This window comes from Pantoea sp. AS-PWVM4, from assembly GCF_000468095.1.
Lineage (GTDB): Bacteria > Pseudomonadota > Gammaproteobacteria > Enterobacterales > Enterobacteriaceae > Pantoea > Pantoea phytobeneficialis.
On sequence record NZ_ASZC01000015.1, the window covers coordinates 114608 to 172278 of the forward strand.

Genomic DNA, 57671 nt, shown 5'->3' on the forward strand with positions numbered 1-57671 from the left:
GTGCCGCGATCCACAGAAAACCGTGCCACGCGCCACCATTTGCGCCCTGCTGCTCATCACCGCCTTTTTCTGCTTTACCAGTTGGTCGCTGGTGCAGGCCTATGGCTTCGATGAAATTGTGGCCATCGCCAGCAAAGATCCCGGCAATTTTGTCTTCAACATCACCCGTCAGTATGTCGGCCAGTGGGCGGTGGATACCATGTCGGTGTTGTTGATCACCAGCCTGTTCGCCGCCACCCTGGCGTTTCACAACAATATCTCCCGCTATCTGTTTAGCATCAGCCGTGATGGTCTGATCTGGAAAGAGCTGTGCAAAACCCATCCCACCAACGGTACGCCACATAACGCCAGCCATCTGCATAGCGTGATTCTGTTGCTGTTACTGGCGGGGATGGGCAGCGCCGGGCTGGACCCGATGGTGCACATCTTTGCCATCGGTTCGGCGGTCGCTACCCTGTGTATCCTGATTCTGCAATTGGGCGTGTCAGCGGCGGTGGTGCTGTTTTTCCGTCGCGTCGTAACGGATGACAGCCGGTTTCAGGTGTTCTGGGCACCGCTGCTGTCGATTATTTGTATGACCCTCACCATCATTCTGGTGGTGAACAATCTGCAATCCCTGAGCGGCAGCGATTCCAGCGTGGTGAAGATGATCCCGTGGTTTATCGCCGCCTGTGCGCTGGCGGGTTACGGCATGTCATTGAAGCGTGGAATGAAAGTGGCGGTGATAAAAAAATAATCTGCCTTAGCTGCTTTAACTCAGTTTCCCCCTGAATATCCCCATACGTAGCGGCGCGATTTATCGCGCTCTTTTCAGGCTGTGGCATGACCTGCAAAGACCCGCGCGATAAATCGCGCCGCTACTCAATGCACCATCGTTTCCCGCCCCACTCTTCCCAACATTGGGCAACATCATTCAGTTTCAGAATCATCCTAATAAAATCGTTAACACTGTTAATTTATTGACATGAAGCCGTGTTAAATTTTACTAATGTATTATGGTGCCATCGCGTATTTACGCGATGATAATCAGATCCAATCTCTACACAAATAAGTGACATATCAGCTTTAGCAGGCCGCAATATCACCTCGATTTATTCAGATAAATCTGGTGAAAAGTGACATTGCGGTGACAGAATTATCTCCATATTAACTGGCTTGACACCATTTTCACGTAACCGAGTGAGATGCGTATCTCATTTATCTTTCATGGAAAAAACAATCAGGAAATCAGGTAATGGCTATTGATATTTATTTGAAAGTTGACGGAACAACCGGTGAGTCCCAGGACAGCAATCACAAAGGATGGACCGATGTACTCTCCTTTACATGGGGGGCTGCACAACCGGGAAATATGTCAGTTGGCGGCGGCGGTGGTGCTGGCAAAGTGGCTTACCGTGATCTGAATATTAAGGCGTTGATTGATAAATCCACCCCGGCGATTTTGAAGTTCTGCTCCAGCGGTAAACATGTCGATAAAGTCGAGCTGTCAGTTTGTAAGGCCGGTGGCAACCAGGTTGAATATTCAAAGATCACCCTTGAAGACGTGCTGGTTACGCAAACTGATTTCAACGGCGTGGGTCAGAGCGACACCATCGTGGTGGATTACGCCTTCCAGGCGGCCAAAGTCTCCATGAGCTATTGGGAACAGGGCGAGAGTGGTACCAAAGGTGCCGAAAGCAAAGTGAGCTGGGACATTAAGCAAAACAAAGAAAGCTAAACACGCATGACACCCTGATATCACGACAAGGCGATGGTAAACACAATGGCGATAGATATTTTTTTAAAAGTGGATGGCATCAATGGTGAATCGCAAAATGCGAATCACAAGAACTGGATCGATGTGTATTCATTTAGCTGGGGTGCAAAGCAACCCGGTAATATGGCGGTGGGGGGTGGTGGTGGCGCAGGTAAAGTGAATTATCGTGACCTTACTGTGCAGGCGCTGGTTGATAAAGGTACCCCGGCGTTACTGAAATATTGCTCCAGCGGCAAACATATTGCCAAAGTTCAACTGTCAGTCTGCAAAGCCGGCGGTCAGGAAGTCGAATATACCCTTATTACGCTGGAAGATGTGTTGGTAACACAAACCGATTATATCGGTGTAGCACATGGATCAACCCTGGGTATGGAATACGCATTTCAGGCCAGTAAGGTGGCGATGGAATATTGGGAACAGACTTCGCAGGGGAATAAAGGCGCGTCAGTGCAGATGGGTTGGGATATCAAACAAAACAAAGAAGTCTAACCACGCTCGGGGGCGTTATGGCATTTCCGAAATCACATGAAATATTAGCACTGACATCACAACCCGAATTAAATAATCGTGTGTCAGCCAACTACCTGACCACTGAAATTCTGGACGAAGCCTTGATCCTGGTCCGTTCGTTATCCACGGATGAAGTCTTCAGACTGGCTAAATCGGAAACCAGTCAGATTGCTTATACCCTGAAAGATTACAAAGACGAGAATAACCGCCGCCTGGCTTCCGGCGATGTCGAGTCAGGGCAGTTACCACTGGGGAGGATTAACCATCTGGATAACCGGGTCGCCGGTGTCCGCGTCCAGCATGTGGATAATGCCGCCAAAAGTGCGTTGGGGGGAACCGCGATATTTCTTGGTGCCGGGCTATGGGCGGGATTAGGTTCCAGTGTGGGCAGCATCATTGGCAGGAATGCCGTACAGTTCGGCGTCACCGCCGCCTCCGCGTGGGGAACACGTTTTGTGACGCAGAAAGTCGTGGCGGTGAATCAGATGGCGTCACATATCAAAAATCTCGCCGATATGTTCAATACCACCCACAATGCATTTTCTGAATTCCGCAATGACGTCTATGTCAAACGCGTACAGTACAAACCTGATGAAGACAGCCCGCCCCTGACTTTTGAACAAAATGTCACCGGTAAAAATGCACTTCCGGGCGATCAGGCCGCGGCAATTCAGCAGATACTGACCCGATTTATCAGCTCAGCCTATCAGCGCGTTGATATTGTTGGCCGACCTGCCGAGTTTATGAAGGTCTACTTTGAAGGCGGGGCCCCGCTGGATATTTCACGTATTCAGTATGATTACCTGATCAATCTCAAGTTGCCGTAATCAGGATGACAACGCCTGCGCGCACGCCCAGGCGGAACTCCACGCCCACTGGAAGTTATAGCCACCCAGCCAGCCGGTCACATCCACCACTTCGCCGATAAAATACAACCCGGGCACATCGCGTGCTTCCATGGTTTTTGACGATAACAGGGTGGTATCCACGCCGCCCAGCGTCACTTCAGCCGTGCGGTAGCCTTCGGTGCCGTTTGGCTGTACCCGCCACTGATGCAGGGTTTGCACCAGTTCGCCCTGCTGCTTGCTGTTGAGCTGCTTCAGGGTGACGTCAGGGATCTGGTTCAGCGCCTGCAACACTTCCACCAGGCGCTTCGGCAAAATTTTCGCCAGGCTGTTTTTCAGGCTGAGATTCGGATGGGCGTCGCGCTGGATATTAATAAACCCATCCAGCGGCGTTGCCGGGGATAAATCCACCGTCACGAACTCGCCGGGCTGCCAGTAGCTGGAGATTTGCAACACCGCCGGGCCTGATAAACCGCGATGGGTGAACAGCAACGCCTCTTTAAATAAGGTGCCGTCCTGCGCAGTGATGATGGTGGGTAAAGCCACGCCGGATAAGGTGTTCAATTGTTCCAGCAGCGGTTTATGCAGAGTAAAAGGCACCAGCGCAGCGCGCGTCGGGAACACCTGCAAACCAAACTGCTCCGCCACTTTATAACCGAACGGTGAAGCACCCAGCCCCGGCATCGATAAGCCACCGCTGGCGATCACCAACTTCTCCGCCTGCACCGTCATGCCGTTCAGTTGCAGGGTGTAGCCTGCGTCGTCACGCTGCACGCTCAGCACTTCGCTGCGCAACCGGAGCGTCACCTGTCCGGCTTCACACTCGGCCAGCAGCATATCCACGATTTGCTGCGCCGAATCATCGCAGAACAGCTGGCCCAGCGTTTTCTCGTGATATGCGATGCCGTGACGATTGACCAGATCGATAAAGTCCCACTGGGTATAGCGCGCCAGCGCAGATTTACAAAAGTGCGGGTTATGGGAGAGGTAGGCCGCAGGCTCGGTGTACATATTGGTGAAGTTGCAGCGCCCGCCGCCCGACATCAGAATTTTGCGGCCCGCTTTTTTGCCGTTATCAAGCAGCAGCACACGCAGGCCACGCTGTCCGGCCTGTGCAGCACAGAACATGCCCGCAGCACCCGCGCCAACAATGATAACGTCAAACTTTTCCACTGCTTTTTCTCACTTCACCCGAAAGGCGCTGATTGTAGTGATCTGTCCTCTTTGACGCCAGTGTCAAAAAAATGCCGTAAATATGTCATATTGTAAATGACTCATATTTCGGCATTTTTCCCTTGTTTAGGCGTGTGACTGGCAACATTAAGACAAAAAAAGACTATATTTCCCTTTCCCATACAGCACGTTGTCGCGGATAATGCGCCGCGTTCATGTCCTCCAAAATGGCGTAACGTTTATGCTACATCTGTTTGCTGGTCTTGACCTGAGTACCGGCCTGTTATTGGTTCTTGCCCTGCTGTTTGTATTGTTTTACGAAGCAATCAACGGTTTCCACGACACAGCCAACGCGGTCGCGACAGTTATCTACACCCGTGCGATGCGGGCGCAGCTGGCGGTTGTGATGGCAGGTGTTTTCAACTTTTTCGGTGTTTTGCTGGGCGGTTTGAGTGTGGCCTATGCCATTGTTCATATGCTCCCCACCGATCTGCTATTAAATGTTGGTTCAGCTCACGGCCTGGCTATGGTGTTCTCCATGCTGCTGGCTGCGATTATCTGGAACCTCGGCACCTGGTATCTTGGCCTGCCGGCGTCCAGCTCCCATACCCTGATTGGTGCCATTATTGGTATCGGTCTGACCAATGCTCTGATGACCGGAACGTCGGTGGTTGATGCGCTCAACCTGCCAAAAGTTCTGAATATCTTCCTTTCCCTGATCCTGTCGCCGATTGTCGGTCTGGTGATTGCCGGTAGCCTGATTTTCCTGCTGCGCCGCTACTGGAGCAGTACCAAGAAACGCTCGCGTATTCATATGACGCCAGCCGATCGCGAGAAAATCGACGGCAAGAAAAAGCCGCCATTCTGGACGCGTATCGCCCTGATTGTTTCCGCCATTGGCGTAAGCTATTCACACGGTGCGAACGATGGTCAGAAAGGCATTGGCCTGATCATGCTGGTGCTGATTGGTGTCGCACCTGCGGGTTTCGTGGTCAACATGAATGCCTCCGGTTATGACATCACCCGTACCCGTGACGCCGTCAACCATCTGGAGCAGTACTACCAGCAGCACAGCGAAACCCTGACGCACATCGTGCAGATGGTGCCGCCTGCGGTGCCTGCGCCAGAAGAGTCCATCAATGGCCCGCATGAATTCCACTGCGATAGCGCCCGCGCGCTGCCAGCGATTCAGCGAGCTCAGGGCTTACTGAACAATCTGCAAAGCTACAGTGACCTGACACCAGACCAGCGCAGCCAGATGCGTCGTCTGCTGCTGTGTATCTCCGATACCGCCGATAAAGCGGCGAAGCTGCCGGAAACCAGCGCTGACGACCAGCGTTTCCTGAACAAGCTGAAAAGCGATCTGTTGGGAACCGTTGAGTATGCGCCGGTGTGGATCATCATGGCCGTAGCCCTGGCGCTTGGCGTCGGCACCATGATTGGCTGGCGTCGTGTGGCGACCACTATCGGTGAGAAGATTGGTAAGAAAGGCATGACCTACGCGCAGGGTATGTCAGCGCAGGTGACGGCAGCGGTGTCGATTGGCATTGCCAGCTACACCGGGATGCCGGTTTCCACCACGCACATTCTGTCGTCGTCAGTCGCCGGGACCATGTTGGTTGATGGTGGCGGTTTGCAAAGCCGTACCATCAAGAATATCGCGATGGCGTGGGTGTTTACCCTGCCGGTGTGTATTCTGTTGTCCGGTTCCTTGTACTGGATTGCGCTGAAGCTGGTGTAATCACCGCTTCAGACACCGAAGGGCGACAGCAATGTCGCCCTTTTTTATTGCCAGACCGCCATCGCGATCAGGCTGACAACCACCAGCCCACACAGCCCGCTGGTCAAAATAAATTGCCCGCGTACCCGTTCACAGCGACGAATAAACTCTTCGTCGTGATGGTCACGATAGCGCTTCTCCCAGATATAGCGCACCAGGCGCACCTGTTTGCTGGGCTGACCGTGCGACGTAAAGAAGCCGGCACCATCCACATATTGATATAACAGCGGATCGCAACCACGTAGCACCGCCAATAACGAGCGCAGAGAAGAGAAGTAGCGCGCCATATTCACCAGACAAACTACACAAAGAGCCCAAAAAAGCGCGATAGTGCTAATCATGATCCCCTCCCGGCTGGAGACGTGGAGACGCAACGCTGTAAACGCTCCACGAGAAAGCCTTCCACTGAATGAATCGAATTGCGTTGTTTTTTTGCGAGTCCGGCGGTAAGTCATCAGGAGATGTATGACCGTCATTTTCAGTGTAGGAGATTTGGTAAAAATTTTTCCAGCGATGATTTTCGTTCACCGCGAGCGAAAAAAGCGATAACCCTTGATCTTCCTCACAGCGGTGCAGCGCCTTGCAGCATTTGTTAACAACTCTGGCTATACTGGAGGTATAACAACAAACCGCCTGCAAAGCATAAATCTCGATGGGTGGCGCTTATCGCCGTTATGCGCAAAGGATTTCGCCAGCCGTGACGTGGCAGGAATTCGGGTTGCCCCCAGAATCTTGTGAAAGGAGTTATATCATGGCTTATAAACACATCCTGATTGCAGTAGACCTTTCCCCTGAAAGCCAGTTACTGGTTGAAAAAGCCGTCTCACTGGCACGTCCCTATGATGCGAAGATTTCATTAATCCACGTTGATGTGAATTATTCAGACCTCTACACCGGGCTGATTGACGTCAATTTGGGTGATATGCAGAAACGCATCTCTGAAGAGACGCATACCGCACTGAAAGAACTTTCGACCAACGCCGGATACCCCATCAGTGAAACCCTGAGCGGTAGCGGTGACCTCGGTCAGGTGCTGGTGGATGCGATTAGAAAATATGATGTGGATTTGGTGGTATGTGGCCACCATCAGGACTTCTGGAGCAAGCTGATGTCCTCAGCGCGCCAGCTCATTAATACGGTGCATATTGATATGTTGATTGTGCCGTTGCGCGATGACGACGAATAACAAATCAGGCCGGGAAACCGGCCTGATTTTTTGTAGCGGCGCGATTTATCGCGCGGCCGTTTCTCAATAGCGGCACAAACCCGCGCGATAAATCGCACCGCTACAGCATGTTGCAGGTTTACGTGCGGTTATGGAGCCAGCGGCGGATAGATATCAAAACGATGGCTTTTGGTCACCACCGCTGACTGTGTCACCACACCCGCTAACGGCGGGGCGTAATCCGGGCGCTTCACCACAATACGTTTTTTCGCCAGACGCCGCGCCGGTTCCAGCAGTGCATCAGCATCCTCATCCGCGCCTACCAGAAACTGGAATACCCGCATCTCCTTTTTCACCATCGCGCTTTTTTGCCGGTGAGGATACATCGGGTCGAGATACACCACATCTGGCGCGGGCGTGATTTCACTCAGCGCCTGCTGGCTGACGACATGCAGCAGCGTTAATCGCTCGCGCAGCCAGCCGCCGATTTCTGCATCGTCATAACCCCGACGTAAACCATCCTCCAGCAACGCCGCCACCACCGGATGACGTTCCAGCATGCGCACCCGGCAGCCCAGCGCGGCCAGAACAAAGGCATCGCGTCCTAATCCGGCCGTGGCATCGACCACATCCGGCAGGTAATCACCCTTGATACCCACCGCTTTTGCTACCGCCTCGCCACGACCGCCGCCAAAACGACGCCGGTGCGCCATCGCGCCAGAGACGAAATCAACAAAAATGCCGCCCAACTTTGGCTCGTCGCGTTTACGCAGCTCAAGATGGCTGGCAGTCAGCACCAGCGCCAGTGGCGACTGTTCATCCTGCTCCAGCCCCCAGCGCTGGGCCAAATGTAATAAGGCGCCGTCTCCGGCGCCTGTTTCATCAATTAAACCGATTTTCACAAGCAGGCTTATCCCTGAATCCCGTAATGTTCCAGCATCGCATCGAGCTGCGGTTCACGGCCACGGAAGCGTTTAAACAGCTCCATTGGTTCCTCAGAACCGCCACGCGTCAGGATGTTGTCGAGGAACGACTGGCCGGTTTCACGGTTAAAGATACCCTCTTCTTCAAAGCGTGAGTACGCATCGGCAGCCAGCACGTCGGCCCACAGGTAGCTGTAGTAACCTGCGGCATAGCCACCCGCAAACACATGGCTGAAGGCGTGCGGGAAACGGCCCCATTCCGGGCTGGGTACCACTGCCACCTGCTTCTTCACTTCACGCAGGGTTTCGAGAATTTGCGCGCCCTGCTGCGGGTTAAACTCGGTGTGCAGACGGAAATCGAACAGGCCGAACTCCAGCTGACGCAGGATAAACAGCGCCGCCTGGTAGTTTTTCGCTGCCAGCATTTTATCCAGCAGTTCTTTCGGCAACGGTTCGCCGGTTTCATAGTGACCGGAGATAAACGCCAGCGCGTCCGGCTCCCAGCACCAGTTCTCCATAAACTGGCTCGGCAGTTCCACCGCATCCCACGGCACACCGCTGATACCGGACACGCCAGGGGTTTCGATACGCGTCAGCATATGATGCAGACCATGACCAAACTCGTGGAACAGCGTGGTCACTTCATCATGGGTGAACAACGCAGGCTTGCCCTGCACCGGACGGTTGAAGTTACAGGTGAGGTAAGCCACCGGCTTTTGCAAGCTGCCATCGGCTTTGCGCATCTGGCCGACACAGTCGTCCATCCAGGCACCGCCGCGTTTGTGCTCACGCGCGTAGAGGTCGAGGTAGAAGCTACCGCGCAGTTCGCCGGTTTCATCAAACAGGTCGAAGAAACGCACATCCGGGTGGTAAACATCGACATCTTTACGCTCTTGCGCGCTGATGCCGTAGATACGTTTCACCACTTCAAACAGGCCATTCACCGCACGCGCTTCCGGGAAATAGGGACGCAGTTGCTCATCGCTGATGGTGTAGAGATGCTGCTTCTGCTTTTCACCGTAGTAAGTCAGATCCCACGGATTCATCTCGTCAACGCCGAACTCTTTTTTGGCGAAGGCGCGCAGTTGGGCCAGCTCCTTCTCACCCTGTGGACGGGCGCGTTTAGCAAGGTCAGTGAGAAAATCGATCACCTGAGACGGGCTTTCCGCCATTTTGGTCGCCAGCGATTTATCCGCGAAGGAATCAAAGCCGAGCAACTGGGCCAGTTCGTGGCGCAGCGCCAGTTCTTCCGCCATCACCGGGCCGTTATCCCATTTACCGGCGTTCGGGCCTTGATCAGACGCACGGGTTGAGTAGGCGCGATACATCTCTTCACGCAGCGCCGCGTTGTCGCAGTAGGTCATCACCGGCAGATAGCTCGGGATATCCAGCGTCAGCAACCAGCCTTCCTGCTCTTTGGCTTCCGCCATCGCTTTGGCTGCCGCCAGCGCGCTTTCCGGCATACCGGACAGCTCCGCTTCATCGGTGATCAGTTTGTTCCAACCCTGAGTGGCATCGAGGACGTTGTTGCTGTAGGTCGAACCCAGCTCAGACAGACGCGCGGCAATCTCGCCATAGCGTTTCTGTTTTTCTTTATCGAGTCCGATACCCGATAACTCGAAATCACGCAGGCTGTTATCCACCGCTTTCTTCTGGGCGATATCCAGCGCCGCATAGTTGTCACCCTGCTTCAGGTCACGATACGCCTGGTACAGTCCTTCATGCTGACCAACCCAGGTGCTGTATTCGGACAGCAGCGGCAGCGTCTGCTCATAAGCCTCACGCAGTTCCGGGCTGTTTTTTACCGAGTTCAGATGGCTGACCGGCGAAAAAATACGCCCGAGGCGATCATCCACTTCTGCCAGCGGTTGTACCAGGTTATCCCAGCTATAAGGCGCGCCCTGTGCCACTACGCGCTCCACCGCCGCACGGCAGTCATCCAGTGCGGCGGTTACCGCAGGAACAACGTGCTCAGGTTTGATGGCAGAAAAAGGCGGAAGGGTAAAAGGCGTAAGTAACGGATTGGTCATAAGCGCAGTCCTTTTATGGAGTATGGGGCGCGATCGGTCGCGCAACGCAATCTTACTAACATGCGGCCTGATTAGCGGAAAATCAATGCTGCCCCGAAACGTCAGCAATTTTTATCCAGCGCGGCTATAATCCCGCCACATACGATGTAGTGAATTCTTTGATCCAACCGCGGACCCCTCTTTTTTATGCTGAGTTATCGCCACAGTTTTCATGCCGGCAACCATGCCGACGTGCTCAAACACACCGTTGAGAGCCTGATCCTGACCGCCCTGATGGAGAAGGAGAAGCCTTTCCTCTATCTGGATACCCACGCCGGTGCCGGACGTTACCAGCTGAGCGGTGAGCACGCCGAGCGTACCGGTGAATATCTGGAAGGCATCGCGCGTATCTGGCAGCAGCCGGATGCGCCGGAACTGCTGAAGCCTTACTTCTCAGCGATCCGTAACCTGAACCCTAACGGCACCCTGCGCTACTATCCGGGTTCACCGCTGATTGCCCGCCATCTGCTGCGCCAGGACGATAAACTGCAACTCACCGAGCTGCATTCCAGCGATTATCCGCTGCTGCGCAATGAATTCAGCAAAGACAGCCGTGCGCGTGTCGAGCGTGCCGATGGTTATCAGCAGTTGAAAGCCAAGCTGCCACCGCCAACGCGCCGTGGTCTGATCCTGATCGACCCGCCGTATGAGCTGAAAAGCGATTATCAGGACGTGGTGAAAGGCATTCAGGAAGGTTACAAACGTTTCAGTACCGGTATCTACGCGTTGTGGTATCCGGTGGTGCTACGTCAGCAGATCAAACATATGACCAAAGATCTGCAAGCCACCGGCATTCGCAACATTTTGCAGATTGAGCTGGCCGTCCGCCCGGACAGCGACCAGCGTGGCATGACCGCTTCGGGGATGATTGTGATTAACCCACCGTGGAAGCTGGAGCAGCAGATGAAAGAACTGCTGCCGTGGCTGCATCAGAAACTGGTGCCAGCAGGCACCGGTCATACTCGTATTGAGTGGATTGTGCCGGAGTAAGGCGTACTAAATCTCGAACACCGCAAAATCATGTGCCAGCTCCGTCGCCGCAAAGATGGACTGGCACTCCGCCAGCAATCTCTCCCGGTCCTGTGACAAATAACGCGAGCTGAAATGGGTGGCGATCAACCGCTTAGCCCCGGCCTGTTTTGCCACTTCTGCCGTTTGTATCGTGGTGGAATGGCCGCGACTGTTGGCCTTCTCCGCCAGCGCCGCCTCCAGCGTGGTTTCGTGCACCATCACATCGGCATCAGCCGCCAGTTGCAACGCCACCTCAGTCGGCCCGGTATCGCCAAAAATCGCCACCACCTTGCCTTTGGTGGACGGCCCCAGATATTCAGCGCCATTAATTTCGCGCCCATCCTCCAACCGGACACGCTCGCCCTGCTTCAGTTGCTGATACCACGGCCCACGCGGCACCCCTTCCGCTTTCAGGCGCGGTGCATCAAGAAAACCGGGGGTATCATGCTGTTCGATACGGTAGCCGTAGCACTCCACAATATGGTTCATCGGCCAGGCGGTGACACGGAAATCACCGTCGTCAAACACCAGCCCGGCGGCGATTTCCACGATTTCCAGCGGAAAGCTGGTATAGGAGCCGCTCAGGCTCAGCGCCGTCTCGATGAATTGACGGATACCTGACGGACCATAGATGGTCAGCGGTTCTTTTAAGCCCGCCATCGAGCGACTGGTGAGCAATCCGGGCAGACCAAAAATATGGTCGCCGTGCAGATGGGTAATAAAGATTTTTTCCAGCTTGCTCGGTTTCAGCGCCGAACGCATGTATTGATGCTGCGTCGCCTCACCACAATCGAACAACCAGGTGTCACCCCGTTTGGATAAGGTCAACGCAATGGCGGTGACGTTACGTTGCAGGCTTGGCGCACCTGCGCCGGTGCCAAGAAATGTCAGTTGCATACGGTGCTTCCCTGTAATGGGTTTTGATCCAACCCTATCACAATCATAGGTGCAATCTTTGCGCCCTTTCCCCTGTCAGCGTTACACTCTAACCCAATTTTTCTTCCTGCAAATGGACACATCTGATGACCAGACATTTTGACTACCTTGCCATTGGCGGCGGCAGCGGCGGAATCGCCTCCATTAACCGTGCAGCGATGTACGGCCAGAAATGCGCCCTGATTGAAGCCAAAGAGCTGGGCGGCACCTGTGTCAACGTAGGTTGCGTACCAAAAAAAGTGATGTGGCACGCGGCGCAGATTGCCGAAGCTATTCACCTGTATGGCCCGGATTACGGCTTCGACACCACGGTTAACCGCTTCGACTGGTCAACCCTGGTGAAAAATCGCAGCGCCTATATCGATCGTATCCACACCTCATACGACAACGTGCTGGGCAAGAATAAGGTGGAAGTAATCAAAGGTTTCGCCCGTTTTGTTGATGCGCACACCGTGGAGGTGAACGGCGAAACCATTACCGCTGATCATATCCTGATCGCCACTGGTGGCCGTCCAAGCCATCCCAACGTGCCGGGAGCAGAATACGGCATCGACTCCGACGGCTTCTTTGAGCTGGATGCGCTGCCAAAACGTGTGGCGGTCGTCGGAGCCGGTTATATCGCCGTGGAGCTGGCAGGGGTGGTCAACGCGCTGGGCGCGGAAACCCACCTGTTTGTGCGTAAGCACGCGCCGCTGCGCAGCTTTGATCCGCTGATCACCGATACGCTGGTTGAAGTGATGCAGGCTGAAGGCCCGTCATTGCATACCGATTCCATCCCGCAAGCGGTGATCAAAAACGCTGACGGCAGCCTGACGCTGCAACTGGAAAACGGTCAGGAGCAAACCGTAGATTGCCTGGTATGGGCGATTGGCCGTGAGCCAGCCAACGATAACTTCAATCTGGCCGTCACTGGCGTGGCGCTGGATGAGAAAGGTTATATCAAGGTGGATAAGTTCCAGAACACCAGCGTGCCGGGCATTTACGCAGTGGGCGACAACACTGGTGCGGTGGAGCTGACACCAGTAGCGATAGCAGCAGGCCGTCGCTTGTCTGAGCGTCTGTTCAACAACAAGCCGGACGAACATCTGGATTACAACAATATCCCGACCGTGGTGTTCAGCCACCCGCCGATTGGCACTGTCGGTCTGACCGAACCCCAGGCGCGTGAGCAGTACGGCGATGATCAGGTGAAAGTGTACAAATCGGCCTTCACCGCCATGTACACCGCCGTCACCCAACACCGTCAGCCATGCCGGATGAAGCTGGTCTGCGTAGGACCGGAAGAGAAAATCGTCGGTATCCACGGTATCGGTTTTGGCATGGATGAGATGCTGCAAGGCTTTGCAGTGGCGCTGAAAATGGGTGCCACCAAAAAAGACTTCGACAACACCGTGGCGATCCACCCGACCGCAGCGGAAGAGTTTGTGACGATGCGCTAACTAACCCGGCCAGCATGTTACTGCATGCTGGCTTTCCTCCCTTTCCCTTCCAGACAAAAACTCTGTTTCTTTACTACTCAATCCTCGCTCGCCGGGATAACATTTCTTCCTTTGCAGACGCTAACGCATTTATCGCATGGCTGTTTTTTTGGTGAATTATTTGGCAGAGGGAGGCTGGCGTGAATATTTATTTTGCGCAGCGGGGATTAAGTAGCAAGGAACAGAATCAGGCATGAATATCATCAGTATTATTATGTCGGCGGGCAAAGCCTCCGTGGATGTGGCGCTGTATACGCTGATTCCCATCATGGTTGTTATGTTATTTGTGATGAAATATCTGGAGGCAAAAGGCGTACTCGATTTTATTGTGCGTCATACCACGCCGTTATTAAAACCTTTGGGTATTACCGGGCTGGCGTTATTTGCTCTCATCCAGTTAAATTTTGTCAGTTTCGCCGCTCCGCTCGCCGCCCTGGCGATTATGGAAAAACGTGGCACCTCCGATCGCCATATGGCTGCCACGCTCAGCATGTTATTTGCCATGGGCCAGGCAAATGCCTTTTATCCTTTGATTCCTGCCGGTCTGCATTGGGGGGCGGCCATACTGATCTCGATTTGTGGGGGCATCGTGGCGGCTTCCACCACTTACCACTTTTTTGGTCGTAAGCTCTCTGCCGTCGCGCTGCGTGATGAAGACGAAGGAATCAGTCATAACGAAGCGAAGCCCGGCCTGATTGCCATTATCAATAATGCCGGTTCCGATGCGATTCGTCTGGCGCTTGGCTCGCTACCGATGTTGATCCTCTCCTTATCGGTAGTCGGCATTCTGAAAGAGGCCGGTGGCGTAGAATTGCTGACCCGGTGGTTGTCTCCGTTGCTGGATCGGCTGAATATTTCCGAGGTCTACATTCTGCCCGCGCTCACCAAATGCCTGGCAGGCGGCACGGCCTACTATGGCGTCATTGCTGGTTTGGTGGAAAAAGGGTTGTACAGCGCCCACAATATTAACGCGTCGGCAGGTTTGCTGATCCAGACCTTCGACCTGCCCGGCATCGGCATTTTCCTCGGGCTGTCCAGTCGCTTCCCACGACTGTTCCGTTTCGCCGTACCGGGTATTCTGTTAGGTATCGCGCTGCGCGCCACGGCGCATTCTCTCCTTTTTTAAACGCAACGCTAAACAGGTAACCACCTGTTTAGCGCTTCAATTTTCTAAATAACACCACAGTTCTTAAGCGTTATTTAAAATTAACCCTATCTATTTTATCGTTATTTTCATCAGTTGCATGACGGTTATTGTTAGTATTATTATCCCGAGAAGATTATTGCTGAACGCTGCAATTAACCCTATAACTCTAATGGTTTGCCTGCTAATAAATAACGGCAGAGCATATCCTGAAGAAATATCGGGTTAATAACGTAATCCCTTATATTCATCGCAGGTAATATTCCTGTGCGTCATATTTTGTATGCAGATAGGGTCTTTCCATGAGCGGTAAAAAAATAACCTGGAATGGCGGGTTACAGCACGAAGCCATCGACATTCTGGCCAAAGAGGGCGGCATGATCGTCAGCCCCACCAAGGTCGGCTACATCATTATGACCTCCGATAAAGCCGGTCTGGAGCGCAAGTTCGAGGCGAAAAACCGTAATCGCAACAAGCCAGGCGTGGTGCTGTGCGGCTCGCTGGAGCAACTGCGTTCCCTGGCACAGCTCAACCCGGAAATCGACGAACTGTATCAACGCCACTGGGATCAGGACATTCTGCTGGGCTGCATCTTACCGTGGCGTGAAGATGCGTTGTCGCGTATTCCGGCTGACGGTTCCAAAGCGTTAATGATGGATGGCCGCCAGACCAGCTGTTTCGTGATTAAATTCGGCAAGCCGGGTGAAATACTGGCAAAAGAATTGTGGGAAAAACACGGTAAATTCTCCTTTGCCAGCTCCGCTAACCCATCCGGTCAGGGTAACCGCGGCTTGGTTGAAGGTATTGGCGAACGCATTGAATCCCGTGCCGATTTAATTATTGCTGCCAACGATTACGTGAAATCCATTCAACCCAATGACGACAACAAAGTGCGTTATGAGCAGGGAGTGATGGTGTCGATGGTGGATAATGAAGGTCGTTTAATCCCGGAGCAAAAAGGCGAGCGCAAAATCACACCCTGTCCGGTGCTGATCCGCAAAGGTCTTGATGTTGATAAGATTATGTCGCTGCTGTCGGATATTTTCCCTTCGTGGGATTATCGTCACGGCGATTATTATTAATTGTAGCGCGATGAATCGCGCCGCTACGAAACTTTGCAGATATTGTTCATAACAGCGCGATGAATCGCGTCGTTATGAAGCTTTGCAGATACGGTAGCGGCGCGATTTATCGCGCAATGAAATTTACCATTCCACCGTAATCTTGCCGAAGTGACCGGCGTTTTGTTGATGCTGAAACGCGGCCGGTAGATCTCCCAGGGTGCCGTAACTGTCGCTGATCACCGGACGAATGCCGGTCTGATCCAGTGCGCGCACAAAGTCCTGCTGCTGGCGGCGATGGCCGACAATCAATCCCTGAATGCGCGCCTGCTTTGCCATTAACAGCGAGGTAGGGATCACGCCCTCACGCCCGGTCAGCACGCCGATCAACGCAATATGACCACCGACTCGCACCGCTTCGATCGATTGCGCCATCGTGCCGGGACCGCCCAGCTCAATCACCACATCCGCACCCTGACCCTGCGTCAATTGCTGCACCGCTTTGCCCCACTCCGGCGTGCTGCGATAGTTAATCACCTCATCCGCGCCCAGCTCGCGCGCACGCGCCAGCTTTTCATCGGACGAGGAGGTGACGATCACCCGTGCGCCCATGCTTTTGGCAATTTGCAGCGCGGTGATGGACACGCCACCGGTACCCAGCGTCAGAATGGTATCACCCGCTTTGATCTGCGCATCACCCACCAAGGCGCGCCAGGCCGTCAGACCGGAGGTAGTGATAGTCGCCGCTTCCGCATGTCGCCAGCCTTTTGGTGCCAGGGTGAAGTGGCTGGCCGGACGCACCACCACTTCTGCGGCAAAACCGTGCGCACCATCGCCCGGTGTTTGGGCAAAGTTTCCGACCTGAGCCGAGGATAATCCGTCTTGCCACTGCGGGAAGAAGCCGGATACCACATGATCGCCCACCTTAAATTCGCTGACGCCAGCGCCAATCTCTTCCACCACCCCCGCGCCGTCTGCCATCATAATGCGGCCATCAGCGGTCGGAATGGCCCCCTGGGCGACCAGTAAATCGTGGAAATTCAGTGAAGTGGCATGAATTGCCACCCGGATCTCACCCGGCCCAGGTTTGCCGGGGTCCGGCAGGTCCACCAATTGCAAATTCTCCAGTCCACCGGGGCTTTTTAAGATCATCGCTTGCATTGTCAGTCATCCTCGTCAGCAAAAAGGTAAGTGTGGCAGTGATAGCGAATCCCTGCCTTTTCCGATGGTGCTCAGCATGACAAAGGAGAAGACATCACGGAAATCGTGATTTTTGATTTTAGATATCGCCAGAAATGATACCTTTCAGCGCAATGGCTGATAAAACGCCCGAATCTCCTGCGCCAACAACTCTGGTTCCTCCATCGCGGTAAAATGCCCACCGCGTGGCAGTTCATGCCAGTGCCGAATAGCCAGATTCTGCTCTGCCCAGTGGCGCGGCGGCGGCATCAGGTCATACGGAAAACGCGTCAACCCGGTTGGCACGGTGATTTTCGCCATCGGCGGAAGCGAGTGGCTGTTTTCGTAATAGAGGTTGGCTGAGGTGCCGAAGCTAGCGGTAAGCCAGTACAACATGATGTTATTGAGCAACTCATCTTTGCTGAAGCGACCAAACACATTGCCCTGGCAATCACCCCAACTGTGGAATTTCTCCAGAATCCAGCTTGCCAGTCCGACCGGGGAATCATTGAGCGCAAATGCCAGGGTTTGCGGTTTGGTGGATTGCAGCGCCATATACGCCCCTTCCTGCGTAATCCATTTCATCGCTGCCGCCTGATAGTCGCGCGCTTCATCGGTAAGATCTGCACCGGTCGCCTGCATCAACGGGCGTACCAACCCGATATCGGTGAGGTGAATACCCACCAACCTGTCGGGATGCTGCACCGCAAGGTAGCGGGTGACGCCAGAACCAATATCGCCCCCGCTGGCGGCGAAACGCGGGTAGCCCAACTCGGTCATCAACTGCGCCCAGAGATCGGCGATTTGCGCGTTGTTAACCCCGCCCGGCGGGCAGGCCGAAAAGGCAAAGCCCGGCAGCGATGGCACGATAACATCGAACGCATCCTCCGCCTTGCCACCAAAACGTGCCGGATCGGTCAACAGCGGGATAATTTTCTGGTAGCGCAAAAACGAATCGGGCCAGCCGTGAGTCAACAACAGCGGCAACGGGTCAGGCCCGTTGCCGCGTTGGTGGACAAAATGGATCTGCATCTCATCCTGCCGCCAGTAATAATGCCCAAGCTGGTTAAGGTCGTGCTCCTGCTGACGCCAGTCATACTGATGCAGCCAGTAATCCACCAACGCTTTTAGCTCATCAGGCGCGGTGCCTTTCTGCCACGCAGCGCCGGGCAGGGTCGCCGCCCAGCGCGTCTGGCGCAGACGCCATTCGAGGTCATCCAACTGTGATTGCGCGATATCAATCTGAAACGATTGCACAGACATAGCAACTCCTGGAGTTTAATCAGGCTCTGCCTCTACTGTAGTCTGCTCAGGCATCCGCGCCATAGGCCAGTGCTTTTTGCGTATGCAACTCCGCCAGACGATTTTGTAAGGCCATATCAATGTGCTGATAAGCGGTGCTGCCAAGAGCCAGTCGCAACGGCATCTGCGGCTGTTCCAGGGTGGCGATCATCGCTGTCACACATTTTTCTGCATCACCGAGGATGGCAAACTCTCCTGACTGCAACCTGCGTCGCAGCTCACCCGAGGCGGTAGCGCGATAGCATTCCAGCGCCGTAGCCACATCCAGTCCGGCACCAAAGTTGGTCGCCGTCGGGCCAGGTTCCACCAACAAAAAGTCGATGCCAAAGCTCGCGACCTCCTGGCGTACCGCCTCAACAAAACCCTCAATGCCCCATTTGGTGGCGTGATACAGGCTGAAGTTGGGATAAGCCACCTGGCCGCCTTCCGACGACAATTGGGCAATACGACCGCCGCCCTGCTGACGCAGCAGCGGAATCGCTGCACGAATCAGCTGAATCGAGCCGGTGAGGTTGGTGGCAATTTGCCGTTCAATTTGCGCATCACTCAGCTCCTCGGCGGCACCAAACAGGCCGTAAGCGGCGTTGCTCACCACCACATCAATGCGCCCGGCGCTGGCAAAAGCTTGCGTGATGGCGGGTGCAATGGTGGCGGTCTGCGCCAGATCCAACGCGATAACCTGCAAACGTTCAGCGTAGCGTTGTTGCAGGTCAGCCATCGCCGCCACCCGACGAACGCAGGCAATCACAACATCACCACGCGCCAGTGAGCGTTCACTCATCAAACGACCCAGCCCATTGCTGGCACCGGTAATTAACCAGGTTTTCATCTTTGTTTCCTCCTGTTGAAAACCTGATGGTAGATCGCTTTACTGGTGGTTATCGTCTCCCTAATCGCGCATGACCTGGTGAGGAAAAACCACCAATGAGAAGACCTTCGTGGCATGAACTGCAAGCCATCAGAACGCTGGCGGAGCAGCGCAGCTTTCGCCGCGCCGCCGAAATGCTCGGGCTAAAACGTTCCTCACTCAGCCATCTGGTAAAAGGGTTGGAACACAATCTGGGTGTACAGTTGTTTCAGCGCACCACGCGAAGCGTGGCACTGACCGAGGCAGGCCAGCAGTTGCTCAGCCGGCTGACGCCGCTATTGAATGAGATGGACGAGGTGCTGTTTGACGTCAGCGCTCAGCGCCAGCAGCATTCCGGCACGCTACGTATCAGCGCCAGCGATGCGGCAATTGGCTTGCTGCTAACGCATGTTATTCCGGCGTTCAGCGTCCAATATCCGCAAATAGAACTGGACCTCGCCGCGCAGGGTGCACTGGTGGATATCACCGCGCAGGGTTTTGATGCCGGCATTCGGCTGATTGAAGACGTGCCGCAGGATATGGTGGCAGTGCCGCTTGGCGGCCCGCTGACGTTTGTTACCGTGGCAGCCGGGGCTTACCTCGCTGATCATCCGCCGGTACAGCATCCGCAGGATTTACAGCAGCACCAGTGCATCCGCCAGCGGCTGCCGAGTGGTAAACGCTATCGCTGGGAATATCAACGGCAGGAGGAGTCGCTGGAAATGGATGTGCCGGGTACGCTGACGCTCGACAACAATGCGCTGATGGCCCAGGCGGCCATCAGCGGTTTAGGTATCGCTTACCTGCCGCTGCCGTACGCCAGCGCAGGATTAGCCAACGGCCAGCTGGTGGAGTTGCTGGCCGAGTGGCGTGTGCAGTCGGCGGGCATCGCCTTGTGGTTTCCTCCTAACCGCCATCAGTCGATGGCGCTACGGCTGTTTATCGATGCCCTGAAAACGCATCTGCCCTATTAAAGCTGACGTTGCGGCGCTTTATGCACCATAGTGTAGGCATAATCAACGCCCATACCGTAGGCACCGCTGTGCTCACGCACCAGGTCCATCACCGCGTCATAGGTCTCTTTGCGTGACCAGTCGCGCTGGTACTCCAGCAACACCTGCTGCCAGGTCACCGGCACCGCACCGGCCTGCACCATCCGTTGTACCGAACGTTCGTGGGCATCCACGCTGGTGCCGCCTGAGGTGTCAGTCACCACATAGACTTCATAACCCGCTTTCAACGCCATCAGTGCCGGGAAGGTCAGGCACACTTCGGTCCACAGCGCGGAGATAATCAGCTTTTTACGTCCGGTTTTTTCTACCGCGGCAACAAATTTGGCATCTTCCCATGAGTTCATTGAGGTACGCTCAATCGGCTTCGCTTCCGGGTGTACCGCCAGCAGTTCCGGCCAGATGTAGCCGCTAAAACTTTCGGTTTCCACCGAAGTGTAAATCACCGGCACGTCGAAAATCTTGCCCGCTTTTGCCAGGGCAACGGTGTTATTTTTGAGCTGCTGGCGATCGATATTGGCCACGCCAAATGCCATCTGCGGCTGGTGGTCGATGAAGATCAGGGTAGAGTTTTGCGGGTCGAGCAGGTCAAGTTTAGACATGGTAAATTCCTCAGCGGTATAGGTTTTGTGTGTTGTGTCGTTGAGATGAACTTTAAAAAAAACCGTGCTGAAGAGATAACGGAAAGAATTTTATAAGTTGTTCAAAACGATTTTAGAAGATTGATTTAACTGGAAAAAACAACCATTCCCTCGCCAAAAGCCTGCGAAACAACGTTGATCAGTCGGTGAAGACAGGCGTAACCTGTGATCACAAAATCAAAAATTCACCATCGCAAAAATGATTGTTCGTCCCCACCAGCATTGGTTCCTGCGGCTGTTTGACTGGCATGGTTCAGTGCTCACCAGCATCCTGTTCCGCCTGTCACTCAACCTGCTGATGTCGCTTGTCGCCATCCTCGGTTTTCCCTGGTATGAAACGCTCGGTATCCATCTGACTACCGCGCCGTTTAGCCTGATTGGTGTGTCGATCGCCATCTTCCTTGGCTTTCGTAACAACGCCAGCTACGCACGCTTTACCGAAGCCCGCACCCTGTGGGGGACATTGCTGATTACCCAGCGTTCCCTGTTGCGCCAGGTAAAAAGTATTCGCACGCTCAGCCTGGATCAGGCGCGTGAATTTGCCGATCTGCAAATTGCCTTCAATCTGAGCCTGAAGCATCAACTTCGCCGCACGGACCCGCTGACGGATTTGCAGCGCACCCTGCCGCCGCGCTGGCACAATGCGGTGCTACATCAGCCGCTGGCGACCACGCAGATTTTGATGTGTATGGGGGAGTGGCTGGCGCAACAACGGCATGAAGGGCATGTGTCGGATATTGTCTGGCAAAGCATCGATGAGAACCTGAATCATCTTTCCACGATACTGGGCGGATGCGATCGTATCGCCAGCACGCCGATTCCTTTTGCCTACAGCTTGATTCTGCACCGTACCGTGTATCTGTTCTGCACCCTGCTGCCTTTTGCGCTGGTGTCAGATCTGCACGCCATGACGCCACTGGTGTCGGTGTTTATCTCCTACACCTTTTTGTCGCTGGAATCGTTGGCGGAGGAACTGGAAGACCCGTTTGGTACCGCGCCGAATGACCTGCCGTTGGACGCCATTTGTGTGGCGATTGAGCGTAACCTGAAGGCGATGAACGGTGATCAGTTGCCGGAACCGTTGCAGCCGGATAAATATTTTAACCTTACTTAATCAAAAGCTTAGCTCAGATGGTCCAGCCAGCGCGTATAAGCCTGATCCCACAGTGCCGCTGGCGTTCCCGCTTTACCCAGGCCAAAACCGTGCCCGCCACTGCTCAACTCGATCAGCTCCACTGGCACGCGCATACGGCGGCAGGTATCACGCATTAATTCGGTGTTATACGGATTAGAGGTGTGGTCATCTTCCGCCTGCGCCAGAAAGGTGGGCGGATAGTTGTGGGTAACAAAGTTCTGTACCGACCAGTTAGCCTCTTCCGCCGGGGTGGCGTTTTTCCCCACCATCATCAAATGGGTGTTGGTGTGCTGATACGGTGCTTCAAGGGTGATCACCGGATAGATCAGGCCGACGCTGTCCACTTTCGGCACCACCTCATCAAGCGGGTCCTGCGCCGGATAGCTGTCGAAATCAGGGCGAGCCGCCGCCATTCCCAGCAGATGACCGCCCGCCGAGAAACCCAGCACATGGACTTTGCGTTCAAAGGAACGGACCAGACGAATCGCGCGCTGCGCATCCTGCAACGGGGCCAGATGGCCCGCCTGCCACTTCTCGCCCGGTAAGCGGTAACTCAGCACATAGGCGGTGTAGCCGTTGGCATTGAGCCAGCGCGCTACGGGCCAGGCCTCGCGCCCCATACCGATCCATTTATAACCGCCGCCCGCCGCAATCAGCACCGCTTCGCCATTGGGATTTTCCGGGCGAAAACGCTGGATAGCCGGGGAGACAATGTTGGACCAGGAACCGTTGGCACTGACACGCAGCAAACCCGATGGGCCACCGCCACCGGGCGGATCTTCCGGCCAGAGAGGGATAATGTCATCACGGGCAAACAGTTTGCCTGTGGTCATCGAAAGTACTGTTGCCCCGGTTGCCAGCAAAAGGCGGCGACGCGTTATCATCATGCTGTGAAGCCACTGTCAGGAAAGGGACAGCCTTGAGGCTGTGTCTCGTTATGGTGATGCAAGTCCAATGCCAAACGCTGGCGATTATGTACGCAATCTGTACAAAAAAGCTATAAAAAACGCGCCAAAAATGGCGCGAATTTTAGGGCTACCCCGGTCGATAAAAAGATTTAATCTTCCTGCTGAAATTGCGTCATCACCGTCTGTTCGCATTGCTGCTGGTTATGACGCAACTGGCTGCGTTCATCCTCGCCCAACTGTAACCAACCGCTGATCACTTCCTGCGCCATCTCTTCATCGAATTCCGACTGGCCGCTGGCGATTTGCGCCTTCATTTTTGTCACATAACTGTCCATCGTTCCGGTGCTTTTTTCGCTGCTTACCAGATGGCACAACTGGCTGGCATAGACGTTTTGTTCCGCGTCTGCGTTGGGATCTTCCGCCAGCGCACTGGTCGACAGTGACAGCCCAATGAGGGCGAGCAACCAAACTTTCATAACAGGCTCCTGTAGTTGCCAGAAATTGCGATGCCCCATGTTGCGCACCTGTTGCCATCCATGCAACTAAATTCATCAGGCAGCCTGACACATCAGTTTTTCAGGTGACGGCTCGCCAGACGAATCATCAGGCTTATCGCCGCCGCCAGGGTCGAGAGCGCTACCACACCGGTCCAGCCCCAGTGCGCCAACGCCAGACTACCCAACGCGGCACCGGTTGCCATACCGATAAACACCACGGTGAACATCAGGGCGTTAAGACGGCTACGCGCTTCCGGTGCGAGGCTGTAGACCAGCGTCTGATGCGCCACCAGCGTCGCCTGTACGCCGAGGTCAAAACCGACGGTACTGATGATGATTAACCCAAGCTGGGCGGATACCGGCAACACCGGCAACAGGAACATCAGCGCAAAGGACACCATGACCAGCGTGGCACCATATTGGGTCACACGGGCCGGACCGATGCGGTCGGCAAAGCTCCCCGCCAGCGGTGCGGCCAGCGCACCGGCGGCACCCGCCAGGCCAAAGGCACCTGCCACTGCGCTATCCAGATGGAAGCGATCGCTCAGCATCAGCGCCAGCGTTGACCAGAAGGCGCTAAAACCTACGGACAGCAAGCCTTGCGCCAGTGCGGCACGGCGCAGCGTCTGGTGATGCTGCCACAGATGCGCCAGCGACAGCAGCAGACGCGGATAACTCACCGAGGTGCCCGGTGTAAAGCGTGGCAGCACGCGCCACAGGGCGAGGCTGATCATCAGTACCGCTGCGGCAGCCACCAGGTACATGGTGCGCCAGCCGAAGTACTCCGCCACCACGCCGCTCACCACCCTGGAGAGCAGGATGCCGACCAACAGCCCGGTCATCACCGTACCCACGGTTTTCCCCCGGCTACGTTCCGGGGCCAGCGCTGCTGACGCCGGAACAATATCCTGCGCCACGGTGGCGGTTAAACCGGTAACAAAGCTGGCGATCAGCAGCGCGTTCAGGCCGCCGGAGAAACCACACAGCAGCAGCGCCGCCATCAGCAGCAAACCTTTTATCAGGATGATGGTACGACGATCGTGGCGATCGCCAAGCGGGGCCAGCAGCAGGATGCCCAGCGCATAGCCTGCCTGCGTCAGCATCGGCACCATGCCGACGCTGCCAATGCTGGCGTTAAATTGTTTGCTGATGATATCCAGCATCGGCTGGCTGTAGTAAATCGATGCGACACTCAGACCGGCACCCGCCGCCAGCGTAAAGACCAGCGGTGTGGGCAGTGACTCAGTGACCTGTTCAGATGATTGCGTCATGGCAGACATAATTCGGTTCCCCCGTGAAAGTGCGTTTATTAAAGCGCGTCACAGCCATACGCGGTAGACTGATGAAAGGCAAAACCGTTATACGTGGTACGTATGAGCAATCTTTCCAGCGTTGATCGCATCGAACTGATGCAAACCTTTATCCGCATCGTGGAGAGCGGCTCCCTATCGGCAGCTGCCGCGCAACTCGGCACCACCCAACCGACCATCAGCCGCCGTTTGCAGGCGCTGGAGCAGCGGCTGGGGCTAAAGCTGATTCTGCGCACCACCCACGCGCTAAAACTCACCGATGACGGCGAGCGTTGCTACCAGCAGGCACGCCAACTGCTCGCCACCTGGTACGCGCTGGAAGATGAGTTGACCGGTGCCAGCGATGACCCGGTGGGTACGTTGCGGGTGCGGGCGCCACATGCGTTTGGCCAGGATCAGTTGGTCGCCCCGCTGGTGGATTATCTGCAACGCTATCCGCGTCTGAATGTGGAGTGGATGCTGAACGACCGCACGCCCGATTTTGTCGCCGAAAACGTCGACTGTGCCATTCAGGTTGGTGCGCCGACCGACCCTTCAGTGGTGGCCATTCTGCTGGCAGAGGTGCCGCGTTTTGTCGTGGCTGCCCCATCGTTACTGGCCGCGCATCCGCCGGTGGAAAAGGTTGAACAGTTACCGCATCTGCCGTGGCTGGCGCTCACCAGTTTTTATCACGGCGAGATTGCGCTCCAACGCCTGAGCGACGGACATCCGGTGAATCTGGCGATCAGCCCACGCCTGGCCAGCGACAGCCTGTACGCGGTACGCAAAGCCGCACTGGCGGGCATGGGCGCGGCCGTGGTGTCGTCATGGGTAGTGCAGGAGGATTTGGCGCGCGGCGATTTGATTCAACTGGTGCCAGAGTGGCAGGCACCGCCGTTACCGGTATGGCTAACCTATCCGTGGGCCAGTTACTACCCGGCAAGGTTGCAGAAGTTTTTTGCCATGATTCGCGAAGTGATGCCGCAGTTAGCGGGGACACAACCCGCAGGCAGAGTGCCGTCGTAGCGGCGCGATTTATCGCGCGTCTTTTTCCCGCATCGCGCACGAAATTGCGCGATAAATCGCGCCGCTACGGAATTATTTTTTCTCTGCTTTGGACATATTGTCCAGATAACCCATGACAAACGCCGACAGCACAAACGTCAGGTGGATAATCACAAACCACATCAGTTTATCATTGGCGACGTTGCGCGCTTCCATAAACACCCGCAGCAGGTGAATTGAGGAAATCGCCACAATTGACGCCGCCACTTTATTCTTCAGCGAACCGGAATCCATCTTGCCGAGCCAGCTCAGCTTCTCTTTGTGTTCGGCGATATCCAGCTTAGAAACAAAGTTCTCATAACCGGACAGCATCACCATCACCAGCAGGCCACCAACCAGCGTCATATCCACCAGCGACAGCAGCAGCAAAATCAGATCGTTTTCACCGATGCTGAGGATGTCAGGCAACAGGTGAAAAATCTCCTGGAAAAACTTAATCGTTAGCGCCAGCAATCCCAGTGAAAGTCCGATGTAAACCGGTGCCAGCAACCAGCGCGATGCATACATCAGGTTCTCGGTAAAACGTTCCATAATTTCCCATTAATCAACCGACAAGTCGGCGATTATAACCGAACAAATGTGAAGTTATTTCAGCCCGTCTTCAGAAATTTCAGGAGGCGGCGGCAGCGGCAGCGAGAGCCGGAACGAAGCGCCGCCTTCAGGACGGTTCTCCGCCCAGATGCGTCCACCGTGAGATTCGACAATGGTTTTGCAAATCGCCAGTCCGAGACCCACGCCCGGCACGGCCGATTCTTTATCGCCACGGGCAAACTTATCAAAGATGCGTGTCAGGGCATCCGGCGCAATCCCCGGGCCGCTATCCCAAATGGCGATTTCCAGCCGGGTATTTTCACGCCAGGCGCGAATGCCATGCTGTGCCGCGTTCCCGGCATATTTCAGGCTGTTTTCGATGATATTGGTAAACACCCGCTCCAGCATGCTGCTGTCGCCTTTGATCAACACCAGCTCAGCAGGCAGATCGAGGGTGAAGTCATGGCCTTTCAGCGAGGGGCCCATGCTGCTCAGCGCCCCACCGATCACCTCATCCAGCGCCACCCACTCTTCACGCAGATTCAACCCGCCAGACTGGATGCGCGCCATATCCAGCATGTTGCTGACCAGCCGGATGGTACTTAGCGTCTGCTCGCGGATCTGATTAGCCTGTGCGACATATTTCGGCTGTTCGCTGGCAAGGTCGAGCATCAGCATTTCCGCCTGACCGAATAACACTGTCAGCGGCGTGCGCAGGTCATGCGACAGCGCCGACAGCAACGCGTTACGCAGTTGCTCACGCTCCGCCGCCAGGCGCGAAGCGGCTTCGCTTTGCGACAGCGCCATCCGTTCCAGTGCGTTGGCGATCAATACGGTGAAGGTTTCCACCAGCCGCTGCTGTTCCGGGATCATCAGCTGACGTAAATTCTCTGGCTCCACCACCAGCAGGCCACGGCAGTGGTTGCCGCTTTTTAGCGGCAGAATCTGGTACGGCACCGCCGGTAAGGTATCGGTGCCGGCCCCGGCGGGTTGCCCTTTGCTGTAGCTCCACTTAGCAATGCCCAGGTCCGGTGGCGTGCCCATGCTGCTTTCCCCCACCGCCTGCAACTCGCCCTGCTCATCCGGCAGCAGCAGCAGACTGCGTGCCTGAAGCGTCACCTCAATCACCCGCTGGCTGGTGCTGGCGATATCCTGTGGCGTCAACGCGCTGCCGAGCGACTTCGCCATCTCATACAAATGGCGTGCCCGCTGCTCGCGATAACGCGCCACCCTCGCCTGGTAACGTACACCTGCCGTCAGATTACCGACAATCACCCCCACCGCCAGCATCACCCCGAAAGTCACCAGATATTGCAGATCCGACACCGCCACGGTGCCGGTCGGTGCCACAAAGAACAGGTCAAAAGCGAGGATGTTGATCACCGTGGCGAAGACCGACGGCCAGCGACCAAAGCGCAGCGCGACAATCACCACCGCCAGCAGATAGATCATCACGCCATTGGCCGGGGCAAACTCAACCAGCAACCAGCGACCTGCGGCGGTAACCAGGATGCACAGCACCAGCGCCATCAGGCAGCCGCGGAGCTGCATACGCCATTTTTCCGCGCTGGCGCGCTGACCATTTAGCTGCGAAGGGGCATCGCGTACCGGTTCATCCAGCGCCACTACCAGCAAATCGAGGTCCGGCCCCAGTTCACCGAGCCGCTGGGCAAAACTGTCACGCCGCCAGCGCCGCTGTGGCTGGCGGCCGGTGACGATCTTGCCGAGGTTGTGTTCACGGGCGTAGCGCAGTACCGCGCGCGCCTCGTCGGGATCGGACAAAGTGGCGGTTTCCGCCCCCAGCTCCTGCGCCAGTTGCAGCGTGCGCAGAATGGCGCGGCGACGCGCTTCCGGCAGGCGATTCAGGCGTGGCGTTTCCACGTACACTGCGTGCCACTCGCTGCCAAGCCGTGCCGCCAGCCGTGCCGCGGTACGCACCAGCTTTTCACTACCGGTGTCATCGCCTATGCACAACAGAATGGCATCACGCGTGTGCCACACCTTGTCGCGTCCCTGTTGATCGCGCCAGGCACGCATCTGGTCATCGACCCGGTCGGCGGTACGGCGCAGCGCCAGTTCACGCAGGGCAAACAGATTGCCTTTACGGAAGAAGTTTTCGATAGCACGTTCGGCGCGGTCGCCAACGTAGACTTTGCCCTCCTTCAACCGCTGACGCAGATCATCGGGAGGCAGATCCACCAGCACCACTTCATCTGCGGCGTCGAAGAAGGGATCGGGCACGGTTTCGCGCACCTGAATACCGGTAACGCCACCGACCACATCGTTCAGGCTTTCCAGATGCTGAACGTTGACGGTGGTGATCACATCGATACCGGCATCGAGCAACTCTTCAATGTCCTGCCAGCGCTTCGGATGGCGTGAACCCTGCACGTTGGTGTGCGCCAGTTCATCCATCAGGATCACCGCTGGATGGCGCGCCAGCGCGGCATCCAGATCGAACTCCGCGTGCCGTGAACGGCCGGTGGCGCGACGTGGCAAAACCGCCAGCCCCTGCAACAGGGCGGCGGTTTCATCACGGCCGTGGGTTTCGACCACACCCGCCAGCACATCCAGTCCCTGGGCACGCAGGCGTTGCGCCTCCTGGAGCATGGCGTAGGTTTTCCCCACCCCGGCACAGGCACCAAAGTAGATTTTGAGTTTGCCGCGATGGCTATCGCTGTGGTTCAGCAGCAGCGCATCGGGGTCCGGGCGCGGCAGTTCGTCGTTCATGTTCAGTCCGTTATCTCTCCGATCCGTAGCGGCGCGATTTATCGCGCAGATTTTTCCCACAGCGTGCACAAAACCGCGCCGCTACGGTGTTAGTTATTTAATGCATCCAGTGCCATATTTAACCGCAGCACGTTCACCGTCTCTTCGCCAGTAAACGGCAGCAACGGACGTTCAGTATGGCGTGCAATCAAGGCTTCAACCTCCTGCAACGGCATCTGGCGCGCTGCTGCAATGCGCGGTGCCTGCCACAGCGCAGCTTTCGGGGAGATATCCGGGTCGAGGCCGCTGGCCGAAGCGGTCACCAGATCCACCGGCACCGCCGTCGGGGCCTGTGGATTGGCGGCACGCAGCGCCGCGACGCGCTCCGCCACCGCTTTATCCAGCGCCGGGTTGTTGCCTGCCAGATTGCTGCCACTGGAAGCCAGCGGATTATAGGCGCTGTCGCCAGTGGCCGACGGGCGGCCCCAGAAATGACCGGGCTGGCTGAATGCCTGACCAATCATGGCAGAACCTCGCACCTCGCCATTCTGCTCCAGCAGCGAACCATTGGCCTGCGTCGGGAACCACCATTGCGCCAGGCCGGTGGTGAGTAGCGGATATACGCCACCCGTGATGACCGCCAGCAGCACTAACAATACAATAGCCGGACGTAACTGACTCATTTCTCTTCTCCTTACGCCAAGCCCAACAGGGTCAGCAACACATCAATCGCTTTGATGCCGATAAACGGCACCACCAGCCCACCCACCCCGTAAATCCACAGGTTGCGGCGCAGCAACGCAGCGGCACTCAGCGGGCGGTAGCTCACCCCTTTCAGGGCCAGCGGGATCAGGAACACAATCACCAGCGCGTTAAAAATTACCGCCGACAAAATGGCGGAGTTGGGGGAGTGCAGCTGCATCACATTCAGCATGTTGAGCTGCGGATAGGTGGCGGCAAACGCAGCCGGGATGATGGCGAAATATTTCGCCACGTCGTTGGCGATACTGAAGGTGGTCAGTGAACCGCGTGTCATCAGCATCTGTTTCCCGATGTGCACCACCTCCAGCAGCTTGGTCGGGTTGGAGTCGAGATCGACCATATTGCCCGCTTCTTTTGCCGCCTGGGTGCCGGAGTTCATCGCCACCGCGACATCAGCCTGCGCCAGTGCCGGGGCATCGTTGGTGCCATCGCCAGTCATCGCCACCAGCCGCCCTTCCGCCTGATACTGGCGAATCAGCGCCAGCTTGGCTTCCGGGGTCGCTTCCGAGAGAAAATCGTCCACGCCCGCTTCAGCCGCAATCGCGGCAGCGGTTAACGGGTTATCACCGGTGATCATCACGGTCTTGATGCCCATTTTGCGCAGTTCGGCAAAACGCTCTTTGATGCCACCTTTTACGATATCTTTCAGCGCCACCACGCCCAGCACCTGAGCGCCTTCCGCCACCACCAGCGGTGTCCCACCGGCACGCGCCACCTCTTCCACCGCGGCATTCACCTCCGCCGGGAAGCGGCCATTGCTGGCTTCGATATGACGGCGCACCGCATCCACCGCCCCTTTACGAATCAGGCGATCCTGCACGTTCACGCCGCTCATACGCGTTTGTGCCGAGAACGGGATAAAGCTGGCCCCCATGCTGCTGAGGTCACGCTCACGCAGGTTAAACTTCTGCTTTGCCAGTACCACAATGCTGCGCCCTTCCGGCGTCTCATCCGCCAGCGAGGCCAGTTGCGCTGCATCGGCCAGTTGCTGTTCGCTGACGCCGGGCGCTGGCAGGAACTGCGTCGCCTGACGGTTGCCGAGGGTGATGGTGCCGGTTTTGTCCAGCATCAACACATCAACGTCACCCGCCGCTTCCACCGCACGGCCACTGGTGGCGATAACATTCGCACCGAGCATACGGCTCATCCCCGCCACGCCGATTGCCGACAATAAGCCACCGATGGTGGTGGGGATCAGGCACACCAGCAACGCGACCAGCACGGTGATGCTGACCGGCGTACCGCCCCAGGCAGAGAATGGCCACAACGTGACGGTCGCCAGCAGGAACACGATGGTGAGCGACACCAGTAGAATGGTCAGCGCAATTTCATTCGGGGTTTTACGGCGTTTGGCACCTTCCACCATAGCGATCATGCGGTCGAGGAAGGTTTCCCCCGGATTGACGCTGCACTGGATCACCAGCCAGTCGGAAAGTATGCGCGTGCCGCCGGTCACCGAGGCGAAGTCACCGCCGGATTCACGGATCACCGGGGCCGACTCGCCGGTAATGGCGCTTTCGTCCACCGAGGCTCCCCCTTCCAGCACTTCGCCATCGCACGGAATGATGTCACCCGCTTCCACCAGCACCACATCGCCTTTGCGCAGGCTATCCGCCGACGCGGCTTTCCAGGCGGCTCCGTAGTGTGGCTCCGCCAGTTTTTTCGCATCGACGCTTTTTTTCACCCCTTTCAGGCTGTTGGCCTGGGCTTTGCTGCGCCCTTCCGCCAGCGCTTCCGCAAAGTTGGCGAACAGCACGGTAAACCACAGCCAGACCGCCACCCCGGCGGTAAAACCGGCGCTACCGTTTAATTGCCCTGCGGCCATGCCGATCGCCAGTACGCTGGTCAGCACGCTACCGAGCCACACCAGAAACATCACCGGGTTGCGAAACTGCACGCGTGGATCGAGTTTTTTCACCGCATCCAGCATAGCGACGCGCGTCAGTCGCGCATCAAACAGGGCCAGTTGTTGACGACTCATGATTCCGTTATCCCTGAATTAATTGCAGATGTTCCGCCACCGGACCAAGCGCCAGCGCGGGGATGAAAGTCAGCGCACCCACCAACAGCACGGTGCCAATCAGCAGGGCGACAAACAGCGGGCCGTGCGTCGGCAGTGTCCCGTTACCCACCGGTTGCACTTTTTTCACCGCCAGCGAACCGGCAATCGCCATCACCGGAATGATGATGCCGAAGCGACCAACGAACATGCAGACCGCCAGTAGCAGGTTCCAGAATGGCGTGTTGGCGCTCAAACCGGCAAAGGCGCTACCGTTGTTGTTGGCAGCCGAAGAGACGGCGTACAGCACCTCGCTGAAACCGTGGGTGCCGGGGTTAGCCATACCGGCCCGTCCCGCTTCGGTCATCATCGCCAGCGCCGTGCCGATCAACACCAACGTCGGCGTCACCAGAATCGCCAGCGCGGTCATCTTCATCTCCCAGACGTCGATTTTTTTACCGAGGAATTCCGGGGTACGGCCAATCATCAGGCCCGCGATAAACACCGCCAGCAGCACGAACAACAACATGCCGTACAACCCGGCCCCCACGCCGCCGAACACCACTTCACCCAGTTGAATCAACCACATCGGCACCATGCCGCCCAGCGCGGTGAAGGAGTCGTGCATCGCATTCACCGCACCACAGGAGGCCGCCGTAGTGATCACTGCAAACAGGCTGGAATTGAGGATGCCAAAGCGCGTCTCCTTGCCTTCCATGTTGATGGCACTGTCAGCTCCCAGCGTCAGGAAGTGCGGATTACCGCGCAGCTCAGCCCACATCACCGTGACCACCGCCAGCACAAACATCAACGTCATCGCCCACAGCAACATATGCCCCTGACGACGATCGCCCACCTGCTGACCAAACGCGAAGCACAGCGCCGCCGGGATCAGGAAGATACTCAGCATCTGCACGAAGTTGGTCAGTGCATTGGGGTTTTCAAACGGGTGCGCCGAGTTAGCATTGAAGAACCCTCCGCCGTTGGTGCCGAGCATTTTGATCGCTTCCTGCGACGCTACCGGACCGAGCGACAAGGTTTGCTGCGCCCCTTCCAGCGTAGAGATCGCATGATAGGGTTCAAAGGTCTGAATGCTGCCCTGACTGACGAAGAACAGCGCCATCAGCAGGCTGATGGGGAGCAGCACATAAACCGTGATACGGGTCAGATCGCGCCAGGCGTTACCCAGGGTCGCCAGCGAGCGATTGGCAAAACCACGAATCAACGCAAACGCTACGGCGATACCGGTGGCTGCCGACAGGAAGTTTTGCACCGTTAATCCCGCCATCTGGCTGAAGTAGCTCATGGTGCTTTCACCGCTGTAAGACTGCCAGTTGGTGTTGGTGACAAAGCTGATGGCGGTGTTCAGCGCCAAATCCCAGCTCAGCCCCGGCAAGTGCTGCGGATTGAGCGGCAATGCGCCCTGCATCATCAGCATCACCAGCAACAAGACAAAGCCCAGCGCGTTAAACAGCAGAATCGCCAGCAGATAATGCGGCCAGCGCATCGCCTCGCCGTCAGCACCCGCCAGCCGCCACAGTGCGCGCTCGGTGCGCGGCAGCAGCGGTTTATCGGCAATCATCAGCGCCAGAAAGCGTCCAAGTGGCTGCGCCAGCACCATCAGCACCAGCAGAAACACCGCGATCAGCAGAAATGCATTGGCAGCCATCAGAATGCCTCCGCGTTAAGCAGGGCATAAAACAGATAGCCCAGTAATAAAAACACCAGCACGATGCCGGTTATCACGCCCACACTCACAGCGACCTCCAGAGGATTTGGTTGTGCTGCAAGCATGCGCGCGGCGATATAAAGAAGAGGTAAAAAGGCGATTGGCGGGCGTAAAAAAAGTATAAAAATGGTCGAAAATCAGGCGCTTTCCAGCGCCCAGATACGATTGAGATCGATGTTATGCCACATGCTGCTGTCTTCAGCACCGGTGATGCTGTCGGTACAAAAGCTGTCGCCGAGATCAAGCTCTTCTGGTTTGATTTCCCGCTGCGCATGCAGCGACCAGAAGACATGCACTTTCGGCTTCAACAGCGATTGCTCACCGGCTTGTACCACCAGCGCTACCCGCCCGGAGGCCAGCCGCACCAGCGATCCCACCGGATAGATCCCAATGGAACGCACAAAGGTTTGCAGCAATTTGATATCGAAGTGGCCACGCCAGCTCAGCATGTTGTGCATCGCTTCAGCCGGGGTCCAGCCTTTACGGTAGGGGCGATCGGAGGTCACGGCATCGTACACGTCGCACACCGCTGCCATACGTGAAAAAAGGCTGATCTCTTCCCCTTTCAGGCCGTGCGGATAGCCGCTGCCATCCATTTTTTCATGATGATGGAGCGTAATATCCAGTAAATCCTCATCCGCGTCGGCTTCCATCAGCATCTGCGCGCCGACAATCGGATGTTGGCGCATGATCGCCATCTCTTCCGGGGTGAGCCTGCCAGGTTTGTTGAGAATCTCCAGCGGCACCGCCGCCTTGCCGACATCATGCAGCAATCCGCCCATGCCTACGCGCCGCTGCTGTTGTTCATCCAGCCCGAGTTTTTTACCGAGCGAAATCATCAAACCACATACCGCCATCGAGTGCAGATAGGTGTAGTCGTCATGGTTTTTCAAGCGCGCCATGCTGAGTAACGCGGTGGGTTCACGCGTCAGCGATCCGGCGATTTCGTCCACCAGGTTCAGGGTATAGTTGAGGTCGAGGCCCTGCCCAAGGCGCGCTTCGTTGAACATTGCCAGCACCTGGGGTTTACCCTGGGTAAAGATCGCCTGCGCCTGGTCAATTTCGTGAAAAAACGGCGTTTGCGGAATGTCTTTTTTCGGTTCAGGTGGCTTCTGTGGTGCCTGCACCGATTTATCAAGATCGATCCAGACTTCAAGGATCCCTTCATTACGGATCCAGGCGATCTGGCGTTTATCACTGATCAGCATCTGGTTGCGAATGCGTTTGTCTTTGATCCACCACACCTCCAGTTTGTGGACAAACATCCCCGGCCGCAGTTCGTCAACGGTTATCAGCTTTATCACGATATCTCTCCTTAATATCAGTGGATGGTAGAGAGATATCGGCAGCTGAACAAAATATCTTCAGGCGGTTTTGTGCGATCTGCGGAATGGCGCGATAAAGTCAGTGATGCCGGGAGGTTTTGGCACATACCGTAGCGGCGCAATTTATTGCGCAAATCCGTGCATGTTGCGCGATAAATCGCGCCGCTACTTCGGTCAAACCACCCTGGTCAGCACCGCTTCGCCTTGTGCAAAGGCCAGCAGATTTTCAAATACCAAATCTGCCATAGCCGCCATCGTCTCCTCGGTGCTGCTGGCGAGATGCGGGGTGATGACCACATCATCACGCTGGCGCAGCGCCGCGGGAACGGCAGGTTCCTGTTCAAACACGTCCAGCCCGGCCCCGGCGATTTCACCGGCTTCCAGCGCGGCGATCAGCGCCTGTTCATCCACCACGCTGCCCCGTGCGATGTTGATAAGAAAGCCTTTGGGTCCGAGCGCACGCAGTACCCCGGCATCCACCAGATGATGGGTCGCCGCGCCACCCGGCAGCGTCAGCACCAAAAAGTCGGCGCGCTGTGCCAGCGACAACAACGAATCATGGCGGGTATAAGGGACATCCGGGCGTGAACGTGGGTTGTAGTAATGAATATCCATATCAAAGGCCTGGGCGCGCTTCGCCAGCGCTTTGCCAATGCCCCCCAAGCCGACAATGCCGCACACCTTGCCCCCCACTTTGGTGGTGAGCGGATAACGCCCCTGGCTCTGCCATTGTCCTGCGCGCGTGTAACGATCCGCCGCGCTGATGCGGCGTGCCACATCGAGCAGTAGCGCCATGCCGGTGTCGGCGACGCAGGCGTTGAGCACACCGGGGGTATTGGTCACCACAATGCCGCGCGCCTCGGCTGCTGCGATATCGATGGCGTCATAGCCCACACCGTTGCTGCAAATCACTTTCAGGTTGGGCAGTTGGTCCATCAACTCGGCGCTGGCGCCCATCAACGCGTTGCCGCTGGTAACCAGCGCGTCAATTTCCGCGCCGTGCTGTGCCAACCAGGCGGCCTGATCATCCTGCTGCCACAGGCGGTAAGTGGTAAACTGCGCATCCAGGTTGTCCTGCAAGCGTACCGGCAGTAACGGACCTTTCATCAATACCTTAAACTGCGTTGATGCCATCTTCTTTCCCCTGTTTTTCATACGATGTAACGCCAGATTCCTGCTCCTCGCCGACACGTTCGATCGGTCCCATCACCAGCCAGAACAGCAAGGCAGCGACCACGCAGTGCGCGCCGACAAACACCAGGCCGATGCTGTAGCTACCGGTCACGCCAACGATGATGCCGAACAGCAGCGGCGTGAGAAAACCCGCGATATTGCCGATGCCGTTGAAGATCGAACCGGCCAGGCCCACCGCTTCTTTCGGCGCGGTATCGCTGACTATCGTCCAGGTACCCGCTCCGGCGGCGACCCCTTTGCCAAAGAAGGCGAAGGACATGATGGCGATGATGCCGACGTTGCTCGGGATCACCGCCGCGAGAATCAGCGTCGCCGCCATCAGCATGCCGACGATATAGGGCGTTTTACGCGCCCAGGAGATGCTCCAGCCACGCGCCAGCAGCTTATCCGAGATGAAGCCCCCGCTGATGCCACCAGCAAAACCAAACAACGCCGGAGCAATGGTGGCAAACCCGGCATCAAGAATGTTCATGCCGCGCGCCTGCACCAGGTAGATCGGGAACCAGGTGATAAAAAAGTAACTCAGCGCGATGATGCAGTACTGACCGATGTACGCGCACCACAGCATCCGGTTGCTGAGCAGTTTTTTGAATATCGCTTTGCTCAGTGCCGGGCGGGCTTTGAGCGTTTGCGCCGCATCGATATCCACCAGCGCGCCACCGTCCACGATATGGCGCAGTTCGTTTTCCGACACCTGCGGGTGCTGTTTCGGGCTGCGCATGTACGCCGCCCAGACAAACACCGCCAGCACGCCGATGCCGCCCAGCACAAAGAACGGCCACTCCCAGCCATAGCGCGAAACCAGCCAGCCGGAGAGCGGTGAGAAGATCGCCACGGCAAAATATTGCGCCGAGCTGAAGAGCGACGAGGCGCGCCCACGTTCCGCGCTGGGGAACCACATGATCACTACGCGAGCGTTGGCCGGAAAGCTGGGTGCCTCGATCAGACCGAGGACAAAGCGCAACGCAAACATCAACGCCAGCGCCGCCGTCATGCCGCTGGAAAACTCACCAACAAAACCCATCGCAATGGTGGCAAGCGACCAGAGCGCCAGCGTCACGCCATAAACCTTTTTGGTGCCGAAGCGATCGAGGAACAATCCTCCGGGAATCTGGCCGATCACGTAGGCCCAGCTAAAGGCGGAGAGGATCAGCCCCAGTTGGATCGCCGATAGCCCAAACTCCTCTTTGATCGCTGAACCAGAGATCGACAGGATCGAGCGGTCGGCGTAGGCCACGACGGAAAGAAACAGGATCAACATCAGGACCCAGATACGGACATGGCTGGTACGGCCAGCGTTTTTTTGTTGTGACATGGGGTGAATTCCTTAATCAGGGGGAGCCTCCTGCCCCGGATGATGTATTCAGGAATACCGCTTAAATTTCCCTGTTGAGAAAATATAGAGAGCCGGACATGGCGCGGTCATTGTGCGGATGGGGGAATTGCACGGGGAATTTCGCACGCGTTTTGGCGGATGCCACAAAGGAGGGTGCGGTGCTGCACAGAACCCTAAATCTTCCGGCAGCAAAAGCCGGGAGTGTGCGCCAGGTCGAAGAAAATCATTCGTGATGCAACTATGAGCAGGCTAACACATTACGTAGCGGCGCAATTTCGTGTGCGCTGTAGGGAAAATCCGCGCGATAAATCGCGCCGCTACGAATCGGTGTGAGCGGTAGCGGCGCAATTCATTGCGCAATTTCGTGCGCGCTGTGGGGAAAGTCCGCGCGATAAATCGCGCCGCTACGGATCGGTGTGAGCGGTAGCGGCGCAATTCATTGCGCAATTTCGTGCGCGCTGTGGGGAAAATCCGCGCGATAAATCGCGCCGCTACGGATCGGTGTGATCGGTAGCGGCGCAATTCATTGCGCCCACTCTTCCCGCAACACCGACATCACCACGATATCGTGGTACTCGCCATTTCGCAGGCAGGCTTTGCGCCGCACCCCTTCGTGCTGAAAACCGAGACGCTGGTACAAGCGCAACGCGCGGTGATTATCGTGAAACGCCTCCAGCTCCATACGCTGCACGCCCAGCCAGTTAAAGGCGTAATCCATGCCGGTACGGATCAGTTTTTCACCGATACCGCGCCCACTGAATGCCGGGTCAACGCTGATGCCAAAGCTGATGCTGTGGCGGGTGCGGGGCCGATGTTCAACAAACAACGTCAGCTCCCCCACCAGGTTGCCGTCGATTTCCGCCACAAACGCAATGAAGCCTTCCGCATCCATTTTCTCAAATTTTTTCTCCCAGGTAGCAACGCTGGGAAAGGGTAGCTGCGTGGTCCATTCATAAACCGCCGGTTGGCTGAACAACCTTTGGTATGCCGCCGCATCACGCGGTTCACGGCCACGGATAATCAAATCCATATCGCTATTCTCCTGGAAATTACACTAAGCTGAATGATTCAATGAGACGGAAAGAGTGACGCCATGCTGTATCGCCGTTTTGAACGTTTTATCAATATTTTCCAGGATGCACCAACGGATTCTCCCCCTTCCACTGTCTGGCCGTTTTATCTCTACTATCTGCGTCAGGTCTGGCCGAGTTTTCTCGCCCTGCTGATTGTCGGGCTGGTGCAGGCGCTGATTGAAGTGGCGCTGTTCAGCTACCTCAGCCGCATTATCGATCTGGTTAACCACTCGACTCCGGTGACATTGTTTACTGATAACTGGCCGATTTTGCTGTGGATGGCGGCGGTGGCGCTAATTTTCCGCCCCATCGTGATTGCCTTGCACGATCTGCTGGTGCATCAAAGCATCAGCCCCAGCATGACCAGCCTGATCCGCTGGCAAAATCATAACTACGTGCTGCGTCAGAGCCTGAACTTTTTCCAGAACGATTTTGCCGGACGTATCGCGCAACGCATTATGCAGACCGGTAACTCGCTGCGTGATTCGGCGGTGCAACTGGTGGATGCCATCTGGCACGTTTTGATCTACGCCATCACCTCGCTGGTGCTGTTTGCCGAGGCCGACTGGCGGCTGATGATCCCGCTGATTATCTGGCTGGTCGCCTATAGCCTGTCGCTGCGTTTCTTTGTGCCGCGCGTGAAACAGCGTTCGGTGGTGTCTTCCGAGGCGCGCTCGAAGCTGATGGGCACCATTGTCGATGGCTACACCAATATCGCCACCATCAAGCTGTTCGCGCATAACGATCTGGAAAAACGTTATGCGCGCGAAGCGATTCAGGAGCAAACCGACAAAACCCAGCACGCCAGCCGCATGGTCACCAGCATGGATATCACGCTATCGACCCTGAACGGCATGCTGATCGTCAGCACGTCCGGTCTGGCGCTGTGGTTATGGAGCCAGTCGCTGATTAGCGTCGGCGCGATTGCGCTGGCAACCGGCCTGGTGATTCGCCTGGTAAACATGTCCGGCTGGATCATGTGGGTGGTGAACGGCATCTTCGAAAATATCGGCATGGTGCAGGATGGATTGAACACCATTTCCCAGCCGCTCAGCGTGCAGGACGCGCCCGCCGCACAGCAGATGCAGGTGACGCGCGGCCAGATCCGTTTTGAGGATGTGCGCTTCGATTACGGCGGCGGTCGCCAGGTGATCAATCGCCTCAACCTTAACATCAAGCCGGGGGAGAAAATTGGTCTGATCGGTCCGTCCGGTGCCGGTAAATCGACGATGGTGAATTTGCTGCTGCGGCTGTATGACCTGAACGGTGGCCGCATCCTGATTGACGACCAGAACATCGCCAACGTCACTCAGGAAAGCCTGCGTGGTCAGATTGGCATGATCACCCAGGACACCTCACTGCTGCACCGTTCGATTCGTGAAAACCTGTTATATGGTCGTCCGGATGCCACCGAAGCGGAGCTGATGCAGGCGATTCGCCGTGCGCGTGCCGACGAGTTTATTCCACTGCTGTCTGACCCGCAGGGCCGCACCGGGCTGGATGCGCACGTCGGCGAACGTGGCGTGAAGCTGTCGGGAGGGCAACGCCAGCGTATCGCCATCGCTCGCGTGCTGCTGAAAGATGCGCCGATTCTGATCATGGATGAGGCCACCTCGGCGCTGGATTCGGAAGTCGAAGCGGCCATTCAGGAGAGCCTGGAAACGCTGATGCAGGGCAAAACGGTGATTGCCATCGCCCATCGTCTCTCCACCATTGCCAAAATGGATCGTCTGGTGGTGCTGGAGCAGGGGCAAATTGTCGAGATGGGTAATCACCGCGAGCTGCTGGCGCACAACGGTTTGTACGCGCGCCTGTGGCAGCATCAGACCGGTGGTTTTGTCGGCGTGGATTAATCGCCGCGTCGATACGGCAGGGCGTCGCGCGCCTCAACCTCCCAGGCGCGTATCCCTGCCCGCTCCTGTTGCAGAAAATCGTCCACCGCCGCCCGTAACCCCGCATGGCTGAGATAATGCCACGAGTGGGTGACCTGCGGCTCGAAGCCTCGCACCAGTTTGTGTTCGCCCTGCGCACCCGCATCAAAGCGCGCTAACCCCTCGGCCATCGCGTAGTCCATTCCCTGGTAAAAACAGGTTTCGAAGTGCAGCCGGTCAAACTCCGCCAGGCAGCCCCAGTAGCGGCCATACAACGTCTCACCATCCACCAGGCAGAACGCCATCGCTGCCTGCTGCCGTTGCAGCGAAGCGATGCACACCCGGATGCTGTGCGGCATCCGTTCGGCCAGCAGGCTGAAAAAATCCCGCGTCAGGTAGGGACGCTGACCGCGTACCGCATAGGTATTGGCGTAGCAGGTATAAATAAAATCCCACTGATCTTCACGCAGTTGATCGCCACGATACCAGTCAAAAGCAAAGCCGTTACTCGCCACCTGCTCGCGTTCTTTGCGTAGCTGTTTACGTTTACGCGACATCAGGGTATCGAGAAAATCCTGGAAATCCCGGTAGCCCCGGTTGTGCCAGTGATACTGAATGCCAAGACGTGCCAGCCAGTCCGGGGCCTGTTCGAGCAAGGCATTGGCGTGCGGCGTGGTGAAGTTGATATGGGCGCTGCTCAGACCGTGCTGATGCAGGTAATCCGGTAACTGTGCGATTAATGGGGCGGCATCGCCCAGCAGGCGCGCACCGGTCACCGGGCTGAACGGAATCGCCCCCAGCCATTTGGGATAATAAGGAATGCCCGCCCGCTGGCAGGCATCGGCCCAGGCGTGATCGAACACATATTCGCCCCACGAATTGCGTTTGCGATAGCCCGGCAGCGCGGCACGCACTTCACCCTGTTCGCGCCAGATAAGGTGATCCGGCTGCCAGCCACTTTCCGGCCGCACGCTGCCGCTCTCTTCCAGCGTCAGCAGAAAAGCGTGGCGTAAAAACGGTTGATCGTCAGGTAACAATGCATCCCACGCGGCGGCGCTAATCTCCGCCAGCGATGACAGGTGAAGCAAGGACATCCACGGCTCCCGGCCAGATAACAGCAAACCTGTAGTCAAACAGGTTTTGCCGCCGGGGGAAAGGTGCAGCGCACCGAATGCGAACTTAAACCAGAGCGCTGTGCCGGAAAAAAGCGCGCGATAAATCGCGCCGCTACGGATCCATCAGACGTTATATACTCCGCTTTTGTTTGCCATCAGGAAGCGTCATGGATCGTCTTGATTGTGACCGTATGTTTGTTGCCGTGCTGGAAGTCGGCAGCTTTGCCGGTGCCGCCGCGCGGCTTGGCACCAGCAGCGGCCAGGCGTCAAAGCTGGTATCCAAACTGGAGCAGGAGCTGGGTGTGCAGTTGTTTAAACGCAGCACACGCGCCCTCTCTCCCACTGAAGTGGGGCGCGCTTATTACGAACGGGTAAAAAGCCTGCTGGAAGCCTTCGATACCCTCGATGCCACGGTGCGTGAAAGTGCAACGACTCCCACCGGACGCCTGAAGATCAGCGCCCCCGGCACCTTTGGCACCGCCGTGCTCGCCAGCGTGCTGGTGGAGTTCGCCCGCACTTATCCGCAAATCGAACTGGACGTGAACTTCTCCGATCGGGCGGTGAATATCGTCGATGAAGGGTTTGATATGGCGATTCGGATTGGCAAGCTGGATGACAGCAGCCTGATTGCCCGCCGCCTCGGTGATGTGCCGGTGCGCGTGGCGGCTTCGCCGGGGTATCTCCAGCAACACGGCACGCCGCAGCACTGGCGCGATTTGGCGGCACACCAATGTATCAGCGACACCAATTTCCGCGATCCCTGGCACTGGCCGTTCGTCACCCCATGCGGCGATAGCGTTAATATGCCAATTCGCGGTCGCCTGTGTTTTTCCAATACCGAAGCCTGTTTACAGGCGGCACTGGCCGGGCTGGGCATCGCGCGCTTACCGGGTTTTATCGCCGCGCCGGCCCTGCAACGCGGTGAGATCGTCTCGCTGCTGGATGCCTTTGCCACCCCGCCGCTCGGCCTGTTTGCGCTTTATCCTCCGGCCCGCCATCTGGCACAGAAAACCCGTCTGCTGATCGACTTTCTCGCCGAGCATTTCCGTCATTATCCACCGGGCTGATTCCTTCCATTCTGGAAGCAATGAAAGCCATTTTGCCCGGATTATCACCCATCCGGCAGCGGGTTAAGCTAACCAACATCACCACAGAGGAGCAGAGCGATGTTGGTAAACGGTAAGTGGAGCGCAGAGTGGCATCCGGTACAGGCCACCGATAAACAGGGCGGCTTTGTCCGTCAGACATCCAGTTTTCGCCATTGGATCACCGCCGATGGTTCCAGCGAGTTTGCCGCCGAGCCGGATCGCTATCACCTCTATGTAGCGCTGATTTGCCCGTGGGCTTCACGTACCCTGATTGCCCGCAACCTCAAAGGATTGGAGCAGGTGATCAGCGTGTCGGTGGTGGAGCCACAACTGGGTGACCAGGGTTGGCATTTCGGCGATTATCCCGGCGCCGATCGCGATACGCTGAATAACGCCGAATATCTGCACGAGCTGTATACCCGCGCCGCGTCTGATTTCACCGGTCGTGCCACCGTGCCGGTGTTGTGGGACAAAAAAACCGGAACCATCGTGAATAACGAATCCGCCGACATCCTGCGGATGCTGAACAGCGGATTCGGCGATCTGGCCGATAACAGCCTCGATCTGTATCCGCAGGATCTGCGCAGCGAGATCGATGCGATCAACGAATCGATCTATCCGCGTCTGAATAACGGCGTGTATCGCACCGGTTTCGCCACCACGCAAATCAGCTATCAGCAGGCGTTTCAGGATGTTTTCAGCCAACTGGATGAGCTGGAGGAACGCCTGAGCGATGGCCGTACTTTCCTGCTGGGTGAGCGCCTGACCGAAGCCGATATCCGCCTGTTTGTGACGCTGATCCGCTTTGACGCAGCTTACCACGGCCTGTTCAAATGCAACCTGCGCCGCCTGCGCGACTATCCGCTGCTCGATCGCTACCTGAAGAGTATGCTGTCGGTGTCCGGCGTGCGTCAGACAGTGAATATCGACCATATCAAACAGGGCTACTATTCCATCAAAGCACTGAACCCGAATGGTATCGTGCCGGTTGGCCCGGATATGGCGGAATACGGTTTTTAAGGAGCGGTAAGATGGCAAAAGCGTTAGTGATTTTTCTGCACGGCGTCGGCAGCAATGGTGACGATTTGGCGGTACTCGGCCAGCATTGGGCCAGCCTGTTGCCGGATGTGGCGTTCGCCTCACCGAATGCGCCTTATCCGTTTGAACACGGCATGGGTTATCAGTGGTTTAGCCTGAACGGCGTCACCGTGGAAAACCGTCCGGCACGGGTGCGTGAAGCGCGCGCTGCGTTCGATGCCACGCTACAGCAATTAATGGCACAGCATGGCTTTACCGATGCCTGGGATAAAGTGATTCTGGTGGGCTTTTCGCAGGGGTCGATTATGGCGCTGGATGCGCTGGCGTCGGGTCGTCATCCGCTGGCGGGTGTGGTGGCATTCTCTGGCCGTCTGGCCTTTGACGGTGCCCTGACGCCGCAGCCGCTGACGCCTGCGCTGTTGATCCACGGCCACGCTGACGGCGTGATCCCCTGGACCGAGAGCGAATCCGCCGCGCTGCGCCTGAAAACCGCGGGTGTGACGCTGGAAACACGTTTTGAACCGGCCACCGGCCACACCATTTCTTCGCAGGGCGCGATGCAGGCGGCTGCCTTTATCGCGCAATGTTTGCAGGATTAAGCCCAGTAGCGATTCAGCGCAGTCCACGCCTGTTGCGCCGCCACTGCCGGTGGCTGCGCTTTTAACGCATCGTTAAACACCTCGATGCCAACCGGGCCGTTGTAACCGGCGCTTTTCAGCTTATCGACAAAACGCTCCACTTCGATGATGCCATCACCCGGTAATAAACGCTGATGACGCGCAATATCGATAATGGCGTCATTGTTCTGCGGCGGCAGTGCCGCCATATCGCACAGCTGCACTTCATAGATGCGATCGGCGGGGATACCATCCAGCTGCGAAGCATCGCCGCCCCGCGCACAGATGTGGAACAGATCGACCACCAAACCAATGTTGGGTTGATCCAGCCGTTGCAGGCGCTCCCACGCCAGCGGCAGGGTGTTATCGACGCTGCACCACGCCATTGGCTCGTACATGATACGCATTTTGTAGCGCGCGGCTTCCGACGCCATCCACTGCAAATCCTCATCGATACGTTCCGCGAGGCAATCTTCACGCGTGGTGGCCGGTGCCTGAATGGTGTCGCAGCCCAGCGCCTGAGCGACCTGAATAAACTGACGCAGTTCTTCGCGTTTCTGCTGACGTTCACGATCCGGCGCACCGGTAAAATCGCGTAATACCTGCAAGTTGGTAAACGTAAGCTGCTGCTGAGCGGCCAATTGCGCCAGCGCCAGGGTACCCTGCGCGCTGGCCTGAACATCTTCACGCCAGATTTCAACCTGATCAAAGCCCGCGGCATGCGCTGCTCGCAATTTCTCTTCGGGCTCACCGTTTAACAACACCAGGTTAAGGAATTTGGGGTGACTACTCATCAACGTGCTCCTTAATCGTCCGGATAAATCGGTGACACGTTCTGTGCGTCATACGCACAGAACTCTGACCAGTATCTACCTCTTAAAGGTTATTTCAAGCGCTCCGTTTAGCCCAGCAGATTGACCACGGCGAAACCGGCAAAGGTCATCAATAAAGAACCGATCACATGCACCATCACGCTCGACATCGCCCAGAAATATTTGCCAGCCTGGATCAGCACGACAATTTCTGCCGAGAAGGTGGAGAAGGTGGTCAAACCGCCACACAAACCGGTGACAATCAGCAATTTCCAGGCCGGATCAAGCTGTGGATTCTTTAAAAACCAGGCCAGTGCAGCACCAATAATAAATCCACCAATCAGATTCACCATTAAGGTGCCGGGCGGCAGATTGGGGAATAGCGTGTTAAAACGGAGGGAAATCAGCCAGCGCAGTGTACAACCCACGGCACCACCGAGCATAACAGCCAACAGCGACTTCAACATAAATGTGTAGCTCCTGATGTTTGAAACGCGCAGGGCCGCGGCAGGACAGAAAAACACCTGACACACCGCCGTCTCCCGCGCAGGGATAAGAGTGTTGTCAGGCGTCATCAGCCGTCTGTTGCCAGAACGGCGGTTGGGGAAGGTGGCACGCCATCACCTTGATGGGGGTTGATAATACGATGGCTGGCATTATGGTGCAAACAAGAGAATGGTCAGTGCTCAATCAAACGTCTGAAAAGTAACTGCTGAATACTCTGTCGTTGAGACAAGAAAACATGAGCGTAAACAGTTTGCTGTTCAACGGAAAACAAAACCCTGTAGCCGTCTGAACTATTAAATTCTCGATAACGAGTGACACCATGTTCTGCCAATTCAGAACAAATCTGACAACCTAACGGGAACTGGCTCACTCGCGATTCAAATTCATCTAATGCTTTCGCAATAATAGGTTTATGATCATTACCCAGGCGGCGATGAAAAGATGCAATCTCCTGAAGACTCAATCGCACAGTTGGCAGATAGACGATATGAAAGTGCTCATCCTTGTGCTGCATATTTTATCCTCAGAGATCTTCTAATAGCTGTTGCCGCGTCATACCTTTTCCAGCCGCTTTGTCCTCTTCAGATAAAGCGAGTAACTTCAGTAATGCCAGAGTTTCGTCTCTTTGCTGGCGCGCTTCCCAGGACTCAATAACGTATGCTGGCGTACCATTTTGTGTCACAAGAATTGGTTCCGAAAGCTCAAGAGTCGCTGCATTTTTCTTGATGTAGCTGATAGTTTCTATTTTCATGTCGCCCTCCACAATGGTCTAAATTTAGACTCTTTATATTCTCTTCGCAATCACTGATTTTTGCTTTACCTTTCCAGGAATTGAAGAGGAGACCCCTATGCGCACCCTGATTTTTGATACTGATATCGGCGTGGATGACGCCTTTGCGCTGGCGTATGCCGCGCGCACCCAGAAATTGCTGGGTATCACCACGGTATTTGGCAATGTTCCGGTGGGCCAGGCGGTGAAAAACGCCCGGCTGTTTTGCGAGAAAATGGCTATTGATGCCCCGGTGTATCGCGGGTGTTCACGCCCACTGGCGCTGACCCCTTCTGAACCGGCGCGTCTGCATGGGGAAGATGGTTTGGGCGATGCCTTCCCTAACCCGCACAGCGATCAGGCCCCCAGCGCGGTGCAATTTATTATCGACAGCGTGCGCGCTCACCCGCATGCCATCACCCTGGTGGCGATTGGCCCGCTGACCAATATTGCCAGCGCGATCAATCAGGCCCCGGATATTATTCCGCTGGTGAAAGAGTTGGTGATCATGGGTGGCGCATTCGGCACCGACGGACACAGCGGCAACGTTACGCCGTTCGCCGAGTTCAATATCTGGAAAGACCCGCATGCCGCCGACCAGGTGCTGTCCTCGGCGTTAAAAGTGGTGGTACTGCCGCTGGATGTCACCCATAAGGTGTTGATTACCGCAAATGAAGTACATCAACTTAATCAACCAGTGTTGAGCGCCATCTGCCGTCCCTATCTGGCGTATAGCCTGGAAAAAGAGGGGTTTGCGGGTATGGCACTGCACGACACCTTGACCCTTTCCTGGCTGGCGCTGCCGCACGCCTTTCACGTCACGGAAGCGCCGGTACGCGTGGTGACGGAAGGTATCAGCAGCGGGCAGACGTTACGCCGCCTCAACGCCCTCGCCTCACGCCATGACCCCTTTGCCGGGTTGCATGCCCAGCGCCTGTGTCTTGGGGTGGAGGCTGACGCAGTGCGCCAGCACTTTTTCGCCACATTGCAGGCGTAAAGACGCGCGATAAATCGCGCCGCTACTGGGATGATTGATGGCCTGTAGCGGCGTGATTTATCACGCTATTTTTGCGGCACCGCACACCCACGGTGCGGTGCGGTGCCCGATGAAAACTTAACGGGCGAAGTGGATGACGCCTTTGATCAGCTCGCGATTGTTGATTACCTCGGGTTCAAAGGTTTCCGCCAGGGTGGAGAAGTCATAATGCCGATTGAGCATCATGTCAGCACGTAACTGGCCGCTCGCCATCAGTGCGCGCACTTTGTCGAAATCTTCGCGCGTGGCATTGCGGCTGCCCATCAGCGTGGTTTCTTTTTTGTGGAATTCGGTATCGGGGATCACCAGGTCGCCTTTGTGCAGGCCGACAAACACAATAGTGCCGCCGTGACGAATCAGTTTTACCGCGCCGTTCATTGCTGCCGGGCTGCCAGTGGCATCGATCACTTTGGCTGCCAGGCGTCCACCGAACTGCGCGCGCAGCGTGGCGTCAAAATCCGCATCCAGCGGGTTGATGGTTGCCAGCCCCAGTTGCTGCGCGACATGCGCCCGCCGCTGCTCGCTGGTATCCGCCACCACCACCTGCGCGCCCGCTGCTGCGGCAATTGCCGCCACACCCAGGCCAATCGGCCCGGCACCGACCACCAGCACCTGCTCATCCGGCATCACCGCAGCCCGGCGCACCGCGTGGGCGCTGATGGCGAATGGCTCGATCAAGGCTGCCGCTTCCGGTGCGACATCATCCACCGCCAGTAAATTGTTTTGCGGTACGCTGAGCAGTTCGCAGAAACCACCATCCTGATGCACGCCAATCACCGAGATGTTTTCACAGCAGTTGGTTTTGCCGCTCTGACAAGCGTCGCACTGCTGGCAGGCGACGTACGGGATCAACGCCACACGTTGCCCCGGCGTAAAGCCGCTCGCCTCAGCACCCAGCGCCACCACTTCGCCGCATAGCTCATGGCCCAACACGCGTGGATAACTGAAAAACGGCTGGTTCCCCGCCCAGGCATGGATATCGGTGCCGCAAATCCCGGCGGTAATCGGTTTGATCAGAACCTCGTGGGCGGCCGGGGTCGGTCTGGCACGCTGCTGCCACACCATGCTACGCGGTTCCGCCACCACCAGGGTTTTCATGCTTGTCATAGGTTTCTCCTGTGCTGTTGTCACAGTTATGGCGAGAATCGATGTTAACGGCTTGTTGCGCACGCAAAAGTGTGAGGCAGAACGATTTTTTTGGGCTTTCGATGGTTTTTAATAAATAAAAAACCGGAGCCTGTTATGAGCCGAAGCCAGAATCTGCGTCAGAACGTTATCAACCAAATGCTGGAAGGCATCGCGCAGCGCCATATCCGTTCGCCTTTACCCCCGCAGGCGGCGCTGGCGGAGATGTTCAATATCAGCCGTACCACGGTGCGCCACACCCTGCATTACCTGCACCAGCGCGGCATTCTGGATAAAGTGGATGAGACGTATGTCATCGTGCGTAACCCCAGCGATGAAGATGGCTTCAGTGCCCTCACTCCACCGATTGAGCAGCAGGCCACGCAATTCGAGCAGGCATTTTTTAATTTGATCAACCAGCGGCTGCTGATGCCGGGTGATACCTTTACCGAGCTGCAACTGGCACAGCGGGTGAAGGTCAGCCCGGTGGTGGTGCGTGAATTTTTGCTGCGTTTTATGCGCTACACCCTGCTGGAGCCGGTGAAGCGCGGTCAGTGGCGCATGAAAAAGTTCGACCAGAATTACGCGGAAAAACTGTTTGAGCTGCGTGAAATGCTGGAAACCCACGCGTTAAATCGCTTTCTCAATCTGGCATCGGAGGATGAGCGCTGGATTCAGGCACGCGATTTACTCGACCGGCACCGTGCGATGCGAGACACCATTGTCAGCGATTACCGCCACTTCGCCGCACTGGATAAGGAGATGCATTCGTTGATTCTTTCCGCCGCCAACAACCCATTTTTTAATCAATCGCTGGAGATCATCTCGGTGATTTTTCACTCGCATTATCAATGGGATGAAAGCGATTTAAAGCAGCGTAATATCGTGGCACTGGAGGAACATATGGCGATCCTCACCGCGTTGATTAGCCGTCAGGATGTGGAAGCGCTGTGTGCATTGCATGCCCATCTCGACACCGCCAAAACCTCGATGATCCGATCGATCCGTCAGTACAATTAAAAACCGATTAAAAACCACAAAGCATTAGCTCCCGCACGAATCAGAAACATCTTTGCAACATCCTGTCATCTTTGCTTCTAGTCTCGGAACCATCTGTTGAGGTCGCATCGGTTGGCGACCACAGAACCCCACACTGACTGATAACGATAAGTACCCAGATCCGGGAGGTTGCAATGGAAAATACGTCGGCTCGTGGTCGCGAGACAGCGCCAGCCCCAGCCGCAGATGGACGCGAATTTGTCCCTGCACGCGGCGATGTGGTGCGCTCACCGCGCATCAGAAAGATTCAGATGACAGCGATGTTGTTGCTGCTGTTCGCCGCCATTATTAACTATCTTGACCGCAGTTCCCTGTCCGTCGCCAATATGACCATTCGCGGCGAGCTGGGTTTGTCGGCCACCGAGATTGGCGTACTGTTGTCAGCGTTTTCGCTGGCGTATGGTCTGGCGCAGCTGCCGTGCGGTGCACTGCTGGACCGCAAAGGCCCGCGCATTATGCTGGCGATTGGCATGTTCTTCTGGTCGTTGTTCCAGGCCGCCGCCGGTATGGTGCATAACTTCACCCAATTTATCCTCGTGCGTATCGGCCTGGGTATTGGCGAAGCGCCGATGAACCCGTGCGGCGTGAAGGTGATCAACGACTGGTTCAACATCAAAGATCGCGGTATGCCGATGGGGATGTTTAACGCCGCCTCGATGATTGGCCTTTCGATTGCCCCGCCCATTCTGGCAGCGATGATGCTGGTGCTGGGCTGGCGCGGTATGTTTGTCACCATCGGCGTGTTGGGTATGTTCCTCGCTATCGGCTGGTATCTGACCTACCGCGATCGCGACAACAACAAACTGAGCGCGGAAGAGATCCATTATTTACAGGCGGGTAGCGTGGCATCACGCAAGGAGCCGATCAGTTTTGCCGAGTGGCGTGGTCTGTTTAAGCAACGCACCATGTGGGGCATGATGATTGGTTTCAGCGGCATCAACTACACCGCGTGGCTGTATATCGCCTGGCTGCCGGGCTACCTGCAATCCACCTATAACCTCGACCTGAAAAGCACCGGTTTACTGGCGGCGATTCCGTTCCTGTTCGGTGCCGCCGGGATGTTGCTCAACGGCTATGTGGTGGATGCGCTGGTACGTCGTGGGATAAATGCAGTGAAGGTGCGTAAGGTGAGCATTGTCAGCGGTATGCTGTTGTCAGCGGCATTTACCGCCTTCGTCACCCGTGCCACTGACACCACCAGCGCGGTGACGCTGATTGGGATGGCGCTGTTCTGTATCCATTTTGCCGGTACGTCCTGCTGGGGATTGATTCATGCCAACGTGACTGCACGCATGACGGCGTCGGTAGGCAGTATCCAGAACTTTGCCAGCTTTGTGTTCGCTTCGTTCGCGCCGATTGTTACCGGTTGGGTGCTGGACACCACCAAATCCTTCAGCCTGGCGCTGATGATTTGTGCCGGTGTGACGGTGGTAGGGGCGCTGGCGTATCTGTTGTTGGTGCGTAAACCGATTACGGATGGGGTGTAGCCCGCTAGCAGCGGTTTAGCTCTGAGAAGGTTCCGCCCGCCAGGCATTTGGTAGTTTCAGCACCTATGTGCTGGCGGACGGGCAAAGGTCCGAGGGCGCGGACCTTTGCAATCCGCGCCCTGCGCCGTCCTCGCGCAGCGCTCCGCGCTGTTCCCTCACTTATCACTCAGGCCGCACGGCACGCGCGGATTCGCCATCCCTGTCTCATTCCGCTCTCTCGCCGCATCCATGCGGCTCGGCCTGGCCTTCCCTCTGCGCTCGGCGCTGCGGATGCCGCCCACCTCACCGCCTGTAAGCCAGGTGCTCTCTTAATTGCGCGATAAATCGCGTCGCTACAAATAACCGCACGTAACGTAGCGGCGCGATTTATCGCGCAGGCAGCAGTGATGATATTACAGAGAAGTAAAAGGCGTGCAGCGAGGGGTGGGGCGCCATCCGGACTCGCTGAGCGAATGAATGCTGCCAGGATGAGCCGCATGAATGCGGCGAAAGGCGGCGTTGAGCAGGAGCGAATCGACGCCGGTCCGTCGGCAGTTGTAGCGGCGCGATTTATCGCGCAAAAAGCACCGCGTAGCGGCGAGGGAGGCTGGCGCAGGGCCCGGGAGTGCAGAGGGCGCGGCCAGGCGCCCTTTGCTCGGTCGCCGCACCGGCGAACTGAAACTACTTCAGCCTGTGGCGAACGAAATCACGCCAGTGCAAACGAAACCACGCCAGTGCAAACGCCCCCTACGGTTTCACCGTAAAAAACCGTGATTCACACTGCCGCGCAATCTCCCACAACTTATTACGAATCACCTGTTTCAGTTGCAGGGTCGATTGCGACTGAGGCCGGTCACGCCGGCTAATCAGCATCACCTCAAACGGCAACGGCTGCGCCACTGGCAGCAGCTTCAGCTGATCGGCATAACGGCAGGCGGTAAACAGATCCACGATCCCCACGCCGCCGCCCGCCAGCACCATGTCGGCAATCACCGAGTAGGTTTTAATCGACAACGACACCCCGGGATTTAACCCCTTATCCCGCAGCGCGCGATGCAGCACACGGCCCAACGGGTCCTGGCTTTGCATCATCAGCAGGTTATTGGCGCACAGCCATTCAAGGCTGACCGGTTCGTTGTGGGTATGATGCAGCGGCAGCAGCGCCACCATTGAGGATTGAAACAAAGGTTCCGCCAGCAGGTCAGCATCCACCTGCTGACCAAATACCAGCGCGAAATCGAGCTGATTATCGAGAATGCTGCGACACAGGGTGCTGAAATGTTCGGTGACCAACTCCACGCTGACCGATGCCGCCTGTTGTCGCCAGGTGACCAGCGCCGGGGCCAGCACCATCTGACCAAAAGCATGCGCCGCACCAACGCGCACTGTCTGTCCTTCGCCACGCCGCAGTTGCTCCGTCAGCTCGGTGATGGACTGTAAGCGTTGATACAGTTCTTCCACTTCCGGCAGCAAACGCCGCCCTTCCGCCGTCACAATCATCCCCTGGGCGCGCCGTTCAAACAGCGCAAAACCAAGCTGCTGCTCGGCGTGGTTCAACACCCGGCTGACATTCGGCTGCGACACATTAAGCAGGCGCGCCGCACCGCTGATGCTGCCGGTCTGCACAATCGCCTGAAACACCTCAATATGTCGCAATCGCACGATTATTCGCCCCAGGTGGCTTCAAGCACACGCAGCCAGTTGCCGTAGCAAATTTTCTCCAGCAACTCTTGCGAATAACCGCGCGCCGCCAGCGCATCCACCACCAGCGGGAAACCGGCCACGTCTTTCATATCGCCCGGCATAGTCGCGCCATCCAGATCGGAACCAAAGCCGACGCCATCTTCACCCACTTTTTCCAGCAGATATTCCACATGCCGCACGATGGCATCCACCGTGGTGGGCGCGTGACGATCGCCGTCTTCACGCAGGAACGGCACCGCAAAGTTCACGCCGACAAAACCCTGAGTTTCCGCAATCGCTGCCAGTTGACGATCGGTGAGATTGCGTGACTGGGCACTCAGCGCATGCGCATTGGAGTGGCTCGCCACCAGCGGCGCATCGCTGATCTCAGCGGTGTGCCAGAAACCTTTTTCATCCATATGTGACAGATCCACCATGATGCGGCGCTGGTTACAGTCACGCACCAGTTGTTTACCTGCCGCCGTCAGACCATTGCCGATATCAGGCGAGGAGGGATAACGGAAGGGAACGCCGTCGCCAAACTGGTTCGGACGGCTCCATAGCGGCCCCAGGGTACGTAACCCGCTGGCGTAGAGGATGTCCAGCAGCTCGCCATGCGTATCCAGCGCTTCCGCCCCTTCAACATGCATCACCACCGCCAGAACCCCTTTACTCATGCATTCACGAATATCACGCACGCTGCGGCAGATTTTTACCTGGCCCTGCGACGCCTGCTCAATCCGCAGCAATAACGCCAGCATGGAGAAGGTGGCATCGCGCGCAGTACTGATAATTTCATGAGGAAAATCTGAGAGGTCTGGCGCACTTCTTGCAACTAGCGGGTGTGATGGCACCCAGGTGGCAAAAATCCCACCTACCATATTTCCGTGCCGGATGCGGGGAAAGTCCATCTGGCCTGATTCAGTGCCGTTGAAAAAAACATTCACGGCATCGGGCTGATGGTGTTGCCACAGTTTGTTGAGGACATCGTTGTGACCATCAAAAACCGGGATGGCAATCCGGTTGGCGTTCGGCGAGTCAGACATGTTGTATCCGTTTCTTGTTCAGGGGAAAGCGCAAACGCTGCCAGTTGACGGGGCACAATGCACCGAAACAGGGCAAGCGGCTGCGTATGAAACAAAAGGCTTAATGCCTGTTATTAATCCTCCTGCCCGGCGGGAATGTCAAGACAAAAAACAGCAAATAATAATTTTTTTATTTTAATAATCAATAAGTTGGAGTTGTCATGGTAACCAGAAGACGTTTTCTTGCAGGATGCACCGCAGTGCCCTTCCTTTCGTATCTCAGCCTCAATTCTGCCTTTGCTGCCACGCCCCCCAGCATGCTGGTGATGGCGATGCAGCTGGATAACATGACCAGCCTCGACCCGCATGAAAGCTTTGAAGCTATCGGCGGCCAGATCTGCGGCAACCTGTATCAGAAGCTGGTCATGCCGGACCCACAGCAGGCCGACAAAGTGATTGGCGCGCTGGCAAAAAGCTGGGAAGTGAACGCCGACAACAGCGTTTATACCTTCCACATCGATCCGGCGGCTAAATTCGCCGACGGCACGCCCGTTACTGCCGAAGATGCAGCGTTCTCCATCGAACGTATCGTGAAACTGGATAAAAGCCCGGCGTTTATCATTAACCAATTTGGCTTTACCAAAGATAACGTCACCCAGTTGGTGACAGCGAAAGACACCCATACGCTGGAGATGAAACTGGGCGCACCGGCCGCTGAAAGCTTCCTGTTGTATTGCCTGTCAGCCACCGTCGGCAGCATCGTATCGAAGAAAGCGTGCCTGGCGAACCAGCAGAACAACGACTTCGGTAACGCCTGGCTGAAACAGCACAGCGCCGGTTCCGGTGCCTTTACCCTGCGCACCTGGAAAGCCAGCGAAACCGTTATTCTGGAACTCAGCCCGCAATTTGCTAACCAAAGCAAAATTAAACGCGTGATCCTGAAACATATTGCCGACCCGGCGGCCCAGGCACTGATGCTGAAAAAAGGCGATGTCGATGCCGCTTATGACCTGACCACCGAACAACTGTTGCAGGTAAAAAACGATCCTGCGGTCAATCTGGTCAATCAGTCCCTCTCGTCCGTGATGTTGATGTCGTGCAACACCAATAACGAATACCTGAAAAAACCGCAGGTATGGCAGGCCCTGAAATGGGCGCTGGATTACGACAGCATCCAGAAAAACATTCTGTCGATGAGCTTCACCACCCATCAGAGTTTCCTGCCGAGCGGTTTCCCGGCAGCGCTGGACGACAACCCATTCCATAAAGATGTCGCCAAAGCCAAAGCGTTGCTGGCGGAAGCGGGTTATCCGGACGGGTTTGAAATCACCCTCGACCACTACTCGATGCAGCCCTACCCGGATATCGCCCAGGCGATTCAGACCCAACTGGGCGCGATTGGCATCAAAGTGTCGCTGATTGCGGCGGAAAACCGTCAGGTACTGACCAAAATGCGCGCCCGTCAGCATCAACTGGCGCTGACCGTATGGGGTGCGGATTACTTCGACCCGAACTCCAATACCGAAGCCTTCTGCGTTAACACCGACAACAGCGACAACGCGCGCAACCGCACGCTGGCCTGGCGTTGTAGCTGGTCTGATGATGAGTTCAACAAGCTGACCGAGCAGGCGCTGCACGAAGCCGATCCGGCCAAACGTATTGCGCTGTATCACCAGATTCAGCAGTTGGGCCGCGAGAAGAGTCCGTTTATCTACATGATGCAGAAAACCAAAAACGTCGCCGTCGGCAAAAATATCAGCGATGTCCATATGACGGTGCTGGAACAATGGCCGTATGAGCAGGTGAAAAAAGCCTGATGCCGTTACTGAAGAAAATCGTCAGCACCCTGAGCAGCCTGGTGCTGACGCTGTTTGGCCTGTCGGTTTTGACCTTTTTCATTGGCCGCGTGATGCCCACCGATCCGGTGCTGGCAGCGGTCGGTGATAACGCGCCTCAGTCCGTTGTGGAGCGCGTACGTGCGGAGATGGGGCTGGATCAGCCCCTTTACATCCAGTTTGGTCATTACCTCAATCAGCTGTTACATGGCGATCTCGGCAAATCGATTCTGACCTCCAATCCGGTCACCACCGATATCGCACGTTTCTTCCCTGCCACTATGGAGCTGGCAACGGCGGCGATTATTATCGCCGCGTTGATCGGTATCCCGCTGGGCGTGTGGGCGGCGGTGCGGCAAAGCACCTGGGTGGATCAAACCATCCGCGTAGTGTGCCTCGCCGGCCACTCGCTGCCGGTGTTCGTGCTGGCGTTACTCAGTTTGCTGGTGTTCTACGCGGTGCTGGGTATCGCGCCAGGGCCGGGACGCCAGGACATCATCTGGCAGGATATGGTGCCGCAGGTCACCGGTTTCCTCACCATCGACTCGCTGCTGGCAGGTGAATATGACGCTTTCCGCGATGCGCTGGCGCATATGGCACAACCGGTGTTGATCCTCGCTTATTTCAGCATGGCCTACATCACGCGTATGACGCGCACTTTTATGCTCAACGCCCTGAGCGGCGAGTTCGTGATTACGGCACGCGCCAAAGGCTTATCTGCGGCTCGGGTGATCTGGCGTCACGCCTTCCCCACCGTGGCGGTGCAACTGGTGACGGTGCTGGCGCTGACCTATGCCGGACTGCTGGAAGGCGCGGTGGTAACGGAAAACGTCTTTGCCTGGCCGGGCCTCGGGCAGTATCTCACCACCTCGCTGATGAATGCCGACATGAACCCGGTGGTGGGCGCAACCTTGCTGGTCGGCACCGTGTATGTGCTGCTAAACCAGTTGGCTGACCTTCTCTATCGACTTTGGGACCCGCGCGTAAAATGATCTTTTTCTCTCGAGACTGGCTACTTGATGACACGCCAGCTAACCGCCGTCAGGCGGTGTGGGGCCGGCGCTATCGTCTGTGGCTCAGCCTGCGCAGCAACCCGCTGGCGATGGCGGGGCTGCTGGTCATTTTCCTGATGTTGCTGCTGGCGCTGTTTGCCCCGCTGCTGACACCGTTCGATCCTGGCGCGCAGCATCTGGATAACCGCCTTGCGTTACCGTCCTGGGCACACTGGCTCGGCACCGATGAACTGGGGCGCGATGTCTGGACGCGCATCATTTATGGCGGGCGCACCACGCTTGGCATGGTGATCGCCGTGGTGTTGCTGACCGCCCCGCTCGGCCTGTTAATTGGCTGTATCGCCGGGTATGCCGGTGGATTTGTCGACAAGGCGCTGATGCGTCTGACCGATATCTTCCTCGCCTTCCCGCGCCTGATTCTCGCGCTGGCATTTGTCGCCGCGCTGAAACCGGGTGTCGAAAGTGCGGTGCTGGCCATCGCCCTCACCGCCTGGCCGCCCTATGCGCGCCTGGCGCGTGCGGAGACGTTGCAGTTCCGCAACAGCGATTTTATCGCAGCCAGTCGTCTGACCGGGGCAGCGCCGTTACGCATTATTCTGCGCCATATCATGCCGTTGTGCGTGCCAAGCCTGATTGTGCGCGTCACCCTCGACATGAGTTCGATCATCATCACCGCTGCCAGTCTTGGCTTTCTCGGTATGGGGGCACAGCCACCTTCACCGGAATGGGGCACGATGATCGCGACCGCGCGCCGTTTCCTGTTCAGCGAATGGTGGGTGCCGCTGATGCCGTGTATCGCTATTTTCCTGACGTCGCTGGCGTTCAACTTTCTTGGCGACGGTCTGCGCGACGTGCTGGACCCGAAGGAGCGCTAAATGTTGGTGGAAATTGAAAATCTGCGCATTGCCTTCCGCAATCGTGCTGAGACTTTTGAAGCAGTGCGTGGCGTCAGCTTTAGCGTTGGTCGCGAGAAGTTCGCCATTGTTGGCGAGAGCGGCTCCGGCAAATCGCTGACGGCGCGCAGCCTGATGCAATTGCTGCCGGGCAATGCCGAAGTCACGGCAGATGTGCTGCGTTTTGATGGTATCGATCTGCGCGGCGCCAGCGAAAAAGTGCTGCGCCAGATTCGCGGCAAACGCGTTGGTTTTATTTTGCAGGACCCGAAATATTCGCTGAATCCGGTGATGACCATCGGCCAGCAGATTGCCGAAGCCTGGCGCGAGCACAAAG

At 56.6% G+C, this 57671-nt stretch carries 54 protein-coding genes and 1 riboswitch (2 of these 55 running past the window's edge); of the genes, 24 read left to right on the forward strand and 30 right to left on the reverse strand.

What is annotated here, in order from left to right; all coding sequences use genetic code 11:
• The 4 genes from L579_RS14175 to L579_RS14190 all read left to right on the forward strand — a co-directional run.
• On the forward strand, positions 1-736 hold the 3' portion of the coding sequence (locus L579_RS14175; RefSeq protein WP_036626733.1) for an APC family permease. 662 nt of this gene lie to the left of the window's left edge; the window shows 736 of its 1398 coding nt (coding positions 663-1398); its start codon lies beyond the left edge, outside the window; it ends in the stop codon at positions 734-736.
• A gap of 498 nt (positions 737-1234) precedes the next feature.
• On the forward strand, positions 1235-1717 hold the full coding sequence (locus tag L579_RS14180) for an Hcp family type VI secretion system effector (RefSeq protein WP_021184906.1): 483 nt from the start codon (positions 1235-1237) through the stop codon (positions 1715-1717).
• A gap of 45 nt (positions 1718-1762) precedes the next feature.
• Positions 1763-2245, forward strand: coding sequence for an Hcp family type VI secretion system effector (locus L579_RS14185; RefSeq protein WP_021184907.1), 483 nt, complete (start codon positions 1763-1765; stop codon positions 2243-2245).
• Positions 2246-2262: 17 nt separating this feature from the next.
• On the forward strand, positions 2263-3093 hold the full coding sequence (locus L579_RS14190) for a hypothetical protein (protein ID WP_021184908.1): 831 nt from the start codon (positions 2263-2265) through the stop codon (positions 3091-3093).
• Here L579_RS14190 and L579_RS14195 read toward each other — a convergent pair whose 3' ends face one another.
• Positions 3094-4284, reverse strand: a complete 1191-nt coding sequence (locus L579_RS14195) for an NAD(P)/FAD-dependent oxidoreductase (protein ID WP_021184909.1) — start codon at positions 4282-4284, stop codon at positions 3094-3096.
• 241 nt (positions 4285-4525) lie between these two features.
• On the opposite strand from L579_RS14195, the gene pitA reads away from it, so the two are divergent.
• Complete coding sequence (gene pitA, locus L579_RS14200; RefSeq protein ID WP_021184910.1) at positions 4526-6025, forward strand: inorganic phosphate transporter PitA; 1500 nt, start codon at positions 4526-4528, stop codon at positions 6023-6025.
• 44 nt (positions 6026-6069) lie between these two features.
• Here pitA and uspB read toward each other — a convergent pair whose 3' ends face one another.
• Positions 6070-6405, reverse strand: a complete 336-nt coding sequence (uspB, locus tag L579_RS14205; RefSeq protein WP_036626735.1) for a universal stress protein UspB — start codon at positions 6403-6405, stop codon at positions 6070-6072.
• Between the two features lie 410 nt (positions 6406-6815).
• Between uspB and uspA the strand changes: the two genes are divergently transcribed.
• On the forward strand, positions 6816-7250 hold the full coding sequence (gene uspA, locus L579_RS14210) for a universal stress protein UspA (protein WP_013510885.1): 435 nt from the start codon (positions 6816-6818) through the stop codon (positions 7248-7250).
• Between the two features lie 128 nt (positions 7251-7378).
• On the opposite strand, the gene rsmJ is transcribed toward uspA, so the two are convergent.
• A complete protein-coding gene (gene rsmJ / locus L579_RS14215; RefSeq protein ID WP_021184912.1) occupies positions 7379-8131 on the reverse strand; it encodes a 16S rRNA (guanine(1516)-N(2))-methyltransferase RsmJ in 753 nt (250 codons plus the stop codon).
• 8 nt (positions 8132-8139) lie between these two features.
• Positions 8140-10182 carry an oligopeptidase A gene (gene prlC / locus L579_RS14220; RefSeq protein WP_021184913.1) on the reverse strand — a complete coding sequence of 681 codons (2043 nt, stop codon included), beginning with the start codon at positions 10180-10182 and terminating at the stop codon, positions 8140-8142.
• A 186-nt stretch (positions 10183-10368) separates the two neighbouring features.
• On the opposite strand from prlC, the gene L579_RS14225 reads away from it, so the two are divergent.
• The gene (locus tag L579_RS14225) at positions 10369-11211 is read left to right on the forward strand and encodes a 23S rRNA (adenine(2030)-N(6))-methyltransferase RlmJ (protein ID WP_021184914.1); all 843 of its coding nucleotides are present in this window, start codon (positions 10369-10371) and stop codon (positions 11209-11211) included.
• Between the two features lie 6 nt (positions 11212-11217).
• On the opposite strand, the gene rnz is transcribed toward L579_RS14225, so the two are convergent.
• A complete protein-coding gene (gene rnz, locus L579_RS14230; RefSeq protein WP_021184915.1) occupies positions 11218-12129 on the reverse strand; it encodes a ribonuclease Z in 912 nt (303 codons plus the stop codon).
• Between the two features lie 125 nt (positions 12130-12254).
• Between rnz and gorA the strand changes: the two genes are divergently transcribed.
• The 3 genes from gorA (at position 12255) to L579_RS14245 (ending at position 15872) form a co-directional block, all read left to right on the forward strand.
• Entirely contained in the window at positions 12255-13607 is a 1353-nt protein-coding gene (gene gorA, locus L579_RS14235; protein ID WP_021184916.1) for a glutathione-disulfide reductase, read from the forward strand.
• A 232-nt stretch (positions 13608-13839) separates the two neighbouring features.
• The gene (locus L579_RS14240) at positions 13840-14772 is read left to right on the forward strand and encodes a nucleoside recognition domain-containing protein (protein ID WP_021184917.1); all 933 of its coding nucleotides are present in this window, start codon (positions 13840-13842) and stop codon (positions 14770-14772) included.
• A 320-nt stretch (positions 14773-15092) separates the two neighbouring features.
• Complete coding sequence (locus L579_RS14245) at positions 15093-15872, forward strand: L-threonylcarbamoyladenylate synthase (RefSeq protein ID WP_021184918.1); 780 nt, start codon at positions 15093-15095, stop codon at positions 15870-15872.
• Between the two features lie 123 nt (positions 15873-15995).
• Here the strand turns inward: L579_RS14245 and L579_RS14250 are convergent, their stop codons facing one another.
• The 3 genes from L579_RS14250 to L579_RS14260 all read right to left on the reverse strand — a co-directional run bounded on the left by L579_RS14250 (position 15996) and on the right by L579_RS14260 (position 19161).
• Positions 15996-17012 carry a zinc-dependent alcohol dehydrogenase family protein gene (locus L579_RS14250; protein ID WP_021184919.1) on the reverse strand — a complete coding sequence of 339 codons (1017 nt, stop codon included), beginning with the start codon at positions 17010-17012 and terminating at the stop codon, positions 15996-15998.
• A 144-nt stretch (positions 17013-17156) separates the two neighbouring features.
• On the reverse strand, positions 17157-18293 hold the full coding sequence (locus tag L579_RS14255; RefSeq protein ID WP_021184920.1) for an epoxide hydrolase family protein: 1137 nt from the start codon (positions 18291-18293) through the stop codon (positions 17157-17159).
• Positions 18294-18339: 46 nt separating this feature from the next.
• Positions 18340-19161 (reverse strand): SDR family oxidoreductase, encoded by an 822-nt coding sequence (locus tag L579_RS14260; RefSeq protein WP_021184921.1) that lies wholly within the window; start codon positions 19159-19161, stop codon positions 18340-18342.
• A gap of 95 nt (positions 19162-19256) precedes the next feature.
• Here L579_RS14260 and L579_RS14265 point away from each other — a divergent pair, with 95 nt between their 5' ends.
• Positions 19257-20153 carry a LysR family transcriptional regulator gene (locus L579_RS14265; RefSeq protein ID WP_021184922.1) on the forward strand — a complete coding sequence of 299 codons (897 nt, stop codon included), beginning with the start codon at positions 19257-19259 and terminating at the stop codon, positions 20151-20153.
• On the opposite strand, the gene L579_RS14270 is transcribed toward L579_RS14265, so the two are convergent.
• A complete protein-coding gene (locus L579_RS14270; RefSeq protein WP_021184923.1) occupies positions 20150-20791 on the reverse strand; it encodes a hydrolase in 642 nt (213 codons plus the stop codon). The two genes, L579_RS14265 and L579_RS14270, sit on opposite strands and share 4 nt — an antisense overlap.
• 238 nt (positions 20792-21029) lie before the next feature.
• Between L579_RS14270 and L579_RS14275 the strand changes: the two genes are divergently transcribed.
• Positions 21030-21944 (forward strand): bestrophin family protein, encoded by a 915-nt coding sequence (locus L579_RS14275; protein WP_021184924.1) that lies wholly within the window; start codon positions 21030-21032, stop codon positions 21942-21944.
• An 8-nt stretch (positions 21945-21952) separates the two neighbouring features.
• Here the strand turns inward: L579_RS14275 and L579_RS14280 are convergent, their stop codons facing one another.
• The 3 genes from L579_RS14280 to L579_RS14290 form a co-directional block, all read right to left on the reverse strand.
• Positions 21953-22849: an alpha/beta hydrolase gene (locus tag L579_RS14280; RefSeq protein ID WP_036626774.1), complete on the reverse strand. Its 897-nt coding sequence runs from the start codon at positions 22847-22849 to the stop codon at positions 21953-21955.
• 173 nt (positions 22850-23022) lie between these two features.
• Entirely contained in the window at positions 23023-23349 is a 327-nt protein-coding gene (locus L579_RS14285; protein WP_021184926.1) for a hypothetical protein, read from the reverse strand.
• Positions 23350-23441: 92 nt separating this feature from the next.
• Positions 23442-24650 carry an MFS transporter gene (locus L579_RS14290; RefSeq protein ID WP_021184927.1) on the reverse strand — a complete coding sequence of 403 codons (1209 nt, stop codon included), beginning with the start codon at positions 24648-24650 and terminating at the stop codon, positions 23442-23444.
• 93 nt (positions 24651-24743) lie between these two features.
• Here L579_RS14290 and L579_RS14295 point away from each other — a divergent pair, with 93 nt between their 5' ends.
• Positions 24744-25685, forward strand: a complete 942-nt coding sequence (locus L579_RS14295; protein WP_021184928.1) for a LysR family transcriptional regulator — start codon at positions 24744-24746, stop codon at positions 25683-25685.
• A gap of 72 nt (positions 25686-25757) precedes the next feature.
• Here the strand turns inward: L579_RS14295 and L579_RS14300 are convergent, their stop codons facing one another.
• From L579_RS14300 to L579_RS14340, 10 genes are all read right to left on the reverse strand, one after another.
• A complete protein-coding gene (locus tag L579_RS14300) occupies positions 25758-26255 on the reverse strand; it encodes a TIGR00645 family protein (RefSeq protein ID WP_013510903.1) in 498 nt (165 codons plus the stop codon).
• A gap of 54 nt (positions 26256-26309) precedes the next feature.
• Positions 26310-28985, reverse strand: a complete 2676-nt coding sequence (gene kdpD / locus L579_RS14305; RefSeq protein WP_021184929.1) for a two-component system sensor histidine kinase KdpD — start codon at positions 28983-28985, stop codon at positions 26310-26312.
• Positions 28986-29074: 89 nt separating this feature from the next.
• Positions 29075-29647, reverse strand: coding sequence for a potassium-transporting ATPase subunit KdpC (gene kdpC / locus L579_RS14310; RefSeq protein WP_021184930.1), 573 nt, complete (start codon positions 29645-29647; stop codon positions 29075-29077).
• An 11-nt stretch (positions 29648-29658) separates the two neighbouring features.
• Positions 29659-31707 carry a potassium-transporting ATPase subunit KdpB gene (gene kdpB, locus L579_RS14315; protein ID WP_021184931.1) on the reverse strand — a complete coding sequence of 683 codons (2049 nt, stop codon included), beginning with the start codon at positions 31705-31707 and terminating at the stop codon, positions 29659-29661.
• Between the two features lie 7 nt (positions 31708-31714).
• Complete coding sequence (gene kdpA / locus L579_RS14320) at positions 31715-33394, reverse strand: potassium-transporting ATPase subunit KdpA (protein ID WP_021184932.1); 1680 nt, start codon at positions 33392-33394, stop codon at positions 31715-31717.
• Positions 33394-33483: a K(+)-transporting ATPase subunit F gene (gene kdpF / locus L579_RS23370; protein ID WP_071783594.1), complete on the reverse strand. Its 90-nt coding sequence runs from the start codon at positions 33481-33483 to the stop codon at positions 33394-33396. Before kdpF ends, kdpA begins: the two co-directional genes overlap by 1 nt.
• Positions 33484-33591: 108 nt before the next feature.
• Positions 33592-34758: an HD-GYP domain-containing protein gene (locus L579_RS14325; RefSeq protein WP_021184934.1), complete on the reverse strand. Its 1167-nt coding sequence runs from the start codon at positions 34756-34758 to the stop codon at positions 33592-33594.
• A gap of 195 nt (positions 34759-34953) precedes the next feature.
• Complete coding sequence (locus tag L579_RS14330; RefSeq protein WP_021184935.1) at positions 34954-35913, reverse strand: 2-hydroxyacid dehydrogenase; 960 nt, start codon at positions 35911-35913, stop codon at positions 34954-34956.
• Positions 35894-37288, reverse strand: coding sequence for an MFS transporter (locus L579_RS14335; protein WP_021184936.1), 1395 nt, complete (start codon positions 37286-37288; stop codon positions 35894-35896). The genes L579_RS14330 and L579_RS14335 overlap by 20 nt, the downstream gene beginning before the upstream one ends.
• Before the next feature lie 544 nt (positions 37289-37832).
• A complete protein-coding gene (locus L579_RS14340) occupies positions 37833-38339 on the reverse strand; it encodes a GNAT family N-acetyltransferase (RefSeq protein ID WP_021184937.1) in 507 nt (168 codons plus the stop codon).
• A 63-nt stretch (positions 38340-38402) separates the two neighbouring features.
• Between L579_RS14340 and L579_RS14345 the strand changes: the two genes are divergently transcribed.
• Positions 38403-40235 carry an ABC transporter ATP-binding protein gene (locus L579_RS14345; RefSeq protein WP_021184938.1) on the forward strand — a complete coding sequence of 611 codons (1833 nt, stop codon included), beginning with the start codon at positions 38403-38405 and terminating at the stop codon, positions 40233-40235.
• Here L579_RS14345 and L579_RS14350 read toward each other — a convergent pair.
• Positions 40232-41347, reverse strand: coding sequence for a GNAT family N-acetyltransferase (locus L579_RS14350; RefSeq protein ID WP_021184939.1), 1116 nt, complete (start codon positions 41345-41347; stop codon positions 40232-40234). The genes L579_RS14345 and L579_RS14350 overlap by 4 nt on opposite strands.
• A gap of 188 nt (positions 41348-41535) precedes the next feature.
• Here L579_RS14350 and L579_RS14355 point away from each other — a divergent pair, with 188 nt between their 5' ends.
• From L579_RS14355 to L579_RS14365, 3 genes are all read left to right on the forward strand, one after another.
• Positions 41536-42435: a LysR family transcriptional regulator gene (locus L579_RS14355; RefSeq protein WP_021184940.1), complete on the forward strand. Its 900-nt coding sequence runs from the start codon at positions 41536-41538 to the stop codon at positions 42433-42435.
• Between the two features lie 99 nt (positions 42436-42534).
• Complete coding sequence (locus tag L579_RS14360) at positions 42535-43476, forward strand: glutathione S-transferase family protein (protein ID WP_021184941.1); 942 nt, start codon at positions 42535-42537, stop codon at positions 43474-43476.
• 11 nt (positions 43477-43487) lie between these two features.
• Complete coding sequence (locus tag L579_RS14365; protein WP_021184942.1) at positions 43488-44093, forward strand: alpha/beta hydrolase; 606 nt, start codon at positions 43488-43490, stop codon at positions 44091-44093.
• Here L579_RS14365 and L579_RS14370 read toward each other — a convergent pair.
• From L579_RS14370 to L579_RS14385, 4 genes are all read right to left on the reverse strand, one after another.
• A complete protein-coding gene (locus L579_RS14370; protein WP_021184943.1) occupies positions 44090-44905 on the reverse strand; it encodes a sugar phosphate isomerase/epimerase family protein in 816 nt (271 codons plus the stop codon). The genes L579_RS14365 and L579_RS14370 overlap by 4 nt on opposite strands.
• Before the next feature lie 107 nt (positions 44906-45012).
• Entirely contained in the window at positions 45013-45390 is a 378-nt protein-coding gene (crcB, locus tag L579_RS14375; protein WP_021184944.1) for a fluoride efflux transporter CrcB, read from the reverse strand.
• A gap of 91 nt (positions 45391-45481) precedes the next feature.
• A riboswitch (Fluoride riboswitch) is annotated at positions 45482-45557 on the reverse strand.
• Between the two features lie 45 nt (positions 45558-45602).
• Positions 45603-45944 (reverse strand): hypothetical protein, encoded by a 342-nt coding sequence (locus L579_RS14380; RefSeq protein ID WP_021184945.1) that lies wholly within the window; start codon positions 45942-45944, stop codon positions 45603-45605.
• A gap of 9 nt (positions 45945-45953) precedes the next feature.
• Positions 45954-46181: a prevent-host-death family protein gene (locus L579_RS14385; protein WP_021184946.1), complete on the reverse strand. Its 228-nt coding sequence runs from the start codon at positions 46179-46181 to the stop codon at positions 45954-45956.
• Positions 46182-46278: 97 nt separating this feature from the next.
• On the opposite strand from L579_RS14385, the gene L579_RS14390 reads away from it, so the two are divergent.
• The gene (locus tag L579_RS14390; protein ID WP_021184947.1) at positions 46279-47196 is read left to right on the forward strand and encodes a nucleoside hydrolase; all 918 of its coding nucleotides are present in this window, start codon (positions 46279-46281) and stop codon (positions 47194-47196) included.
• A 117-nt stretch (positions 47197-47313) separates the two neighbouring features.
• On the opposite strand, the gene L579_RS14395 is transcribed toward L579_RS14390, so the two are convergent.
• Positions 47314-48342 (reverse strand): zinc-binding alcohol dehydrogenase family protein, encoded by a 1029-nt coding sequence (locus tag L579_RS14395; RefSeq protein ID WP_021184948.1) that lies wholly within the window; start codon positions 48340-48342, stop codon positions 47314-47316.
• A gap of 135 nt (positions 48343-48477) precedes the next feature.
• Between L579_RS14395 and L579_RS14400 the strand changes: the two genes are divergently transcribed.
• Together L579_RS14400 and L579_RS14405 are read left to right on the forward strand one after the other, a co-directional pair.
• On the forward strand, positions 48478-49380 hold the full coding sequence (locus L579_RS14400) for a GntR family transcriptional regulator (RefSeq protein ID WP_021184949.1): 903 nt from the start codon (positions 48478-48480) through the stop codon (positions 49378-49380).
• A 173-nt stretch (positions 49381-49553) separates the two neighbouring features.
• On the forward strand, positions 49554-50906 hold the full coding sequence (locus L579_RS14405) for an MFS transporter (protein ID WP_021184950.1): 1353 nt from the start codon (positions 49554-49556) through the stop codon (positions 50904-50906).
• A 726-nt stretch (positions 50907-51632) separates the two neighbouring features.
• Here L579_RS14405 and L579_RS14410 read toward each other — a convergent pair.
• Both L579_RS14410 and L579_RS14415 read right to left on the reverse strand, forming a co-directional pair.
• Entirely contained in the window at positions 51633-52547 is a 915-nt protein-coding gene (locus L579_RS14410; RefSeq protein ID WP_021184951.1) for a LysR family transcriptional regulator, read from the reverse strand.
• A gap of 2 nt (positions 52548-52549) precedes the next feature.
• The gene (locus L579_RS14415; RefSeq protein WP_021184952.1) at positions 52550-53614 is read right to left on the reverse strand and encodes a dipeptidase; all 1065 of its coding nucleotides are present in this window, start codon (positions 53612-53614) and stop codon (positions 52550-52552) included.
• A gap of 200 nt (positions 53615-53814) precedes the next feature.
• On the opposite strand from L579_RS14415, the gene L579_RS14425 reads away from it, so the two are divergent.
• The 4 genes in view from L579_RS14425 to L579_RS14440 are tightly spaced (each overlapping or abutting the next) and all read left to right on the forward strand, a layout consistent with a single transcriptional unit that may run on beyond the window.
• A complete protein-coding gene (locus L579_RS14425) occupies positions 53815-55410 on the forward strand; it encodes an ABC transporter substrate-binding protein (RefSeq protein ID WP_036626742.1) in 1596 nt (531 codons plus the stop codon).
• Positions 55410-56420 (forward strand): ABC transporter permease, encoded by a 1011-nt coding sequence (locus L579_RS14430; RefSeq protein ID WP_021184954.1) that lies wholly within the window; start codon positions 55410-55412, stop codon positions 56418-56420. The genes L579_RS14425 and L579_RS14430 overlap by 1 nt, the downstream gene beginning before the upstream one ends.
• On the forward strand, positions 56417-57316 hold the full coding sequence (locus L579_RS14435) for an ABC transporter permease (RefSeq protein ID WP_021184955.1): 900 nt from the start codon (positions 56417-56419) through the stop codon (positions 57314-57316). Before L579_RS14430 ends, L579_RS14435 begins: the two co-directional genes overlap by 4 nt.
• A protein-coding gene (locus L579_RS14440) for an ABC transporter ATP-binding protein (protein WP_021184956.1) crosses the window boundary here: on the forward strand, positions 57317-57671 show its 5' end (the start). Its footprint extends 473 nt past the window's final position; 355 of the gene's 828 nt are visible here — the first part of the coding sequence; its start codon is at positions 57317-57319; the stop codon falls past the right edge of the window.

What these genes read in the sequence shown, in the direction of transcription:
- L579_RS14275 (WP_021184924.1), top strand. Translation starts at nt 21,030, where the DNA reads ATGATTGTTCGTCCCCACCAGCATTGGTTCCTGCGGCTGTTTGACTGG.
- L579_RS14355 (WP_021184940.1), top strand. Translation starts at nt 41,536, where the DNA reads ATGGATCGTCTTGATTGTGACCGTATGTTTGTTGCCGTGCTGGAAGTC.
- L579_RS14405 (WP_021184950.1), top strand. Translation starts at nt 49,554, where the DNA reads ATGGAAAATACGTCGGCTCGTGGTCGCGAGACAGCGCCAGCCCCAGCC.
- L579_RS14400 (WP_021184949.1), top strand. Translation starts at nt 48,478, where the DNA reads ATGAGCCGAAGCCAGAATCTGCGTCAGAACGTTATCAACCAAATGCTG.
- L579_RS14365 (WP_021184942.1), top strand. Translation starts at nt 43,488, where the DNA reads ATGGCAAAAGCGTTAGTGATTTTTCTGCACGGCGTCGGCAGCAATGGT.
- L579_RS14255 (WP_021184920.1), bottom strand. Translation starts at nt 18,293, where the DNA reads ATGTCTGTGCAATCGTTTCAGATTGATATCGCGCAATCACAGTTGGAT.
- L579_RS14295 (WP_021184928.1), top strand. Translation starts at nt 24,744, where the DNA reads ATGAGCAATCTTTCCAGCGTTGATCGCATCGAACTGATGCAAACCTTT.
- L579_RS14240 (WP_021184917.1), top strand. Translation starts at nt 13,840, where the DNA reads ATGAATATCATCAGTATTATTATGTCGGCGGGCAAAGCCTCCGTGGAT.
- gorA (WP_021184916.1), top strand. Translation starts at nt 12,255, where the DNA reads ATGACCAGACATTTTGACTACCTTGCCATTGGCGGCGGCAGCGGCGGA.
- L579_RS14225 (WP_021184914.1), top strand. Translation starts at nt 10,369, where the DNA reads ATGCTGAGTTATCGCCACAGTTTTCATGCCGGCAACCATGCCGACGTG.
- L579_RS14250 (WP_021184919.1), bottom strand. Translation starts at nt 17,012, where the DNA reads ATGCAAGCGATGATCTTAAAAAGCCCCGGTGGACTGGAGAATTTGCAA.
- L579_RS14190 (WP_021184908.1), top strand. Translation starts at nt 2,263, where the DNA reads ATGGCATTTCCGAAATCACATGAAATATTAGCACTGACATCACAACCC.
- L579_RS14385 (WP_021184946.1), bottom strand. Translation starts at nt 46,181, where the DNA reads ATGAAAATAGAAACTATCAGCTACATCAAGAAAAATGCAGCGACTCTT.
- kdpD (WP_021184929.1), bottom strand. Translation starts at nt 28,985, where the DNA reads ATGAACGACGAACTGCCGCGCCCGGACCCCGATGCGCTGCTGCTGAAC.
- L579_RS14435 (WP_021184955.1), top strand. Translation starts at nt 56,417, where the DNA reads ATGATCTTTTTCTCTCGAGACTGGCTACTTGATGACACGCCAGCTAAC.
- prlC (WP_021184913.1), bottom strand. Translation starts at nt 10,182, where the DNA reads ATGACCAATCCGTTACTTACGCCTTTTACCCTTCCGCCTTTTTCTGCC.
- L579_RS14415 (WP_021184952.1), bottom strand. Translation starts at nt 53,614, where the DNA reads ATGTCTGACTCGCCGAACGCCAACCGGATTGCCATCCCGGTTTTTGAT.
- L579_RS14330 (WP_021184935.1), bottom strand. Translation starts at nt 35,913, where the DNA reads ATGGCATCAACGCAGTTTAAGGTATTGATGAAAGGTCCGTTACTGCCG.
- L579_RS14260 (WP_021184921.1), bottom strand. Translation starts at nt 19,161, where the DNA reads ATGAAAACCTGGTTAATTACCGGTGCCAGCAATGGGCTGGGTCGTTTG.
- L579_RS14430 (WP_021184954.1), top strand. Translation starts at nt 55,410, where the DNA reads ATGCCGTTACTGAAGAAAATCGTCAGCACCCTGAGCAGCCTGGTGCTG.
- L579_RS14390 (WP_021184947.1), top strand. Translation starts at nt 46,279, where the DNA reads ATGCGCACCCTGATTTTTGATACTGATATCGGCGTGGATGACGCCTTT.
- uspA (WP_013510885.1), top strand. Translation starts at nt 6,816, where the DNA reads ATGGCTTATAAACACATCCTGATTGCAGTAGACCTTTCCCCTGAAAGC.
- L579_RS14300 (WP_013510903.1), bottom strand. Translation starts at nt 26,255, where the DNA reads ATGGAACGTTTTACCGAGAACCTGATGTATGCATCGCGCTGGTTGCTG.
- L579_RS14180 (WP_021184906.1), top strand. Translation starts at nt 1,235, where the DNA reads ATGGCTATTGATATTTATTTGAAAGTTGACGGAACAACCGGTGAGTCC.
- L579_RS14335 (WP_021184936.1), bottom strand. Translation starts at nt 37,288, where the DNA reads ATGTCACAACAAAAAAACGCTGGCCGTACCAGCCATGTCCGTATCTGG.
- L579_RS14285 (WP_021184926.1), bottom strand. Translation starts at nt 23,349, where the DNA reads ATGAAAGTTTGGTTGCTCGCCCTCATTGGGCTGTCACTGTCGACCAGT.
- L579_RS14290 (WP_021184927.1), bottom strand. Translation starts at nt 24,650, where the DNA reads ATGTCTGCCATGACGCAATCATCTGAACAGGTCACTGAGTCACTGCCC.
- kdpB (WP_021184931.1), bottom strand. Translation starts at nt 31,707, where the DNA reads ATGAGTCGTCAACAACTGGCCCTGTTTGATGCGCGACTGACGCGCGTC.
- L579_RS14425 (WP_036626742.1), top strand. Translation starts at nt 53,815, where the DNA reads ATGGTAACCAGAAGACGTTTTCTTGCAGGATGCACCGCAGTGCCCTTC.
- L579_RS14360 (WP_021184941.1), top strand. Translation starts at nt 42,535, where the DNA reads ATGTTGGTAAACGGTAAGTGGAGCGCAGAGTGGCATCCGGTACAGGCC.
- L579_RS14370 (WP_021184943.1), bottom strand. Translation starts at nt 44,905, where the DNA reads ATGAGTAGTCACCCCAAATTCCTTAACCTGGTGTTGTTAAACGGTGAG.
- kdpA (WP_021184932.1), bottom strand. Translation starts at nt 33,394, where the DNA reads ATGGCTGCCAATGCATTTCTGCTGATCGCGGTGTTTCTGCTGGTGCTG.
- L579_RS14245 (WP_021184918.1), top strand. Translation starts at nt 15,093, where the DNA reads ATGAGCGGTAAAAAAATAACCTGGAATGGCGGGTTACAGCACGAAGCC.
- L579_RS14340 (WP_021184937.1), bottom strand. Translation starts at nt 38,339, where the DNA reads ATGGATTTGATTATCCGTGGCCGTGAACCGCGTGATGCGGCGGCATAC.
- L579_RS14380 (WP_021184945.1), bottom strand. Translation starts at nt 45,944, where the DNA reads ATGCAGCACAAGGATGAGCACTTTCATATCGTCTATCTGCCAACTGTG.
- L579_RS14270 (WP_021184923.1), bottom strand. Translation starts at nt 20,791, where the DNA reads ATGTCTAAACTTGACCTGCTCGACCCGCAAAACTCTACCCTGATCTTC.
- L579_RS14280 (WP_036626774.1), bottom strand. Translation starts at nt 22,849, where the DNA reads ATGATAACGCGTCGCCGCCTTTTGCTGGCAACCGGGGCAACAGTACTT.
- L579_RS14395 (WP_021184948.1), bottom strand. Translation starts at nt 48,342, where the DNA reads ATGACAAGCATGAAAACCCTGGTGGTGGCGGAACCGCGTAGCATGGTG.
- uspB (WP_036626735.1), bottom strand. Translation starts at nt 6,405, where the DNA reads ATGATTAGCACTATCGCGCTTTTTTGGGCTCTTTGTGTAGTTTGTCTG.
- L579_RS14265 (WP_021184922.1), top strand. Translation starts at nt 19,257, where the DNA reads ATGAGAAGACCTTCGTGGCATGAACTGCAAGCCATCAGAACGCTGGCG.
- L579_RS14350 (WP_021184939.1), bottom strand. Translation starts at nt 41,347, where the DNA reads ATGTCCTTGCTTCACCTGTCATCGCTGGCGGAGATTAGCGCCGCCGCG.
- rnz (WP_021184915.1), bottom strand. Translation starts at nt 12,129, where the DNA reads ATGCAACTGACATTTCTTGGCACCGGCGCAGGTGCGCCAAGCCTGCAA.
- pitA (WP_021184910.1), top strand. Translation starts at nt 4,526, where the DNA reads ATGCTACATCTGTTTGCTGGTCTTGACCTGAGTACCGGCCTGTTATTG.
- L579_RS14185 (WP_021184907.1), top strand. Translation starts at nt 1,763, where the DNA reads ATGGCGATAGATATTTTTTTAAAAGTGGATGGCATCAATGGTGAATCG.
- crcB (WP_021184944.1), bottom strand. Translation starts at nt 45,390, where the DNA reads ATGTTGAAGTCGCTGTTGGCTGTTATGCTCGGTGGTGCCGTGGGTTGT.
- L579_RS14345 (WP_021184938.1), top strand. Translation starts at nt 38,403, where the DNA reads ATGCTGTATCGCCGTTTTGAACGTTTTATCAATATTTTCCAGGATGCA.
- kdpC (WP_021184930.1), bottom strand. Translation starts at nt 29,647, where the DNA reads ATGAGTCAGTTACGTCCGGCTATTGTATTGTTAGTGCTGCTGGCGGTC.